The organism is Flavobacterium sp. N3904 (assembly GCF_025947305.1).
GTDB lineage: Bacteria > Bacteroidota > Bacteroidia > Flavobacteriales > Flavobacteriaceae > Flavobacterium.
In genome coordinates, this window is the sequence record NZ_CP110009.1 from 1,950,351 (window position 1) to 2,008,021 (window position 57,671).

Sequence of the window (57,671 nt, forward strand, 5' to 3'; positions counted from 1 at the left end):
GAAAACCAAAATTTATCAAGCGTCAACCTCAGAGTTGTATGGTTTGGTACAGGCAGTTCCGCAATCCGAAACCACTCCTTTTTATCCTCGTTCGCCTTATGCAGTGGCTAAGATGTATGCCTATTGGATTACGGTGAATTATAGAGAAGCTTATGGAATGTTTGCCTGTAATGGAATTTTATTCAATCACGAGAGTCCTCTACGAGGTGAAACTTTTGTGACCCGTAAAATAACCAGAGCAGTATCAAAAATGGCGTTAGGTTTGCAGGAGAATTTGTTTTTGGGTAACCTTGATGCTCGCAGGGATTGGGGACATGCCAAAGATTATGTAGAAGCGATGTGGCTGATTTTGCAACAAGATGAGCCGGAAGATTTTGTAATTGCCACAGGTGTTACGACTACCGTTCGTGATTTTGTAAGTATGTCTTTTTCTGAGGTTGGTATTACAATAGCGTTCCGAGGAGAAGGGGTTGATGAAAAAGGATATGTAGTGGCTTGTTCCAATCCTGATTATCAAATTGAAATAGGTAAGGAAGTAGTAGCTGTTGATAAAGCTTATTTCCGTCCAACGGAAGTGGATCTATTAATTGGAGATCCATCAAAGTGTCATGCGAAATTAGGCTGGAAACCTAAATACGATTTATCTATGTTGGTCAAAGAGATGATGGCATCAGACGTTGAGCATTTCGAAAAAGAAAAAATGTTGCAAGAAGCGGGGTATACGGTTAAGAATCAGTTTGAATAGAATAGATATAAATGTTTATAGGCACTAATTCGCAAAATATATGATTGGGAATTGGTGTCATTAAAATAGATGAAAAATATGAACCAACAAGATAAAATATACATTGCTGGTCATCGAGGTATGGTGGGGTCTGCTATTTTAAGAGCTTTACAGGCACAGGGATACCGTAACTTTTTATTAAGGAATTCGGCTGAGTTGGATTTACGGAATCAACAAGCTGTGGCTGATTTTTTTGCACAAGAAAAACCAGATTATGTTTTTTTGGCGGCTGCTAAAGTAGGAGGTATTATAGCTAATAATACTTTTAGAGGTGATTTTATATATGAGAATTTGATGATTCAGAACAATGTTATTCATCAGGCTTATGTCAATCAAGTTAAGAAACTGATGTTTTTAGGTTCTTCTTGTATCTATCCTAAGATGGCTCCACAGCCTTTGAAAGAAGATTACTTATTAACGGGGCTATTGGAGCCTACCAATGAACCGTATGCAATTGCCAAAATTGCCGGTATCAAAATGTGTGATGCCTATAGAAGTCAATACGGCTGTAATTTTATTTCGGTAATGCCAACGAATTTATACGGGCCCAATGATAATTATGATTTGAATAATTCCCATGTATTGCCCGCAATGTTGCGCAAGTTTATAGTAGCCAAACGTAATGGAGATGCATCCGTAACCATTTGGGGAACAGGTAGCCCAAAACGGGAGTTTTTGCATGCCAATGATTTGGCCGAAGCCTGTTTGTTTCTGATGGAAAATTACAATGATAGTGGATTAGTCAATATTGGAATTGGTGATGATATTTCCATATTGGATTTGGCCCATCTGGTTAAAAAAACAGTGGGATTTGATGGAGTCATTCTAACAGATACTTCTAAACCTGATGGTACCCCAAGAAAATTGATGGATGTTTCTAAATTGAATGGCTTGGGATGGAAAGCAAAAATCACTTTAGAAGAGGGGATTAAAAAAGTATATGAGGAAATTAAGGATACTGACTGGGAGTAGTTATTGATTGTGAGTTGTGAGTTTTCGGCTATCAGTTTTGTGTTCTTAATTGTCTGTTTAAAAGTTTAAAATGGTTTAATGTTGTGAAAAAGAAGGATAGTGAAGGTGTTTCAATTCAAAATGTTGAAATAAAGGATTTGAATTTACTTTTGGTGATGGTATAACAAGATTGTGCTTCTCGAGGGTACTTCGCTTTGCATAAACTTTTAGAGATCGATGTCCTTAAGATTAAGGATATCTAGCTGTTTTTGTTTTTAATCTAGGTTACGCAAAGGAGCAGAGATGCAAAGAAACAGTTTAAACTTTGCATCGGTGTGGCTCTGAAAGAAAATTAAAGTTTAACTTTATGATGTTGTCAAAGAGTTAGAATTAACAGGTAGTCGTTAACTAGAGATACTGATAAGCTATTATTGTAGCAGTATTGTATTTTCGATGTAAAGCGATGTCCCTGCTGCCTCTTTGTTTTGAAAAGCCAATGAATATGAAAGTGATTTGTAGATTTTGTTCTATTGGAGGGACAACTTCGAGAACTATATTTTGTTTCTCTTCATTTTTTGATATGATAATTGGTTGACCATAGTTAGTGGAAAAGGTATCATTTTCTATGTTCCAATTGGCAATGGCTAGATTGAATGTAACATGGGTGGCTTCTTCGGGCCAGTTGATGTCATTTGCCGGATTGAAGTCGGGGTGGGAAAAACGGTTGTTTCTTATTTCCCATTTATTATTATCAATGAAGACTTTTGATATAGGTCGGTGTTTGTTGCTTTCAAATCCGATTAGAAATTCTTGACCAAATTTGGTTTTAATACCTTCAGTGAATAAACGGGATCCGAGTTCATTTTTTTGATCTTCTTGAAGGACTTCGAGAAGGAGTTTATTGGCTCTGCCCGCAAACCTTCCGTCTTTGGCTTGTTTGTTGAATTCGGCTGCCAATAATCGGAATGTTTTCGCTTTTGTAGCACATTGCCCAAATTCGATGTTTTGCATTCTCGCTTTGTGAAAGGAAGGTAAAGTTTTGAATTTTTCAGTAGTCATGTTAGACTCTGGTTTCAGCCGGGCTCTGTTGATTCCATATTCATCAATAAAAAAGTTTAGATCGTCTATTGTGCCTTCTATTTGAAAGGGTGCTGTTATTTTTGCCATAGTTTTTTTATTGCAATTTAAGAAATATTTCTTGTTAACTATATTTTTTTTGTGTGTTTTTAGCTATATAAATGTATGTTTTTTTAATTGTTCAAGGATATAGAATTTTTTCATTTTGCGCAGAACCAAGAAATTCGAAAATTTAGCAATTATAGACTTGAATTTTTTAGTATTCCCTATATGACTTTAGACTTGCCTCATTTGGAGAACGTACTATTGAAGTTTTGTATTAGGAAATTTGTAATTAAAACAATTCAAATGGGGATGAAAATCAGAATAAAATATTTTGCTTTTCGGCTGATTTTGAATACCAATAGAATTAAGTTTTTTATTAAATAGATGAAAATATATGTCTGAGAATAGTAAATATCCGCAATTGATTGAGGGAGGTATCCATACCGATAGCAGGGGTCAAATTTCTTTTGTGAATGCTATGAAATTTGATGCTATTGAGCGGTTTTATATCATCAGTAACTCAACTGAAAATCCTATAAGAGCCTGGCATGGTCATAAAATTGACAATAAATACTTTTATTGTGTTCAAGGTACTGTAAAAGTGCATTATGTAAAAATAGACAATTGGGAATCACCTTCGAAAGATTTAAAAGTAGAAAGTGTGTTACTTAGTGCAACGGAAAGCAATATTCTTCACATTCCTGAAGGCTACGCCAATGCGATTGAATCTCTGGAAATGGGTTCTAAATTAATTTCTTTTTCGACTTTGCCGCTTGACCGAGCTTCTGAAGATGATGTACGGTTTGAAAGTGGGATGTGGTTAGTTGTGAGTGGTGAGAAGTGAGAATGAATAGTGAGAAGTGAGTGGTGAATAGATAGAAGTGACTTTTTTAAAAACATAAAAAATTATAATATGAATATAGAACCAACTTTTATTAACGATTTAGTTGTACTGACTCTCGATGTATTTGAAGATGAAAGGGGTTATTTTTTTGAGGGGTACAATAAAAATAAATTCAGTGCATTGGGAGTTGACATCGATTTTGTCCAAGACAATCAATCTTTTTCTCAGAAAGGCACTTTGCGGGGACTGCATTACCAGAATCCACCTTTTGCACAAACCAAATTGGTTCGGGTGTTACAGGGTGAAATTATGGATGTGGCAGTTGATTTGAGAAAAGATTCGCCTACCTATGGAAAGCATTTCGGTATCAAATTGACAGCAGAAAATAAAAAACAATTGTTGGTACCGCAAGGGTTTGCCCATGGTTTTTCGGTTTTGAGTGCTACAGCAGTGGTTTTATACAAATGTGATCAGTTTTATAACAAGCAAAGTGAAGGCGGAATTCGATATGATGATGCAACCCTAAATATCGATTGGGGAATGGATTTGAAAGAAGCTATCGTTTCTGAGAAAGATTTGGTTTTGCCGAGCTTTGCAGATTGCAACAGTGCATTTTGAGTTGTGAGTGAGTAGTGAAGGGTTAAAAGTGAGAGATGGCAAATGTGTTGTGGGTTTTTGAATTTTGGATTATTTGAAGCCTTTTTTTCAGATAGATGTGTTTAGTTAACCACTATTAAATATAGTAAAAACAAAAAATGGAAAAAATACTAGTTACTGGTGCCAATGGACAATTGGGTTCAGAGTTGAATGTTTTATCAAAAAACTATGGCCAATTTGAATGGGTTTATACCGATTGGGAAGAATTGAATTTGTGTGATTTGGATAATTTGGCATTGTCCTTAACCAAAATTAATCCACAAATTATTATCAACTGTGCAGCCCATACAGCTGTGGATAGAGCCGAATCGGAATTTGAGTTGTCGGATGTTTTGAATCATCAATCGGTCGCCATATTGGCTCAATGGAGTCATGAGAACAATTGTAAATTGATTCATGTTTCGACAGATTATGTTTTTGACGGTACTGCTTCGACCGCATTAGACGAAACGGCCCAGCCTAATCCTATTAATGTGTATGGAGTTACAAAATTAGCGGGAGAAAAAGCTTGTATGCTAGAAAATCCGGAAGCGATTATTATCAGAACATCATGGGTGTATTCTAGTTTTGGGAACAATTTTGTAAAAACAATGTCCCGCCTGATGCAGGAAAGAGATTCTTTGAGTGTAGTCAATGACCAAATAGGAAGTCCAACCTATGCCGCCGATCTGGCCCAAGCTATTATGACCATCATTGCACACCAGCAATGGCAAGCCGGAATCTATCATTTTTCGAATGAAGGAGAAATTAGCTGGTATGAATTTGCATTGGCGATTCAGGAAATTGGCAATTTTGATTGTGCAATCAGTGGTATTCCTTCTTCGGCTTATCCAACACCAGCAAAACGTCCTCAGTATTCTTTATTGGATAAAACCAAAATAAAAAAAACATTTAGGGTTATAGTTCCCGAGTACAAAGAGAGTTTGGAGAAGTGTATGAAGTTGTTGCGATAGTTAGTAATTGGTGGTAAATAGTGAGAGGTGAATAGCGAGTGTTGAGTTTTGGATGTTGGTATATTAAAATAAAATCAGAAAATAATAATTTAAAAAAGTAGGATTGCTTTTTTTGCAGTCTTATAACTTAATTCATAATATTTATAAAAATGAAAGGAATTATACTGGCCGGGGGATCCGGTACCCGATTGCATCCGTTAACATTGGCGATGAGTAAGCAAATGATGCCCGTTTATGACAAGCCGATGATTTATTATCCTTTATCGACTTTGATGATGGCAGGAATTCATGAAATATTGATTATTTCCACTCCACATGATTTACCCAATTTCAAAAAATTATTGGGAGATGGATCGGCAATAGGGTGTCAATTCAGCTATGCGGAACAGGCGATTCCAAATGGTTTGGCTCAGGCTTTTGTGATTGGAGCCGAATTTATTGGTTCGGATTCGGTTGCCTTAGTGTTGGGAGACAATATTTTCTTTGGAGCGAATATGCATGAACTATTGCAATCCAATACTAATCCAGCAGGGGGTGTCGTTTTCGCTTATCACGTTTCGGATCCGGAACGTTATGGAGTGGTCGAGTTTGACAAAAACCTAAAAGCGCTTTCTATTGAAGAAAAACCATTGGAACCCAAATCCAATTACGCCGTTCCCGGATTGTATTTTTATGATAATACGGTTGTGGAAATAGCCAAGAATATCCAACCCAGTGCGAGAGGAGAATATGAAATTACCGATGTCAATAAAGTATATTTGGAACAAGGTAAATTGAAAGTTGGGATTTTGAGCCGTGGTACCGCGTGGTTGGATACCGGAACTTTTAACAGCTTGATGCAAGCCGGACAATTTGTGCAGGTTTTGGAGGAACGTCAAGGACTGAAAGTGGGCTGTATTGAAGAAATTGCCTGGAGACAGGGTTTTATAAGCGAACAACAATTAAGAGATTTGGCAGAACCTTTGAAAAAATCAGGTTACGGAGAATATCTTTTGGGGCTTTTGAAGCATAAATTATAGTTTTTCGGTATAGTGAATGGTGAATAGTGACTGGTGCCTCTCGACTTTACTTTGACTTCACTCAGTTAGGCTACTCTAAGTAGCAGAACGCAGCAGAAAATAAAACGCAGACAACTGGAAACTCAAAATTCAAAATAGAAAATAGGAACTATAACCCATTATACATTATCCAAACAAAAACTCAAAACAGACAACACACAACTTCAATATATGTTCTACATAGGATTACTTTTTTTATTTATTTGCATAGAATTGATTTATTTCAAGATCGCCAATCATTACAATATCATTGATAAGCCCAATAGCCGCTCTTCACATACATCTGTAACTTTACGGGGAGGAGGGATAATTTTTCCTATCGCGATTCTAACAGCCAGTTTGCTCGGGTATGTTTCCTGGTCAGTTGCTTTGGCAGTAATTTTAGTGGCAGTAGTCAGTTTTATAGATGATATAAAAGCTTTGCCACAATTGCCCAGATTTGCCTCCCACGCGATTGCGATTGGATTGGTTTTTTACGATTTGAATTTATTTACTCAAGCGATTTGGGCTTTGCCTATTGTTTTTATTTTGTTGATTGGCTGGGTAAATGCCTTTAATTTTATGGATGGAATCAATGGGATTACAGTCCTGTATGCTTTTTTTGCTGTCGCTAGTTTTTCTTTTTTACCAATAAATCTGGAATATCTGCCGTTGCTGATTACTGTAGGATTGTCCTGTATTGCTTTTGGTTTTTTTAATGTCAGAAAAAAAGCCAAAACTTTTGCTGGAGACGTCGGAAGCATTAGTATGGCCTTGTTCTTAGGCTATTTTATGATAAAAACCATTATTGGTTCGGGGCAAATAGGCTATCTGCTTTTCTTTTCTGTCTATGGAATTGACGCCGTAATTACCATTTTTACACGAATCAAAAAGAAAGAAAATATTCTGGAACCCCATCGCTCTCATTTGTATCAATATTTGGCGAATGAGTTAGGTTATTCCCATATTTTGGTTTCATTTCTTTATGCAGGGATTCAATTGCTTATTAACGCACTATTAATTTATTTGGATTTCATAGGTTACTTGTCGCTTCCTATTGTTGTTTCTTTTTTACTGTTTCAAATTCTGGTTTATGTATGGATTAGAAAAAACGTTGTTCAAAAAGTGAATCTAAAAGAGGTTTGATTTAGTTGATTTGTTATAAAACAGTCTATTCTCCAATCAAAAGCAACTGAGTCCACTTATTGCATTTCTCCCGAAAGTTTCGCTTGCGGGTTGATGTGACAAAACGAGAATTATTATTGCATCTCGACTATTAATTGATATATTTTGAAACTGACTCTAAAACGACTTTTCGACATTGTATTTTCGGGATTATTCCTTTTTTTATTTTCATGGCTACTTTTTATTGCTTGGTTTTTGGCAGTTATAGATACGCGAACCAATGGAATTTTTACTCAAGATCGAATTGGTCAATTTGGAAAGTTATTTCGAATTTACAAGTTACGAACGATGCAAATCAATCAAAATTCTGAAGATTTTCGGATATCAAAACTGGGTCGAATACTCCGAACTTATAAATTAGACGAGTTACCTCAGCTGATTAATGTGTTGAAAGGAGATATGAGTATTGTTGGGCCGAGACCTGATATTTCGGGCTATTATGATCTACTGGAAGGGGAAGAACGCAAAATTCTGGAATTAAAACCAGGATTGACCAGCCTAGCCTCTTTGAAGTATTTCGATGAAGATGAATTGCTGAAGCAGCAAGATTTTCCATTAGAATACAATGATACAGTTCTTTTTCCCGATAAAGTAAAACTTAATTTGTGTTATTACTATCACCATAGCATTTTCGGCGATTTGAAAATTATTTTTCACACTGGTAGAATGATGTTATGGAGAAAAAATCTCCAGCGACGCTAATTTTTTAATAAATTTAGCCTTAAATTTAATTTTCATCATTAGAGTTCGCTAAATATAAAATCATAAAAAGTTATAAAATAGATTGTTGTTGCCTTTTTTTGTGCAATTGGTGAAATAAACTTGATTCTCAAAACAAATCTATATTTCTAGCCATTTTAATTTGTATTTTTGTTATTAATGCCCTTTTATTTTTAAAATATATAAAAAAGTAAAATATGAATAAAGATTCGATCGTAGCTGGACTTTTTTCAAGATCCAATTTAAGACTGAGTATTCGTAATTTAAGTTATCTTCCAAGGTGGATAATTGTTCTGATTGATTTTTCAGTTTTGATTGTTGCCTTTTTTTTTACCTTACTTATTTTTAGAGGAACCGGACTAAAGTATATTAACACTACACATAATGTATTATTTATTTCTTGCTTTTTTGGAGTAAATATTTTTTTCTTTTGGTTGTTTAGAACCTATTCCGGTATTATACGGCATTCTTCTTATATTGATGCGGTAAAACTTTTGTTTTCGCAAATGGCCGTTATGGTTGTTTTTCTGGTTTTCAACTTTTCCTATGAGTTATTGAATGGCGAAAGAGTTTTTTTGACCACAGCTCTTTTCATAAATGTGGTGCTTTCTTTTTGTGGGTTGTTTTTGTATCGTGTAATCGTAAAACAAACTTTTGAACTTTATTTTTCTGAAAAAAGCAGTAATAAATTAATAAGAACCATTATTTATGGTACCGATGCCAATGCCATTTCAGTAGCGAATGCCTTAAAATTTGAGACACCAACCCGTTTTAAAATTGTTGGTTTTGTAGATAAGAACAATCAAAACGAATCTAAAAGAATGTTGGATTTACCCATCTTAGTCCAAAGGAAAAAACTGCCCTCGTTGATGCGATCTGTTGGAGCAGAAGCCGTTATTATGGCTGATAAAAGTTTGGAAAAAGAGGAACAACTGATTATTGTAGATCAATGTCTGGAATTTAATTACAGAGTATATACGGTACCCTTAATTACCGACTGGGAGAATCAGAAAGAAATTTCACAAAAGGTAAAAAACATACAAATTGAGGATTTACTGGAAAGGAAACCAATTGTTCTCGACAATAAATCTATTTCGAAACAGTTAAAGGACCAGACCATTTTGATTACAGGTGCTGCCGGATCCATTGGCAGTGAGATCGTAAGGCAAGTTTTGAGCTTCAATCCTAAGCGGGTGATAATTCTAGATCAGGCTGAAACGCCCTTGCATCATTTATGTCTGGATTTGCAAAAAAAACAATCTAAAGTTAAAATACAAAATGTTATAGCCGATGTCAGAAATAAAGAAGCTATGAACAAAGTGTTCAAATTATACAAACCTCAAGTGGTTTATCATGCTGCGGCCTATAAACATGTTCCTTTGATGGAAGAAAATCCTTCACAGGCTATATTAACCAATATTGAGGGAACCAAAAATTTAGCTGATTTGTCCTGTGAGCACAGTGTTGTGAAATTTGTTATGGTTTCTACCGATAAAGCTGTCAATCCAAGCAATGTTATGGGCGCCAGTAAAAGGATTGCCGAAAAATATGTGCAGTCCTTGCAAATTAAGAATTTGAAAGAAAATAATATTAATTCCACAAAATTTATTACGACCCGCTTTGGAAATGTTTTGGGATCCAATGGTTCTGTTGTTCCTTTGTTTACCAAACAAATTGCCAATGGCGGTCCTGTGACTATTACACATCCTGATATCATCCGTTATTTTATGACTATTCCGGAGGCATGCCAGTTGGTTCTTGAGGCAGGTGCCATGGGAAATGGAGGCGAGATATACATATTTGATATGGGTAAGCCTGTTAAGATTATTGATTTGGCCAAAAAAATGATCAAATTAGCCGGTTTTATACCAGAAAGAGATATCAAGATTGAGATTGTCGGTTTGCGACCGGGTGAAAAATTATACGAAGAATTGCTAAACGATACTTCCAAAACAATACCTACCTATCATGAGAAAATAATGATAGCCGAAGAAATTCAGGAAGAATTTGAAAACTTGCATACCGAAATAAATGAACTTATCGGAATTGCCAATTTCTTTGACAATGATGATATTGTTGCCAAAATGAAAGTAATTGTACCAGAGTTTAAAAGTATGAATTCGACTTTTGAAGTTTTAGATAAATAATTTTTTGACCGATTTTAAAACGAATAACTTATTGAAGGACTTCATTTCAAGGGAAGTATAGAAAGAAGTTGTTTCTTTTTAGCGCACAAAAAAATATCGGAATTACCGTTTTTAATAATTACAACAACGTGTTGTTTTATAAATTTAATATGGAAAAGTTTACAAAGTATTTTTGTAAACTTTTTTTGTTTATAATTGTTGTTCTTTCAATTAGAAACTTGAATATGACTAAAATTAGGTATGAGCAAGCTAGTTAAAACCTTACTTTTGAAAAGCATATCAATTAGTTAAGTTTAGGGCAGTCGAGAACATTTGGATCTACATGGTCAAATATCTGTCAATGATGTGGTAAAATTGGATTGTACTGTACTTTTTTTTATGTATCAGTTGTGATACTAAATGTTCCGAGAAGTTTTTTTACAATGGATATGTGTTATTGCGCAATTTTTTCACTTTTAGATGATTGAATGGGATAATAATATTAATTAAGACTTTTTTTCGTGTTAAAATAAAAAATCGATGTTTTTCATGGGTAAAAAATGTATTTAAACAGAAAAAAATTATTCAAGGTGAAAAATAATGATAAATTTGTGCCATTAAAATTTTGTAAGCAATCCTGTGACTTGCAAGGGCGAAGCCGTTTTTGCCCAAACAAAATATACTATTTTACGATAATTCACTTTTTTATAAAAAAGAATAACCTAGCCTATGTCCAAGCTTCCAAGCTTGATGGCCTTATTAATATTAAAGTAGAGAATAATCCAAATTAGATTTTAAATGCTTTTTTCTAAATTGTTACATTTGCACTTTATTTAAATCTGCGAAAATTGCATGTCATAATTTTCACTTTTAGTTTCCCATAAAAATGAACACTAGTACTACCCAAAATACCAATTGGTTGTTTGAGATAACACCAAAGAACAAATTTTTTTCGCTGAACCTTAAAGAAGTTTGGCAGTATCGCGACCTGCTGTTTCTGTTTGTCAAAAGAGATATCGTAACCGTATACAAACAAACCGTTTTGGGACCATTGTGGTACCTGATACAACCGTTGTTTACCTCGGTTACGTTTACCATAATTTTCAATAATGTTGCGGGAATAGATACTGGGACGGTGCCTCCATTTTTATTTAATCTGGCAGGAATCACCGTTTGGAATTACTTCACCTCCTGTCTTAATGGAACCTCAGATACGTTCAGGAGCAATGCCAGTATATTTGGGAAAGTATATTTCCCCAGAATTATTGTCCCTATTTCGATCGTGATTTCCAATCTATTAAAGTTTGGAATACAATGTTTTATTTTTATTGTTTTTTATCTTTTTTATTATTTTCAAGGAGCCGATATAAGTCTGAATGCCACTGTCGTTTTTTTTCCATTACTTATTATACTAATGGGTATTTTGGGTTTGGGTCTGGGAATGTTTATATCGTCGTTAGTCACAAAATACAGGGATTTTAATTATTTGATTGGCTTTGGGGTGCAATTGTTAATGTATCTGTCTGCGGTAATGTACCCCATGGCGCTACTTAAAGAAAAGCTTCCGGCATACGGTTGGTTGGTGCAATACAATCCGTTGGCCTATGTTATAGAAACCGCTCGTTATATGTTGCTCAATGTTGGTCAAATATCACTTATGGGATTGGGATATACCTTTCTAGTCACGGTAAGTGTCTTTTTTGTCGGATTATTAATTTTTAATAAGACCGAGAAGAGTTTTATTGATACGGTTTAGGTGGTTATGAGTTGTGGGTTGTGAGAGTTTGAGTTTTGGGTTTAAGAGTTTGAGTTATGGGTTTTGGGTTGTGAGTTTGAGTTATGAGTTTTGATATAATATAAAAAATTGAAATTATTATGAGTGATTTTAAAAGTTATAAAGATTTAGATATTTACACCATAAGTATGGATTTGTTTCTAAGTTTGCATCCAAAGACTTTAAAGTTGCCTAAATATTAATTATACGAATTGGGAAGCCAATTAAGGCGGTCTTCAGATAGCATAGTATCCGATATTGTTGAAGGATATGGACGAAGAAAATATAAGGCTGATTTTATTCGGTTTTTGGTTTTTTATCATGCCAGTTGCTTAAAGACGATTAATCATATTTACAAAATAACTGTTTTATATCCTGATTTGAAAGAAGATTTGGAACCGTTTATATTGAGTCATGAAAATTTGGGAGGTAAAATTTTTAATTTCATGAGTTACGTAGAAAAGAATTGGAAATAGAAATGGTTGTGGGTTGTGGGTTGTGAGTTATGGTAAATAAAACTCACAACACAACACTCACGACCCACAACAAAAAAAATGAAAGACATTATATTAAAAGCCGAAAACATCTCCAAGCAATACCGCTTGGGACTAGTGGGTACAGGAACATTAAGCCACGACTTGAACCGTTGGTGGCACCAAATAAGAGGGAAAGAAGACCCTTATCTCAAAATTGGGGATACCAACGATCGCAGTACAAAGGGAGACAGCGAATATGTTTGGGCGCTGCAGGACATCAATTTTGAAGTAGAGCGAGGCGAAGTTCTAGGTATCATTGGTAAGAATGGAGCTGGAAAATCGACCTTGCTCAAGATTTTATCACGGGTTACGGCACCAACGACGGGGAGTATAAAATTTGCTGGACGAGTTGCTTCCTTGCTTGAAGTGGGTACGGGTTTTAATGGCGAGATGACAGGCCGTGAAAATATATTCCTGAACGGAGCCATACTGGGCATGACCAAAAAAGAGATTGCCTCAAAAATTGATGAAATAATTGATTTCTCGGGTTGCGAGCGCTACATAGATACCCCCGTAAAGCGCTACAGTAGTGGAATGTATGTTCGTTTGGCTTTTGCCGTAGCCGCTTTTCTGGAACCCGAAATTTTAATTATCGATGAGGTATTGGCTGTAGGGGATGCCGAGTTCCAGAAAAAAGCAATAGGCAAGATGCAGGACATTTCCCGTAGTGGTGGTAGAACGGTTTTGTTTGTGAGTCATAATATGGCAGCAGTTAAACAGTTATGCAATAGAGGGATTGTTTTGGAGCATGGTAAAGTAATTTTTGAAGGAGAAATTGAAGAAAGTTTAAAAAAGTACCAAATTCTAACTCAGAAAATAAGTACTAAACTTCATGATTTTGATAGAGAAGGAACAGGTGAGTACCGAATTTCAAGCATAAGTTTTATTTCAAATGGTGATAAAAAAAATACTTTTTTTCTTGGTGAAAAAATTAAGATTGAACTATCGTTAAAAAGATTAAAAGATGTTAATTTAAAAGATATCCAAATTATTATTGGAATTTATAATTTTATGGATGAAGGATATTTAAGATTTGATACAAGTTTATTTAATTTTTCCATTTCTCTAGATGGAGACTATTCAAAAATCATATGTGAATTGGAAGAGCCTCTAAACATTAAGCCAGATAATTATTATATAAATGTTGCTGTTTTAAACGAAAATATTTTGATTGACTACATAACAAATGCTTTTGAGTTTAATGTTGAAAACGGAGATTATTTTAACACTGGCAAAAACTTGAAAGATTCTGAGTTATCAAAAGTGTATTATAAACATAAGTGGTCACATTTAAAATAGATAGAATGGATAATATTCAATATTCTCATAAGTCAATGATTGATGATTTTGGGCGAGTTTTTTTTTATAACAATCGAGTATTCAGGGAAATATCGAAAGAAAAAGAGAAGTTTTGTTTAGAACTGTTGAGTTCGGCCATGTTTAAAGAATTAATACAAAAAGAACTAATTCCTCAAACTCTTATATCAGAGGAATTTCCGGAAACTAAAAAACTTATATTAGAACATACAAAGGTAGTTGAGAGTTTGCAACATGAATGGACATTTGAAATGTTTAAAGATGCAGCTTTAATGGTTTTGGAAATTAATGATGTTTGTAATAAGTATGGATACGAATTAAAAGACGCTCATACTTTAAATGTTTTATTTAATAATAATAAGCCCATTTTTGTTGATCTTGGTAGCATAGATTTAATTAGATCAAAGAATAATTGGATTGCCTACGAGGAATTTTTGAATTCCTTTTTTATTCCATTAAGATTTTGGAGTAAAAATGAACTTTTCATAGTTAGAAAATTATTGGAAAGTAATTTTCACAGAATGTTTACAATTCCTTCTCAAAATATAGAAGAATCTGGATTGTATAAATTATTAGGAGTTGACAATAGTTACGCTTTTTCTTTTAGGAAAAATAAATTATTTTCTACAGAAAGAAATATTTCACTAATTACCTTTTTTGTAAAAGCTTCAAACAAATTTCTACGGATTGTCTTTAAGAAAAAAAATAAGCTTTTTAGATATGATTTAAAAATTAACAGAATAACAGAAATTTTTCCAAAAAACACAATAAATAGTAATATAGTATCATTATCAAAATCCACTTTCGATAGTCAATGGAAAGGATATCATAGTAAATTTTATAATGAAATTGAAAGTGTTAATTATTCGTATCGATTTAAAAGATTATTAGAGATTATAAATGATTTAAAAGATATTGATACAATAATAGATTTAGCTGGTAATGAAGGTTATTTTTCTTTTTTGTTGTCTAAAGAAATGACATTAAAAAATGTTATTTTAGTCGATTATGATGAAAATGCAATAAATGAAGCGTATCTAAATAGCAAAAAATTGAATATTAAAAATGTTACACCTCTTTTATTAAATTTTATGTTTACACCCGATTTGCTTGGAACTTCTAAAAGACTAAGGTCAGATTTGGCAGTTTCTTTGGCTGTTACACATCATTTAATATTGACGGGCAAATTTTCATTAGCCGCAATTTTTGATAGACTTATTATGTTTTCAAATAAATATGTGATTGTCGAATTTATGCCATTAGGATTGTGGAGCATTGAGACAAAAATAAAACAAAATCTACCAGATTGGTATTCTATAGACTGGTTTAGAGATGAATTTGTTAATCGCTTTAATTTGCTTATAGAAGAACAATTAGAAGAAAATAGAATTGTTTTTGTAGGGAAAATTAAATAGAATTGTATGGTAAAAGCAGTCAAAAATAAAATAATTTCATACTTAGACTTTATTATAAAAAAGACTATAATATCTGTTTATGGAGTTAACTCAAATATTTATAAATTATTTTTTAATAAATTATATTTAAGAGAAAAAGAAGAATGTTACAACAGTATTATAGGTGATAATGTTAGACTATATCCAACTTATAAGCTTGTGAATTCTCAAGTTGGTGATTATACATATGTAGCTGAAAATTCAATTATAAATAACACTATTATTGGTAAGTTTTGCTCTATAGGACCAAATTTAATTTCAGGTTGGGGTATTCATCCTACGGAAGGAATTTCAACACACCCGATGTTTTATTCTACAAGAAAACAAAATGGAATTACATTAAGTGTTAGTGATAAGATAGATGAACTGTTGCCTATTCATATTGGTAACGATGTGTTTATTGGCATGAATGTTACTATTTTGGATGGAGTTAAAATAGGAGATGGAGCTATTATAGGTGCTGGTGCTGTTGTATCCAAAAACATTCCTTCTTATGCCATAGCTGTTGGGAATCCTATTAAAATAATCAAATATCGATTTGACGATATAATCATTGAGAAATTGCAAAAGATAAAATGGTGGGATTTTGAGATAGATGAATTGATTTTAGTTGAAAAACATTTTTTTGACATAAATAAATTTATAAAAATATTGGAATCAAGAAATCATAAATAAAATAAAGTTACTTTCATGCCTAAAATTTCTATCATCACCATCAACTACAACAACCTCGAAGGACTGAAGAGAACTGTAGAGAGTGTGGTCAATCAAACTTGGCAAGAGTTTGAATATATTATCATCGATGGCTATTCTACTGATGGCAGTGCAGAATATTTAAGAAGTCAAAGTGATAAAATTGATTATTGGGTAAGCGAACCCGACAAAGGTATTTACAATGCCATGAACAAGGGAATAGCAAAAGCTACTGGAGAATATTTGTTGTTTTTGAATAGTGGAGATTATTTAAATGATTCATCAATCTTGAACAAAAATCACATTTATTTGGAAGATAAAGAAATCATTTGTTTTAATATTAATGAAATCAGAGAAGAAGGAATTAGAATAAAAAAAAGCCCTGCAGAAATGACTTTTTCTCAATTATTTATAGATACTATTCCACATCAATCTACATTTATTAAAAAAAGTTTGTTTAGTAAAGCAGGACTTTATGATGAGAACCTGAAAATTGTATCAGACTGGAAGTTTTTTATAATTGCTTTTGGGAAATTCAATGCTTCTTATTTATATCTTGATGAAGATTTTTCTACTTATTATTTTGATGGGATAAGTTCACAAAAGGAAAATTATCCACAAGTTTTACAAGAAAGAGCAGCTGTATTGCAAACCGAGTTCTCCATTTTTTTGAAAGAAACAAAGGAATTAATTGAGTTGCAAGACACAAGTAAAAAACTAAAAAGAATCAATGACAGCCTGAGGAAATCAAGAAAAATCCAATTACTAATAAAATTGGGATTATTAAACAAGTTTTAATTTAGTGCAAAGAAAGGAAATCAGGTATTGTGACGGTAAGACAAAATTAATGGCTATAAATGTTAAATTTATAGGTTTGAAAGTAAATTAAAATAAAATGAAAAAAATACTTTTTATATCGCACGATGCACATTTGGCCGGAGCTCAAATATTACTGTTGAATTTGTTAAAGTGGATAAAAAAGCATCATAGCGAAATACAATTTGATTTATTATTGGCAGGTGAAGGTGTGTTGACTGCTGATTTTAAAAATGTCACGAATGTTTTAAAAATGCCTTTCCCTAAAAAAAACGCTAATAGTTTAGATAAAATTACTTACAAGCTTAAATTAAATTTTTTTTATAATCATATTAGTAATCAAAAATATGATTTAATATATAACAATACGTTTTCTAATGGATTTATTTTAAGCGTTTTAAGTCTTAATAAAGTGCCAATTATTACGCATGTCCATGAATTGGAGTATTGGATTAAAAAAAGTGGAGTAGAAAATAAAAATCAAATTAAGGCTTCTACAAATTATTATCTTACCGCTTCAATGTCCGTTACCAACTATTTATTAAAAAACCACATTGCAGAAAAAAATAATGTTGAAGTAGTTTATGAATGGATTGATAGTCAGGATCTTTTGCATCAAAAAGAAAAAAAAAGTATAAGGAATTTTTTAAATTTACCAGAGGATTCCATAATTATTGCGGCATCAGGACGTGAAAATTTCAGAAAAGGAAAAGATTGGTTTATTCCCATAGCCATACAAGTTTTAGCAATGATGAAAAGTAAAAAAATCCATTTTGTTTGGATTGGAGGGCACACAGGCGAAGAATTAGTATTTGATTGCCTAAAATCTGGTTTTCACAACAATATACATTTTATTGAACATATACCCGAGGCCAATGCTTATTTTAATGAATTTGAAATTTTTATGATGCTATCAAGAGAGGATCCTTTCCCTTTAGTTAATTTAGAAGCAGCAATTTGGGAAGTTCCTGTAATTTGTTTTGAAAATACTGGTGGTACAGAAGAATTGGTGAGTGAAAATTGTGGTATCAAAGTGCCATATGGGAATTTAAATATGTTTTCTGAAGCGATAATTAGAGTTCTAGAGAATAAGGAATTTAAGGATGAAATAGGAACGAATATTAAAGAAAAAGTATTGAGAGAATACGATATAAATGTTGTTGGGGAAAAAATTGTGAAAGCAATATTTAAAGTTATTGAAAATTATGAATAGAATTAAGCCTATAGCAATTTATTTGCCTCAATTTCATCCTATTCCAGAAAATGATGAGTGGTGGGGAAAAGGTTTTACAGAATGGACAAATGTTACCAAAGCCCAGCCAAGATTTGAAGGCCATTATCAACCCCATTTACCTGCTGATTTGGGATTTTATGACCTAAGACTTGAAGAAGCACGATTAGCTCAAGAACAACTGGCTAAATCCTATGGAATTCATGGTTTTTGTTATTATCATTATTGGTTTAATGGTAAACGATTGTTGTTTGAACCATTGGATAGAAAGCTAAAAAACCCAAAAGAAGATTTGCCTTTTATGATGTGTTGGGCCAATGAAAACTGGACTAGAACATGGGATGGTTTAGATAAAGAAGTATTGCTTAAACAAGAGTATAGTTTTGATGATGATTTGGCACATATTCAACATCTGATTCCTTATTTTAAAGATGAACGATATATAAAAGTAAATGGAAAGCCTATATTTATAATCTACCGACCAAAATTATTTCCGGACATACAAAAGACAATTTCTATATGGAGAAAAGCAGTTCAAGATGTCGGTTTTCCTGATCTTTATATAGGATTTGCTCAAAATTTGGGTCATTCTTTTGCGCCATCAGAAAAAGGATTTGATTTCGGTTTTCAATTTCAACCTAATATTGGAAGTCAATCTAGTGGTGTGCCTTATGGTGTAGCTAAAATGGAGCGACTAAAAAATGAATTTAAAGTATTGTTGGGATATAGGATTAGAAAAAAGTTTGGGATCAAGTTTAAAAAAATTGATTATTATTACGATTATGTCCATTATTCCGAAATTCAAAAAAACCTTGGTTTTATAAAGGATGTATATCCAGGTATTACCCCTATGTGGGATAATTCGGCAAGGAAAAAAGAGGACTGTTTTATTTTGCATAATTCAACACCTGAAAAGTATAAAAAATGGTTGGGTTATATTAAAGAAAATTATCCTTGGGATACTGTGCCCGAGAACTTTTTGTTTATAAATGCTTGGAATGAATGGGCTGAGGGAAATCATTTGGAACCTTGTCAGAAATGGGGTAGAGCTTATTTAGAAGTGACAAAAGAAATTCTGGAATAATAATGGATAACCACATTCTATAAATAAATTAATATTCTTTGACAGAGCCTTGAAATTGATGTCAAATCAAATAAATAATAGCTTTATTTTATATTTGATATAATACTAGCCATGAGAATGGCACTATTTATTAAAAAATTATATATGCTAGTTTCCATAATAATTCCAGTACATCAAACTCATGATTATTTTAAAAGTTGTGTTGAGAGTGCTTTGGCTCAAACGTACACCAATTTAGAAATTATAGTAGCCTGTAATGGTGAATTAACACTGCAACAATGTCAAAATTTCCTAAATATTGCAGATACTAGACTGGTATTTATAAAAACTTCCAAAGGACGTCATAGCGCTCGCAACGAAGCGTTAAAAGTGACAAAAGGATCTTGGATTCAATTTTTGGATTATGACGATTATTTGTTTCCATATAAAATAGAAGAACAGCTAATTAGTATTGTTAAAAGTATTGGTACTGGATTATCCATTTGCCAATGGAAAAAATTCACTGAAAGAATAGATGAACATTATACTTTTCCTTTTCAAGATTTATATAATGAATCTCAAATAAGTGCGGGCCAGTTAGTGCAAAAATTGGGACAGTCTGGAGGGTTTATTGCGACTGCTTCCTGGTTGGTTTCAAAAGAATTATTGACAGGCTCAAGATGGATAGACAGCCCGAATGATGATGCAGTATTTTTATCCGAAATTTTAAAAAAATCACCCGAAATAATTATGAGTCCCAAAGTTTTAGCGGGTTATAGAATTCATGATTCTAATACTAGTTCCATCCGGTCTAAAGAAGAGTTCGATAAATTGATGCATAGTTGGAGGATAATTCATCAAAACTTATTGATTTTTAAAGAAACTCAAATAAATTTATACCTATACAAAGCTTATCTTAATTTGATTCGATATTCAAAACAAATTAATAAGTATAGAATTATTGAGGTTATTTATAATTGTTTAAATTTTGGTTTTAAAGCAAGAGTTGGATTTTTGATGTACAAGGATTTTAAACGTTATTTGCTTAAATAGTCATTAAATGAACTCATCAAAAAGAATATTATTATTTGGTCCAATAGGAGATTTTGGAGGTAGGGAACTGGAAAGTGGTTTTATAGCTTCGGTTTTGTCCTCAAAATATGTAGTTGATATTTGCACAACAGGCACTATAACCAGAAAATCACAGGTATTTGACTTTAATAAAGAGCAAAAAGTTTATGAAATTAAGGCCCTTTTGTTTCATCAGTTTTTCTCTCTAAAACTGCTGGCTTTTTTTAGTTTTTTTAAAAATGGTCGTAAAGGTAAAGTAAGTGATTTTGTAAATAATGCCTTTGCAAAGCGTTTTTTGGATTATGATGAAAAAGTAAAAATTGTTTTAGAGCATTTAATTAAAGATTATGAGGCTATTTTAATAGTGGCACAGCTATCTACAGGGCTAGTTGGTGATGCGATAAAAATTGCCAAAAACATAAACAAAAAGATACTTTTTAGAACGACAGGAACGATTACTTTTTCGGATTATGATTTTATTGAATCAGTAGATTGTTTCATTCATCATTCGCAAAATAATGCGAAACAAATTGAGAACAAAAGGAAACATAAATTTGTAATTATAGATCAATGTGCTTATAATGAAATAGATTTGTTGCAAATTCCACTAGTGAACCATGAGGTAAAGAAATTTTTAACTTTAGCAAGATTAGAGAAAGAAAAGAATGTGGACGAAGTGATTAAAGCTTTTTTGAAAGTTAAAGGGGATGATGATGTACTCTATGTGGTTGGCGATGGAACAGAAATTCAAAATTTAAAAAAGATTGCTAAAAATGAAAAGAGTGTAATTTTTACAGGATTTATAAAAAACCATGATTTGCATCAATACTTTTCAGAGGTAGATTGTATAATTATTCCCTATTATAAATTTGAAACGGGACCATTAACAGGAATAGAGGCCATGGCAAGTGCGCGAATTATTATATCGGCTAGGACAGGAGCAATGCCAGAAAGAATGAAAGGGACTATGAATAATTTTTGGTTTGATTATAATAATTTTGAATCTTTTAAAAAGGTGTTTTTGGAGGTTAAAAGTTTAAATGAAATACAAATAAATGAAATATCTAAAAATTTAAAGGAAAAATACAAAATGGAATATTGTTTATCTAAAATAGGGAACGATTATTTAAAAGTTGTGAGCAAATTTTTAAATTGAACATAGTAGTTTTTTAATTTATTGTAATTAGAGTAACGACTAATTTTAATTTAAGATTTCTTTAAAATAATTATTTATGATATCAGTAGTAATAAGAAATAAAAATGAGGCACCTGCTTTAGAATATATTTTAAAAATTCTCCATAAAGTATACCAAGATGATATTGATGAGATAATTCTAGTAGATAATTTATCGACGGATAAAAGTATAGAAATTGCTGAAAATTTTAATTGTAGAATTGTAATGATTGATGATTTTACGTATGGTAAGGCCATAAATTTAGGAATCTCTACTGCTAATAATAATTTGATATTGCTCTTGAGTTCTCATGCCGTTCCTGTTGGGAATTCATTTTTTAAGAACTCAATTGCTGAATTTGCTGTTAACCCATCATTAGCGGGAATGCGGTATATTAATTCATATGCAAATTATAAAAGAGCAATTGATAATAATTTCAAGGTAAAAGATGGACTAAATTTCGGTATGATGGCAGGCTGTGCTATGGTTAATAAAAAGGTATGGTATGAGTTTAAGTTTGATGAAACACTTGTGTTTAGTGAAGATAAAGAATGGTCTGATCGTGTATTGAAAGCGGGATATGAAATTATGGATTTTAACGAAACTTTTTTTTATCATATAAACCGCGATAAAAAAGGTATTTTAAATAGATATAAAAACGAAACTGTTGCTCATTATCAGTTGCATAAATTGAAATATATTTCAATACTTAAAATTTTTGGAGTACTTTTTTTTAGGATTATGTTTCAATTGCCAAAAGAATACATGGTAAAAGTCTTTCATGAATTTCGCTTATTTGTAATAAAAATTAAGATTAGAAGAAAACTTTTGTCAAAATAATGAGTTGTTACATTATATTCATAAAATTTTTTTAAAAATGCGAAAAGGAGAAAATCCATCAAAAAATATTTTATTACCAACTTCCGTTTCGAGTCATCGAGTGATAATTCCTTTGTACATACCTAATGAAGAAGGATATTATAAAGATAGTTTTCAGATTTTTGAGTATTGTTTGTTGTCTGTTGTAAAAACCAGTGTTACAAAACTCAAAATTTCGGTCGTTAGCAATAATTCTTGTGATTCGGTTAATGATAAGTTATTCCAACTTCAGCAACAAGGATTGATTGATGAATTAATTATTGAAAAAGAGGCTATAGGTAAAATTAATAGTATTTTGAAAGCATTACGCACGGCAAAAGAACGTTTGATTACTGTTACAGATGCTGATGTTTTATTTAATGAGGGTTGGGAAAAGGCTGTTTTAGATGTATTTGAAGCACTTCCTAAAGCAGGTTCCGTAAGTCCAGTTCCTGTTTTTAGAACACATTTAAGATTAACATCAAATATTTGGTTTCGTTATCTTTTTTCAAAAAAATTATTTTTTAGACCTGTTAAAAATCCAGAGGGTTTAACCGCATTTGCTAAGAGTATAGGTTGGCCAAGATTAGATTTAAAATATAAAGATGTTATTGGAACTATAAAAGCCAAAAATAATACTATTGCTGTTTTAGGATGCTCCCATTTTGTGGTTACTTATAAACGAGAAATTTTTAAGCAATCGCCAAATGAAAATAGTATATACCAATTGGGAGGAAATAGTGAACAATTATATTTGGATGAACCCGTTTTGAAAATGGGTGGATATCGATTAGCTACCTATGACAATTATGCTTTTCATATGGGAAATACTTTTGAACCGTGGATGAAAGAGGTTTATGAGAATCTAAAAGAAACTGAAAAAATAACAATTGATTATAATTCTCTCCCACTTCTAAAACAAAACAAATTTGAATATTTTTTATCTGAAAAAATATTCAAAAAGCTTTTCGCATTCAAAAAAATATATCGGTATATATTAAAAAGTAAAGGATTGTCTGAAGAGCAAATTAAAAATTTCACATCATGATTACTCTAGTCTTAACCAATCGTAATCGTGATTTACAAACCATAAAGAAATGTCTGGATTCTTTAAAGCATCAAACCAATCAGAATTTTGAATTATTTTTTGTTGATTATGGAAGTGATTTTGAATATGTAAAGGGATTAAAGCTTTTGTTGCTAGAGTATTCTAAAATTATATTTATAAATTGTCCAGTTTCAGGACAATTATGGAACAAATCTCGGGCTATAAATATTGCCTTAAGACAAAGCAATACTCCTTATTTTATTGTTGGTGATGTGGATATGTTATTCCGTGACGATTTTATAGAAAAAAATCATATATTAAAATCGGAACAAAAAGCAATTTATTTTAAAGTGGGTTTTTTAAGTAAAGTAGAATCCCAAAAAACGAAAAGGTTTGAGAATTATGTTGTTAATCATTATTCTACCAAAGAAGCTACCGGTATTACATTGTATCCAACATTTTTATTAAAGCAGATAAACGGGTACGATGAGTTTTATCATGGTTGGGGAGCTGAAGATACCGATGTACACATTCGTTTGCAAAATGCAGGTAGTGATGTAGAGTTCTACGAAGAAGAAGTTTTGTTATTACACCAATGGCACGCTAAAACGTATCGGTCGACAAAGAGCAAACAGCCTTTTCATTTTAATTTGGAAAAAATAAATCAACGTTATTTGCAACAGACAAAAAAAATAGAAGTGGTAAAAGCAAATTTAGGTTTTGAATGGGGATTGGTTCCTGATAAAGAGGCTTATTCTGAATTAAATTCACCCTGTGAAATAGTCGAAATAACTAACGAAATATTTGAAGTAGAAGCCTTTTTAAAAGGGAGTATGATGAAATACAAAGGTAAAACTGTGTGTTTTGAAATAAAAAAACATTTATTGAATAAGGATTTTAAAAATAAGCTCAAAAAATGGTTAGGTAAAAAGTATTTAGCGTTTTATACTTTGGAGCAAATCAATAATGATATTTTAGGGACTTTGATTATGCAGTATAGGAATCAGCCTTATCAATATGCTTTTTCACAAGAAACAGAGTCAATTGTTTTGAAAATTAAATTGTAGTTATGAGAATCCTTATGGTTTCAATTCCGTCCCTCCATTTTTTTAGATGGACAAGCCAATTGCAAGATTCAGGTCATGAGGTTTATTGGTTTGATATAACTGGGATGAGTGAACCAGTTGAAAGATTAAGTTGGGTCTCCCAAAAAACAGCATGGAAACTGAGATTTAATTATCCAGGCAGAATTTTTTTTAAGAAAAATTTTTCTAAAGTATATCGATTTTTGCAAGGTTTTAATGAGCAGGATACTGCAACTGTTTTTGAGGAATATCTAAAAGAAGTAAAACCAGATGTTGTGCATAGTTTTGCTTTGTATCTTTCTTGTACGCCTATTTTGGGAGTAATGAATAAATACCAAACCTTAAAATGGATTTATTCTTCGTGGGGCAGTGATTTGTATTATTTTCAGAATGAACTTTCTTATTTGAAGGATATCAAAAATGTGCTGTTTAGAATAGATTATCTTTTTACCGATTGTAAACGAGATTATGAGATAGCAAAAAAACATGGTTTCAAGGGCGAATTTTTAGGAGTTTTTCCTGGAGGCGGAGGATTTCTTTTAGAAAAAATGAAAGTCTATTCAATCCCTTTTGAGCAACGAAAAACTATTTTAATTAAAGGGTTTCAAGGGCGTTCTGGTCGGGCAATTCCAGTTTTAAAAGCAATTGAGGAAATGAAAAAACTTTTGCAAGAATATGAAATAGTCGTGTTTGGGGCTGATAAAGAAGTTATTGCTTATACAGATAATAGTGTTTTGCAAAGTTGGGATAATTTTGCCATATATGGGAAATCATCACATGAAGAGATTTTAAAACTAATGGGTAAGTCGTTGATTTATATTGGAAATAGTAATTCTGACGGAATTGCAAATACGTTGTTGGAAGCCATTTGTATGGGTGTTTTTCCGATACAGTCTAATCCAGGTGGTGTAAGTGAAGAAATCATCACTAATGGTATCAATGGATTGCTAATTGAAGATTGTGAAGATGTGTTGGAAATTATAGAGAAGATTAAATATGTGATTACGATTGATCTTAAACCGGCGGTTGCTTTCAACTCTAAAAATCTTAGTTTGATTTTTGAATATAATTACATAAAAGAAAAAGTAGAAGAGAAATATAATAATTTAATGGGTAATTTAAGCAGCTAACAATACTAGGATAAAGCAAAAAAAAGTGTTATTTCAGATATTTAATGTTTAAGTTAAATGTATGAAAAAGTTTGTTAGACTCAGTACAAGATTTTAAAAATCAGAAAATGAAAAACAATATTGCAACCCAAGAGGACATTAAAGAAATTATATTGCAAATAGAACATAAATGGCCTGTTGATGAATGGATGATAAATGAAGTTCATATTTGGCCATATGTACGAATAAAACTTTACATTCATTTTTTGATGATGATGAATAAAAAGTTTGAAAATCCACAAAAAGACTCACATGTAGCAACAAAAAAGAAATCAATTTTTAAATTTTCCAATATTTTTAATTGGATTTTAGGAGGCATTAAGGTGCAACTATTTTTTGGCTCTTTAAAAAGAAAAAAAATATTATTTTTTGGATCACATATACATCGTGTTCTTCATAAGGAAAAATATTTCAATAGATTTTATGATTCTTTAGTAGAAGAACATCAATTGCATCGAGATGTCTATATGATAGAATATCAGAAAGTATTTGCGAATACTTTCAACAAAAAAGAAGTTATAACTTTAGAGAAACATTTAAAAAACTATAAAATTTTTCAAAAAGGCATTTCGAAATTTAGTGTAACTAAGTCAGAGAGTCATTTATTAGGATATTATGATTTCTATGAACATCTTAAGGAGCTTCCAATAAGGCTTGATTCCTTAAATATTTCTGAAAGAGATTTGGTAAAATGGGTGACTAAGATTGAATCCCTTATGCCTTTTTTTGAACGTTTTTACAGAATTGTAAAACCATCACATGTGGTTTTTTTGGGATATTATGGGTATGATGATATATATGCGGCTCTTTTAGTGGCTAATAAAATGAAAATTAAAAGTGTTGATTTACAACACGGACCACAAACCAATATCCATATGTGTTTTTCTAGTTGGAGTAAGGTTCCTTCTGGTGGATTTAATTTAATGCCAAATGAGTTTTGGAATTGGGATGAAAATTCAAAGTTGAATATTGATGATTGGGCTATTAAAACAAACGCTGTAAAGGCTAAAGTCGTTGGTCAGCCGTATGTTTCGTATTGGCTTAAGCAAAATGATAAGATTTTGTCTGATGAAAGGGTAATTCTGTATAGTTTACAGACTTTTCCTTTTGAAATTGAAGATATGTTAACCCCAAAAATTATAGAATTAATAAAAGATTTGTCTTATAAGTGGGTGTTGAGATTGCATCCAAGAAACTATTTACCCACTGAAACCATTCGCCAATTTTTAATAAAACACGAAATAGAGGATAAAGCTATAATTCAAAGTTCAATTGATTCAGCTTTGCCAGAAGTTTTGCTGTCTTCTGTTTTGCATGTTACTAATTTTTCTGGATGTTTAATAGAAGCTCATTTAATTGGTGTGCCAACTTTATTGATTAATAATATTGGTAAAGAAATGTTTACTCAATATATCGATAATTCAAAAGTTTTCTATGTCGATCAGAATGAGGATAATTTTATTTTAGAATCAAAAAAAATAATTTTAAATCTAAATTTTAATTATAAATTGAATACAAAAGTTTATGAAAATCCTTTTGAAACCAATGATCTTAGATAAAATATAAATAAAAATATCCAAAAAAAATAGATAATGAAAAAAATAGGAATTATTCCACTCCGTAAAGGCTCCAAAGGAATTCCAGGAAAGAATAAAAAGAAAATGGTAGGACGACCTCTGTTTTCTTGGGTACTCACTGAAGCCATTTTTTCGGATCTGGATGAAGTATATGTGTTTACGGACGATACAGAGATAATAGCGTTTGTTGAGCGTGAATACCATTGGACCACCAAGGTAAAAGCATTGTTTCGAGATGCAGAAAATGCCAATGATACCGCATCTACCGAAAGTACGATGTTGGAGTTTTCCGAGAAGATAAGTCATGATTACGATGTGTTGTGCTTGTTGCAGGCCACTTCTCCTTTAACATTGGCCGCAGCTATTAATACAGGATTAGAGAAAATCACAAAAGAAAATTATGATTCTTCTTTAAGTGTTGTCAAAACACATCGATTTACTTGGAACAGTGATGGGACTCCCCAGAATTATGATGTGTTTAATAGGCCCCGAAGACAAGATTTTGAAGGTTTGTTGATAGAAAATGGAGCTGTGTATTGTACTACAAAAGAAGCGTTCTTGAAATCCAAAAACAGAGTAAGCGGAACTATAGGGTTGGTGGAAATGCCCGAAGAAACTTTGATCGAAATAGACAGCCTTTCGGATTGGAATATCATTGAAACTCTTCTGATTAATCGTCAAAAATCAAAAAAACAGCAGCAAAAAATAGATTTTTTGGTATTGGATGTTGATGGTGTTTTTACTGATGGTTGCGTGTATTACAATGAAGGAGGAGAAATGGCCAAAAAGTTTGATATGCGTGATGGAATGGGGTTGGAAATTCTAAGACAAAATAATGTTGAGGTGGTAGTGCTGACGTCAGAAAATTCTAAATTGGTAGCCCAAAGAATGGAAAAACTCCAAATTGGAAATACTTTTTTGGGGGTTAAGGATAAATACTCCTTTTTAAAACATTTTATTTCTTCGAGAAATAGTAGTTTTGCAGCCTTGGCTTACGTAGGGGACGATGTCAATGATTTGACCAATATTTGTAGTGTTGGTTGGTCTTTTGCTCCAGCAAATGCTGTTGATGTTGTCAAAATGAATGCAGATATCGTTTTGTCACATCATTCTGGGAATGGGGCTATTAGGGAAGTGTGTGAATTGATAATGAAGTACAATAAAAGATATGAATAAGTATAAAAAACCTTTTGTAATCGCCGAAATCGGTTGCAATCACAAGGGAGATATGGAGATTGCAAAAGAGCTGATCAAAATTGCAGCTATTTTTTGTAACGTAGATGCCGTAAAGTTCCAAAAGCGAAATAATAAAGAATTATTGACAGCCGAACAATATAATGCGCCCCATCCCAATGTTTCCAATTCGTATGGAGCTACTTATGGTGAGCATCGGGAATATTTAGAATTTGATGTTCATCAGCATGCAGTATTAAAAAAATATTGTGAAGAAGTAGGTATCATTTATTCTACTTCAGTATGGGATACCACTTCAGCAAAAGAAATGGCATCACTTGAGCCTGAGTTTCTAAAAATACCATCGGCTTGTAATAATAATTTTGAAATGCTAGGTTGGTTGTGTGATAATTATAAAGGAGAAATTCATATTTCTACCGGTATGACCACCAAAGATGAAACAGAAACATTGGTAAACTATTTTATAGAAAAAGGACGAAACAAAGATTTAGTATTATATAATTGTACCTCAGGATATCCTGTTCCTTTTGAAGATGTATGTTTGTTGGACATTAATTTGTTAACTCAAAAATATGGTGATAAAGTAAAGCATATCGGTTTTTCCGGTCATCATTTAGGAATTGCAGTAGATATTGCTGCTTATACTCTAGGAGCCAATATCATCGAAAGGCATTACACTATTGACAGGACTTGGAAAGGTACAGATCATGCGGCTTCTCTGGAACCAATGGGCTTGCGTAAACTCTCCCGTGATTTGCAGGCAGTTTATCAGGCTTTAACTTTTAAATCAACTGATATATTGCCAATTGAGCAAGTTCAAAGAGATAAATTAAAGAACCAAAAAGTCTAAAAAGGATGCTTTTTTTTAACAGAATACGAGTCTTTTGGTGGAATGAAAAAATAATTCAGGGTAAATCTAAGGAAAACTATGGTGATGTTTTAGGAAAATACCTTGTTGAAAAAATTTCGGGTAAAGAAGTAGTTTTTGCTTGGCCGAAAAAGTTTTCTATTCTCGATTGGTTTGCTCCGATTTATGTAACTATTGGAAGTATTTTAACAAACGTAAATCACAAATGTATCGTTTGGGGCAGCGGAATTATTAGCAAAGATTCTAAAATTAAGAATGCTATTTTTTTAGCAGTACGCGGCCCTCAAACCCGAAAATATTTATTGAGTTTGGGATACAAAGTCCCAGAAGTATATGGCGATCCTGCTTTGCTGCTGCCAGATTATTTTAATCCGAAAGTAGTTAAAAAATACGTTTACGGTATTGTACCTCATTACAATGACTATAAAATAATTCAAAATTGGTTTAAGGAACAAAATCATGTCAAAATTATAGACATGATGACCAATGATATTGAATCCAAAACCATTGAATTTTTGGAATGCGAAAAAGTAATTTCGTCATCTTTACATGGTGTCATCATTGCACACGCATATCGTATTCCAGCAGTTTGGCAACCGTTTTCTGACGGCATTTTTGGCGATGATATTAAATATCAGGATTATTTTGAATCGGTACAAATTCCTTCTTATAACCCTTCAATAAGAACTAGAGAATTTTCAGATATAGAATTAGAAAAATTGTTTGAAGAAAATATTAGTTTGCCGGATGAACACGTAGTAGAATCTTTAAAAAGAGGTTTGATAGAAGTTTGTCCTTTTAAAGATAAATTATGAGTAAAAAAGTATTTGTTTTTTTTCCGGATGGTGTAGGACTACGCAATTTTGCTTTTACCAAATTTAAAGAAATAGGAGAAGAAAAAGGTTATCAAATCGTCTATTGGAATAATACTATTTTTTCGTTAAAAGATCAGTTAGGATACGATGAGGTTAAAATTGAGAACCACAAAACGCATCCTTTAACGCCAGTTTACTCCAGAATAAGAAAACATATAGAACTGAATTTTTCTCAAAAGAAATTCAATGATAAGGTCTATGAAACCTATAAATTTCCATTTGGCTACAAGGGTTTCAAAAATACTTTAAAGACATTATATATTCGATTATTAATTGGTTTTAATTCTTCACAAAAAGGAATTATACGAATAAGAAAGCGTATCAATGCCTTGGAACGTTCTACAACAAAGTATCAGTATTGCAAAGCACAATTATTAGAACATGAACCAGATTTGGTTTTTTGTACAACACAAAGAGCAACTCAATCTATTAGTGCATTATTGGCGGCCAAGGATTTAGGTATTCCGGTAGTAGCATTTGTATATTCATGGGATAATGTTCCTAAAGCAATGCAAGTTGTTGAAGCCGATTTCTATTTTGTCTGGAGTGATTTAATGAAAGAAGAAGTCCTGAAATATTATCCTTTTGTAAAAGAAAATCAGGTTTTTGTAACAGGAACACCTCAGTTTGAGCCTCATTATGATAGAAGTCTATTTAAAACTAGAGAAGTTTTTTGTAGCGAAAATAACTTAGATAGTTCTAAAAGATATATTTGCTTCTCTGGTGATGATGAAACAACCTCTCCACTAGATCAGTATTATCTGGAGGATTTGGCAAAAGTAGTTCGAAGCTTAAATGTAAAAGGTGAAAATCTTGGTATTATTTACCGAAAATGTCCCGTTGATACCACTACGCGATATCATGCAGTTATTGATGCCAATAAAGATGTAATAAGAGTTCTCGATCCGTTATGGAAAGCAGCGGGTAAAAATTGGAACGAAATTTTACCAACCAAAGAAGATTTGGGATTATTGCATAACGTTTGTGCACATTCAGAATTTGTAACCAATGTATGCTCTTCTACCGTTTTTGATTTTGTTGCACATGACAAGCCCTGTATCTATTTTAATTACGAACAACCGCAATTAAGAAAAGGAATAAGAGATATTGGTCAAAATTATAAATACGTTCATTTTAGAAGCATGCCATCACAAGAAGCAGCTGTTTTTTGTACCAATAAAGCAGATTTGGAAGATCAGGTAAAACAAATTTTGGACAAAAAATTATCAAATGTACCTGATGGTAAAAAATGGTATGAAATAGTTGCTGGAGAAAATCCATCAGGAGCATCAGAAACAATTTGGTACAATATTAAAAAAATTATAGAATAAATTATGTTTTTCAATTCGCTGGCTTTTGCCATTTTTTTACCCATTGTTTTTTTCTTGTATTGGTTTGTTTTTAATAAAACAAAAAGAACCCAAAATGCACTTCTTATTATTGCGAGTTATTATTTTTATTCCTGTTGGGATTGGCGTTTTTTGTTTCTGCTGGTTTTCTCCACATTTCTGGATTATTATACCGGGATTCAAATTGAGAAAAGCACTAAAGATAAGGGGCGTAAGTTTTGGTTTTGGTTGAGTATTATTGCCAATTTGGGGTTTTTAGGCATTTTTAAATACTATAATTTCTTCTCTGTTTCGTTTGCACAATTGCTTACATCTGGAGGTATTAAAGTCAATCCTATTTTGTTGGATGTTATTCTACCAGTGGGGATTTCATTTTATACGTTTCATGGATTGTCCTACGTGATTGATATTTATTATAAACGCATTAAAGCCGAATATAATTTTGTTGATTATTCTTTGTTTGTTAGTTATTTTCCGCTTTTGGTGGCGGGTCCTATCGAAAGAGCGACTCATTTATTGCCTCAGGTAAAACTAAAAAGGGAGTTTAATTTAGTCCAAGCGAAAGAAGGTATCTGCCAAATCATTTGGGGTTTGGTCAAAAAAGTGGTTATAGCAGACACTTGCGCCATTTATGCCAATGCTATTTTTGATAATTATACCTCAATGAATTCTTTGTCACTTATTTTGGGAGCTATTTATTTTGCGTTCCAAATTTATGGTGACTTTTCAGGGTATTCTGATATGGCATTGGGAATGTCAAAATTGTTTGGACTGGATTTGTTGCGCAATTTCAATTACCCTTATTTTTCAAGAGATATTGCTGAGTTTTGGAGACGTTGGCACATTTCTCTTTCCTCGTGGTTTCGCGATTATCTCTACATTCCATTGGGAGGAAGCAAAGGTTCAAAGGCGATGCAAGTCCGTAATGTCTTCATTATATTTGTGGTAAGCGGTTTCTGGCATGGCGCCAATTGGACCTATCTTGCTTGGGGTTTTCTCAATGCCGTCTATTTTTTGCCTCTTTTGTTATTGAACAGAAACCGAAGCAATATTGATGAAATTCAATTGCACTGGAGTTGGGATTCGGTACGAACGATTGTAAGTATTTTTACGACATTTATTTTGAGCACAATTGCCTGGGTATTTTTTAGAGCCAAAACCATAACCGATGCTTTTTTGTATCTGAAACGAATAGTAGTAAATAGAGAATTCTCTTCGCAATATCTTGAAAACGAGCGTTACAACTATGAATTGCTTTTGATGGTTGGCTTGTTTGTTTTGGTTGAATGGAATAACAGAACGAAAGTGGAGCCTATTTCGGGAAAATACAATACGGTAAAGTTGGCTTTAGCAATAGCTGCCATTCTCGCTTTTGGAACCTATTCGGATTATAAGGAATTTATATATTTTCAATTTTAATAAACGGAGGATTTTCAATTACCCACCCCGGTCTTAAAGGGAGTCGGAAATGAGGAGCTGATGTAAAAAACAACATGCGTATTTCTTTTTTACACCCTTTAGGGTTGGGGAAATAAAAAAGAAATTATTTGAATCATTAATGATTAAAAAAAAGAATGTAATTCTAATGAAAAAGTTTTTACTATTCACTTTAAAAATATTAGTTCTAACGATACTAACCGCTGTTGTTCTAGATTTACTCTATACTGCTGTTTATTTGCAATCGAACAAAAGGGAAAAAATAGATTATGTTTACAATTCAAAAGGCCGAAATTATGATGTAATATTTTTAGGCTCTTCCCGAGCCAATAACCATTTTGTTGCCCAGATGTTTGAAGATAAAGGACTGAAAACATTCAATTATGGTATTAGTGGTTCACACTTGTTTGAATCGGCTTTGCTATTGAAATTAATGGAAGAACGTCATTATAAAATAAAAAACCTGATTCTTGAAGTCGATTTAAACTTGTCAAACGAAAGTCGTTCGGATGGAATTACGGCAAAGGTGGTGCCTTATATTCATCATTCTGAAATTGTAAAACAGCATTTGTCTAATGAGAAAGATTTCAATTTACTGTATTATATGCCGTTTTATCGGTACATTACCTTTGATTCTCGAATTGGGTTTAGAGAAATCTATAATACATTAATTCAAAAGCGCACCAATAATTTGGATAACCTTGGTTTTTATGCTTTAGGCAAAAAACCAAATGCCAACATGAAAAATAATATTATCAAACTGAATCCTTTGCCTCACAATAAATACTACGAACAGATAAAACAAATTTGCAGAGACAATAAGATTAATCTTATTGCTGTAATGACCCCCATGTGTGAGAAAACCAAAGGAATTAATTATTTTGAAAAAGTAAAAGCACTTTATCCAGAAATTCACAATTATGAAAATGTGGTAATAGAGGACAAATATTTTTCGTCTTGTGGTCACATGAATAATGCTGGAGCAAGATTGTTTACCGCCCGAATTTTGAAAGATTTTTTTAATAAATAGTTAGCCAATTTTTTAATGAAAAGATTTTTGTTATTTATTTTAAAAACACTTATTCTGATAATAGTTATCTGTGTTGTCCTAGACTTATCGTATACAGGCGTTTATTTACAATCGACCGATAGAGGAAAGATTGAAAAGGTATTTAACTCCAAAAAAGAAATATATGATGTGGTTATTTTGGGTTCTTCTAGAGCCAATAACCATTTTGTTGCAGAGATGTTTGAATGTAAAGGTTTGAAAACATTTAATTACGGTATGAGTGGCGGGCAATTGTTTGAAGCTGATTTATTATTGAAATTAATGATTGAGCGGCATTATAAAATTAAAAATGTAATTTTAGAAGCCGATTTAAATTTGTCAATTGATCATCAAGCAGAAGGAATTTCGGCTAAGTTTTTACCATACTTAAATAATTCAGTAACTATTAAGAAGCATTTTGAAAAAGAAAGAGATTTTGCGGAGTTGTATTACATTCCCTTTTATAGATTTATAAAATTTGAAACTCGTATCGGCATAAGAGAAACTTTTTTTACTTTAATTCATAAAAAGTCAAGTTGGTTGAATCATAACGGATATTACCCTCTGTTTAATCAAAATGGGAATATGAATAAAAATATAGAAAAACTAAATCCGTTGCCTCACAATAAATACTACGAAGAAATAAAACAAACATGCAAGGACAATGGCATTAATCTCATTGCACTAATGACACCAATGTGTGAAAACACCAAAGGAATTAACTATTTTAATAAGGTTCAACAACTGTATCCCGAGATTCATAATTATGAAAATGTAGTGGTAGAGGATAAATATTTTTCCTCTTGCGGACATATGAATGATATGGGAGCGAGGTTGTTTACCGCTCGAATTTTAAAGGATTTTTTTAATAAATAAAAAAGTATGCACATCGCTTTTCTAACATCCGAGTATCCACACGAGCGTGTACATCATGCAGCAGGAATTGGTACCAGTATCAAGAATTTGGTTGTAGCTTTGGCGAAAGAAGGGGTAACAGTTTCTGTTTTTGTATATGGACAAGATGAGGAGGCCGTTTTCCTTGAAGAAGGTGTCAAAATATATTTGATAAAGAATCAAAAGTATAAAGTGTTTGGTTGGTTTTTGCATCGAAAATACATTCAAAACTATTTGAATAAATACATTGTTTCAGAAGGAGTTGATTTGGTTGAAGCTCCAGACTGGACAGGAATCACCGCTTTTATGGATTTAAAAGCACCACTCGTAATTCGATTTCACGGAAGTGATACGTATTTTTGTCATTTGGAACAACGAAAGCAAAAACTGAAAAACTTTTGGTTCGAAAAATTGGCAATTGCCAAAGCCCAAGCTTTTATTGCCCCTACTCGTTTTGCCGGAGAATTGTCAAAAAAGCTTTTTGGTATTAAAAATAAAAAAATTCAAACGATTCACTACGGATTGGAGTTGAGTCAATTTCAAAATAATACTCCTTTGGTATATGAGAAAGGTTTGATTTTATACATTGGTACAATAATCCGAAAAAAAGGGATATTGGAATTGCCCGCAATTTTTAATAAAGTTCGAAAAAAATATCCAGGAACAAGATTAGTTTTAATTGGAAGTGATTCCTATGATATACAGACAAAATCCAAATCAACATGGAAGTTAGTACAACAAGAATGCCATAATGAAGATTTGAGTTCTATTTCTTATCTGGGTAAAATTCCGTATCGAGAAGTGCAAGAATACATAAAAAAAGCCCATGTTTGTGTTTTTCCTACTTTTGCAGAAACTTTAGGGATGGTAACTATAGAATCGATGGCGTTGCAGAAACCAGTTGTGAACAGTAATATTGGCTGGGCTCAAGAATTGATTGTCGACGATGAAAGTGGATATTTAGTTTATCCCAAAGAGCACGATATGTTTGCGGATAAAATAGTGGGCTTGTTGCAAGACGAAAATTTATGCAGTAGTATCGGGAGAAATGCAAAAACAAGGGTCGAAACTGTTTTTGATATCAAAAAAACGGTAAATCAAAATGTTGATTTTTATAAAACGTTAATAGGTTAATTTTGATTGTAGTCTATCATAATAACAAGTCCATTGTCAGAGTTGAAGCTAATGATAAGTCAATAGTTTTTGATGAAAAAAGCTCTATTGCTCATGGATTAATGCAATTAGCGATTCGGTTTCCAGAATCAAAATTGGTTTGGTGTTACCAAGAATGTTGTAAGTACATTAATTTAGAAGAGGTGCCAAAACTTATGCATCATCAAAAAATGATGTTATCCTATAATCCAAGTGGCAGTAATTATTTAGGAAACAGAATTGGTTATGTTGAGGATTCACCTTATATCAATATAAATAAAAAAGTGAGCTACCCGACTTGGCAAATGAGTAGTTTTGTAGGCGTTATAAATGCTTCCGTTTTAATTGCTTTCAAAGACAAAATAAAATTAGATTATGATTTTGACTATTACCTCAATTCTATTGCCAAAGTAGGTATGCCCTTGGGATTATTATGTTATTCAGAACCTAAATTATTATCTAATATTCAAATTTCACAAACTGAAAAAGCTACGGTTTTTACCCTTTTTAGATTTGTAAAGCAACATTACAAAACCCGTTGGGTATTCTTATTACTATTGAATCTCTTTGTGTATGAGTTACGATTATCACTTTTAGAATTTATATATGCCTTTTTATTTAAAAACAGAAACAGTACTACAGTTTCTTTAAATAAAATCGTTGTTCATTCTTCCCTAAAAGTTGTTGATAAAGCAACGCTAGATGTTATTATTCCCACTATTGGCCGGAAAAACTATTTATATGATGTATTGCAAGATTTAGCCAAGCAAACCCATTTGGCTATAAATGTAATTATAGTTGAGCAAAATCCACAAGAGGGCAGTGTTTCAGAATTGGATTATTTGCATACCGAAAGTTGGCCGTTTGCCATTAAACATACTTTTACGCACCAGGCAGGAGCTTGTAACGCCAGAAATTTGGCTTTGAGCCAAGTGGAAAGTGAATGGGTGTTTTTGAATGATGATGATAATCGATTTGACTCGGATTTAATAGAAAGAGTGCTTGGAAATATTAGAAAATATGGTGTTAAAAGTCTTACTACATCTTATTTGCAAGAGGGAGAAAAACTTCGATATTCTATAATTTCACAATCAGGTATTTTTGGTTCAGGGAACAGTTTTTTGAAAGCGGAATTATTAAAGTATGTTTCTTTTGATAAATCTTTGGAGTTTGGTTATGGAGAAGACACTGATTTTGGTTTGCAATTGAGAAATTTAGGTATTGATATAATATATTTTCCAGAGCCTGCTATTTTGCATTTAAAGGCACCTATGGGAGGATTTAGAATAAAACCGGTTTTTGAATGGTCGAATGAAGTAATTCAGCCCAAACCATCTCCTGCTATTATGTATGTGAAGAAAAAACACAATACAAAAGAGCAAGTCTTGGGTTATAAAACGACTTTGTTTTTTAAATTATTAAAAAAGGAAAAAAGTATAAATTATATTTCATTTATACTGTCTTTTAAAAAAAAATGGAATGAAAGTTTGTATTGGGCTAATCAATTAAAAAATAATGATTAAAATTTATACAGATACTGAATTTATTACTGCAAAAAACAGAAGGATTATTTTTCCTTTGTTATTTGAATTGTGTTATTTAAAAAATGTCAATCTTTTAAAAGAATACAATTTAGTGGATTCAATAGACGAGTCGGACATTATAATTGTTCCTGTCGATATTGGCTTTCTGATAAAAAACAAACAATTACATTATTTGAAGCAGTTTATTACAAATGGTAAATTGCAAAACAAAGTGATTTGGGCATACAGCGGAGGGGATTTTGGCAAAACAATTCAAGATGATATTTACCTCTTTAGGCTAGGTGGATTTAATTCTAAAATGAATGATAAAACAAATATTTTGCCCTCTTTTATTCATGATCCTTATGAAAAATTTATTCAAAAAGAGTTTGTCGTTTTAGAAAAAGAATCCATTCCATCTATTGGGTTTGTTGGTAATGCCAATGGTTCATTAAAGAGTTTGTTTAAAGAATTCGTGGTTTATTTATATGTAATAGGTTTAAATATTAAAAATAATTTTTACTCAGATTATCAGTCATTTTATCCTTCAGGATATAAAAGATATCGATTGCTAAAGAAAATTGGAGCTGATTCAAGAGTTAAATCAGATTTTGTTTTTAGAAAAAAACACTCTAGAGCCTCATTAGATACTTTTCAAATCAAAACGGCTACAATAGAATTTTATCAAAACATGTATCAAAATCCATATGTTTTTTGTTTGAGGGGGTTAGGTAATTTTTCGGTACGTTTTTATGAAACATTGGCTATGGGAAGAATTCCTGTAGTTGTAGATACTGATATAAGATTGCCTTTTCATAATAGTATAAATTGGGAAAAACATTGTGTTTTTGTTGAAGAAGAAAATTTCGTAAATCAATTATTAGATTTCCATCTTAAAATTCCTAAACAAGATTTTATATTGATGCAAGAAAATAACAGAAAGCTATTTTTGAATGTTTTGTCCCGTGAAAGTTATTTTGTCGAATGGTTAAAAAAAAAATCAGATAAATGAAATTCTCCCTAATTATTTGTACCTATATGCGTCCCGAATCCTTGCTTCAATTATTGCAGTCGGTACAGGAACAATCCCTATATCCGAATGAAATTTTGATTGTTGATGGTTCTGTTAATGGGGAAACACAACGTATAATAACAGATCATCCTTTTCAGAATCTGAATTATTTTCTGGTTCCAAAGGAGCATCGAGGCCTGACCAAACAGCGCAATTTTGGAATCGCCCGAGTTGGATTGGATTGCGGAGTAGTTTGTTTTTTGGATGATGACACCATTTTAGAAAAAGATTATTTTGAGCAATTAATCAACACCTTTAATCAAGATAATGCCATAACAGGTGTTGGTGGAGTTGCCATTAATGAAAATGCCTGGCAATTAATAGATTCAAACAGAAAATATAATAAATACAAGTACTTTCAGTTTGATAGGTATGTTTATAAGGAAGGACAACGTAATGTACTACGAAATTACTTGGGTTTGCAATCGAATCTAAACCCTGGAAAAATGCCTGATTATTCGCATGGAAGAACTTGTGGATTCCCTTTGAATGGTAAAACCTATGAAGTTGATTTGTTAATTGGAATGTCAATGGCATTTAAAAAAAATGTTGTCGATAAAATCCAATTTTCATCTTATTTTGAGGGTTATGGTTTGTACGAGGATGCTGATTTTAGTATCAGAGCTTTGGAGTTTGGTAAAAATGTAATCAATACAAAAGTGCAATTGAGCCATTATCACAATGCTTCAGGAAGACCCAATCAATACCAATACGGCAAAATGGTAGTCCGGAATGGTTGGTATGTATGGCGTGTGAAAAGCCCAAACCCCTCCTTTGATGCCCGACTAAAATGGAATTTGATTACACTGCTCTTGACATTGATCCGATTTAGCAATACATTTACAACCAACACTAAAACGGAAGCCTTCAGTGAATCTTTAGGGCGAACTGTTGGATGGTGGAGTTTGTTTTTTAGTAAACCAAAACAGAAATAATGAAAACTACTGCATCAATATTAGAAACGAATATAAAGCAAGCCGAATTTTACAATACGAAAAAGAAAAATTTAGCTACCCGTATTTGGTCCCAATTTAGAAATGGCATCCTGAATAAGATAAAAAAGGCCGTCGGCGTACAAGATCAAGCGTATTTATTGCACAAAGAATGGTTTGGTGATCTGAGCTCCAAAAAAGTATTGGATTTAGGCTGTTTTTCCGGAAATTACTGGTCCATGTATTTGGCAGAACATTCTAAAGTGTATTTAGGAATTGATTTGAGCGATGTTGCTATTGCAAAATTGAATGAACGATTAGCCGCTTTTCCAAATGCAAGTGCCAAAGCTATTGACTTTCTCTCAGCCGAATTTGTAGACAAGGATTATGATTTAATCTATGCCTATGGGGTTTTGCATCATTTTGAAAACACTACCATTTTAATTGATAAGCTCAATGATAAATTAGCTCCAAACGGGCAAATTATCAGTTATGATCCATTGGAGACCAGTTTGCCGATAAAGATAATACGAACCTTGTACCGCCCGTTTCAGTCGGATGCCGCCTGGGAATGGCCCTTTACCAAAAAAACGTTTTATCAATTTCAAGATGCTTTTACTATTATCGAAAGACGCGGACTTCTTGGTAAATCAAAGTGGATGGCGTTGATTTCAATACTTCCGATATCAGATCAGAAAAAAAATAAAATCGGTCAAAAGTGGCATAAAGAGGATTGGGAAAATTCTAAAATGTCAGATTCTGTGTTGTTTGGTTGTATGCATTTGACTATGTTAATGCAGAAAAAAAACTAGTTTTAAATGAATTTACTTCAACTTATACAATCTGATTACAGGAAACATCAAAAATATGGAGGCCATTTTTTTGGAATTGTGTTTTTGACACAAGGATTTTGGGCTGTTTTTCAATATAGGATTGCCCATTTTGTTTATTCCAAAATAAAATGGCAACCGTTTCGATTGTTTGGTTTATTGTTTATGTTATTCTGGCAGAAAATAATTGAAATTAGTAGTGGGATATCCATCCCAGCCTCTTCAAGCATTGGGCATTCTTTTTATATTGGCCATTTTGGAGGTATTATTATCAATGCAAATGCTGTTATAGGTAACAATTGTAATATTTCGCAGGGAGTAACTATCGGCGTTTCGGGAAGAGGCGAAAAACGAGGAACCCCTATTTTGGGTAACGAAGTATATGTTGGTGCCAATGCAGTGGTATCGGGTAAAATTACTATTGGGGATAGTGTTTTAATAGGCGCCTGTTCTTTGGTAAACGATTCTGTTTCGGAGGGCTCGGTAGTGCTAGGTGTTCCAGCGGTAGTTGTTTCCCAAAAGGGTTCTAAAGAATATATTTGATGAAATTACTAATTGTTTCGGCGGCTCCATTTATTTTTAAGGATGAAAAGTGTTTTGCCTATAGTCCTTATGTAAAGGAGTTGGTTATCTGGGAAAAATATGCAACAGAGATTTCTTTTTGCTGCCCCGTTTGGAAAACTCCAAACGGATTATTGGTTGAAGAAATTCCATTTGATGTAAAAAAGCACTTCAGATTAATTGATTTTAATTTAAATAATTTTACCAATATCGGTAAAGCCTTTTTTTATGCTTTATGGAATGTTTTAATTATTTTTAAGGCGATGTACCAAGCTGACCATATTCATTTGCGATGCCCCGGAAATATTGGCTTATTGGGTTGTTTCGTTCAAATTTTCTTTCCGATCAAACTAAAAACGGCAAAATATGCAGGAAATTGGGACCTAAAAGCGAAACAGCCCTGGAGTTATCGTTTGCAAAAATGGATTTTGAGCAATACCTTTTTGAGCCGGAATATGCAGGTTTTGGTCTATGGTGAATGGGACGGAAGCACGAAGAACATAAAACCTTTTTTTACCGCTACCTATTCGGAAGCCGATAAAGTACCGCTGAAATCATTGGATCTACAGGGAATACTACATTTTATTTTTGTTGGTACCTTAGTACCAGGGAAAAATCCATTGTATGCCATTCAATTAGTCGAAGTATTGTATAAAAAAGGATATAATGTCCGATTGGATTTGTATGGAGAAGGCATAGAGCGTAAGTTTTTAGAAAATTACGTCGTATCCAATGATTTAGAAAAGATTATTCAAATGCATGGAAACCAAAATCTAGAAACTGTTAAAAGTGCCTATCAAAACAGTCATTTTGTACTTTTGCCTTCCAAAAGTGAAGGTTGGCCCAAAGCAATTGCCGAAGGAATGTTTTGGGGATGTGTTCCAGTAGCGACTCCAGTATCGTGCTTACCTTTTATGCTCAATGGTGGAGTGAGAGGTGTGTTGTTGCAAATGAATATGGAAGAAGATTGTCAACAATTAGAGTCAATTCTAAAAAATGATATTGCTTTCGAAACTAAAAGAAAACAAGCATCGGATTGGTCCAGAAAATATACCTTAAATGCTTTTGAGTCGGCCATAAAAAAAATGCTTGTGCTATGAGAATTATACAAATCATAGATTCCCTTGAAGCAGGCGGCGCCGAGCGTATGGCCGTAAACTATGCAAATGCATTGGTTAGTGAAATTGATTTTTCAGGACTGGTTGCCACCCGAAAAGAAGGTCCGTTGCTGCATCAACTTGATACAAAAGTCCCGTACTTATTTTTGAATAAAAAACGACAACTTGATTTTGTCGCTCTATTTCGATTACGGTCTTTTGTTAAAAAAAATAAGGTGACCCATATTCACGCCCATAGTACGTCCTTTTTTTTGGCTTTTTTATTGAAAATTATTCAGCCTTCGCTAAAAATTATCTGGCATGATCATTATGGAAACAATGAATTTCTAGCAACAAGACCCAGTTTTGTGTTAAAACTGACTGCGCCTTTTTTTTATGGAATCATAGTTGTTAATCAAAAACTCAAAAAATGGTCAGAGGAAAAACTAAAAGCTAAGAATGTCATTTATTTGCCTAATTTCCCAATAAAAGAAATTGGTGCCGGTGATCCTACTTTACTGGAAGGTACGGTTGAAAAACGAATTGTATCTCTGGCCAATCTAAGGGAACAAAAAAATCATTTTTTACTGTTGAAAGTAGCCCAAAAACTAAAAGAATCCCATCCTGACTGGACTTTTCATTTGTTTGGGAAAAATTTTGAGGATGACTATTCCAGACAAATTGTAAAACAAATTAAGGAGAGTGATTTAGAAAACAATGTTTTCCTTTATGGCTCCAAGCAAGATGTTGAAAATATACTTAATCAGGCCTCTTTTGCGATTTTGACATCAAAATCGGAAGGCTTGCCTGTTGCGCTGTTGGAGTATGGATTGCATAAAAAAGCTGTAGTAATTACCAATGTGGGCGAAATGCCAATGATCGTGCAAAACCAGAAAAACGGACTTATCGTACCTTCCAACAATGCCGATCTGTTTTATAATGCTTTAGTAGAATTGATAAGTAATGAAATGTTGCGCTCTGAATACGGCACTGCGCTTTACGAAACCATTCAAGCGGACTATACTGCAGAAAGCGTATTGAAAAAATATTTAGGTTGGTTGAAAAAAGCATAAAATGAAGAAAGAAGAATTATCATATATTTATCTACTGCTGTTTCATGCTTTTGTTGGGGTATTGTTATTTGCGTTGCCTTTTATTTCTAAAATATACACTTTAACTATTTTTGTTTTTGGTATATTTTATATTGTAAAAAATAAAAACAGAAATAATGAAGCACTTCTAATTTCAGCCTATATTGTGGGTGCTGAAGTACTTTTAAGGATGACTGGTGGAATGTTTTTGAATGAGTTTGCAAAGTATGCTATCCTGATTTTTATGTTTTTAGGCATGATTTATTCGGGATTTTCCAATAAAGCTATCTTGTATTGGCTGTTCTTGATATTGCTTATTCCTAGTATTATTATCGCTACGGTTTCGTTGGATTTTGAGACTGACATTCGAAAAGCCATCGCATTTAATATTTCAGGACCCGTTTGTTTAGGGATTTCGGCTATATATTGTTACCAACGACCTATCACTTTTGACAGATTAAAGGGAGTAATTACAGCTTTTTCTTTGCCATTGGTTGCTATTGTAGTTTATTTATTTCTGTATACTCCTAGTGTAAAAGATGTGGTTACAGGAACGCAATCCAATTTTGAAACCTCGGGCGGTTTTGGTCCCAATCAAGTATCTACAATTCTTGGATTGGGAATTTTTGTTTTTTTTGTACAACTATTGTTAAATTCCAAAAATAAAACATTTCAATTGATCAATGCCGGATTGGCTATGGTTTTTGCTTTTAGGGGAATCGTAACTTTTTCCCGAGGAGGAGTAATGACAGCAGTCGTGATGATTTTTCTTCTTTTGGCAGTACTTTATTTTCAGGCTGGAATTAAGACAAAACCCAAAATAGGATTGATTATTATCTTCTCCTTTGTGGCAGGAATGGGTGTTTGGGGATACAGCTCAGTACAAACCAGCGGGTTAATTAATAAACGGTATGCGAATCAAGATGCTAGAGGACGAGAGAAAAAAAGTCAATTAACTGGAAGGGAAACACTCATTGCCACCGAATTGCAAATGTTTATTGATAACCCTATTTTTGGGGTTGGTGTAGGCAAAAATAAAGAGATTCGGGAAAAAGAAACAGGAATACAATCGGCTTCCCATAATGAAATAACCAGAATGTTGGCAGAACATGGTTCACTTGGTTTAATAGATTTAATGATTCTTTTTTTTACCCCTTTATTTTTATTTATAAACAACCGTCAAAATATATTGGCGCTTTCTTTTTTGGCTTTTTGGTTATTGACCATCAATCATGCTGCCATGCGCCTGGCTGCACCCGCTTTTGTTTATGCCCTCTCATTATTAAAAGTCTATACTGTTGAAGCACCTACTGTACATAGGAAATAAACTATCAGGGCATGGAGTTACTCCAACCACTATCGAAACTCTTGGGCCACTTTTGGAGCGGGAGGGATATATTGTTTTTTATACTTCTTCCCAAAAAAATAAGTTGTTACGGCTGATGGCTATGTTGTATAGTGTTTTTCGTTATTGTAAAGCAATAGATTATGTACTTATTGATACTTACAGCACAATCAATTTTTGGTACGCATTGGCCACAAGTCAATTGTGCCGATTATTACGATTAAAATATATTCCAATTTTGCACGGGGGTAATTTACCAGACCGATTAAAGAAAAATCCAATAGTTAGCAGAATGATTTTTGATCATTCCTATTGTAATGTGTCTCCTTCACTTTATTTGATGGAGCAGTTCAGAGAACACGGATTTTTTAATTTGGAATACATCCCCAATAGTATAGAAACCGAAAATTATCCTTTTCAAGTACGCGAAAAAGCAGCTCCAAATCTTTTGTGGGTGCGCTCCTTTGCTACTATTTATAATCCAATAATGGCTCTGGAGGTGTTTTATAAATTAAAGCAAATCTACCCAAATGCGACTCTTTGTATGGTTGGGCCTGAAAAAGACGGTAGTTTAGCAAAAGCACAACAGAAAGCAACAGCATTAAATCTGGATGTTCATTTTACAGGAAAACTATCCAAAAGTGACTGGATCAGTCTTTCAAGTAATTATTCTATTTTTATCAATACGACTCATTTTGACAATATGCCCATAAGTATTCTGGAAGTTATGAGTTTGGGTCTGGCCGTGGTTTCTACAGCAGTTGGAGGTATTCCATTTTTATTGGAACATAAAAAAGAGGCCTTGTTAATTCCAGATAATGATGTTGATAAAATGGTTGAGGGTATCATTGAATTGATTGAAAACCCTGTTTTTTTTGTTGAAATTACTTCAAAAGCAAGAACGAAAGCAGCGCAGTTTGAATGGCAAAGTGTCAAGCCTAAGTGGATAACTATTTTAAAATAAAAAAGATTTAAATTTTTATTATAAGTAACTTGCAAGTCCCCCCAAATTTGAAAATAATGAAAAATAAAAAAAAAATACACTTCGAAATATCAGAGCGGAAAATACTTTTGCGGTTTTTTGATGTGGTTTTTGTGCTTGCTGCTTTGTATATTATAGGGCAGATTTTTAATTTTAAATATTTTTCATTTTCGAGTACTAACTATTACTGGCTTATTGTTCTCGCTATTTATATAAATGTTTTCGGAGCCATTTTTGAGATGTACAATCTTCAGGTGGCGAGCAATCATTTTCAAGTATTGCGAAGTACAATACTAACAACTTCCACTACAGTTGTATTTTATTTGCTGACTCCTATTTTCTCACCTCAATTGCCCAAAAACAGGTTACAATTACTAGTATTTTACTGTATTGTTTTTATTGCATTGTATTCATGGAGAATGATTTATGTTCAGTTTTTGGCTTCAAATCGTTTTATTCAAAAGGTGGTTTTGGTCTGTGGCGGGGAACAAATCGAGGAGCTTATTGAAGGCCTTGAGAATGTAGATCCACATTACAAAATAGTAGGTTATATCAATTCAGACCTGTCCAATACAAATGATTTTGAGTACCATTTTGTACAGCAAATAAAAAATGAAAATTTAAGCTTGTTTGTAATCGAAAATGGAGTTTCCGAAATTGTGGTGGCTTCGCAAAAGACCGACGGGATTACTCCTGAATTATATCATCAATTAATTCAATTATTGGAATCGGGCAAAAGTATACGGGAATATACCCAAGTGTATGAAAGCAAAACGCAGCGAATTCCCGTTCAGTATATTGCAAGGGATTTTTATCGTTTTTTTCCATTTAGCCGCAGCAATCAAAACAAATTGTATTTGTCTTTTATAAGAATATTTGAAATTGTATTTTCTTTAATTGGCTTGAGTGTCGGTGTCGTTTTCATTCCTTTTATTTTGATTGGAAATCTTTTCTGGAATCAAGGAAAACTTTTTTATACCCAAAAAAGAGTTGGTAAAGATGGTGTGGTTTTTAAAATTATAAAATTCCGGACCATGGTTAAAAACGCAGAATCCCAAGGAGCTGTTTTTGCCAAAGCCAATGATTCTAGGGTTACGAAATTTGGGAAATTTTTGAGAAAAACGAGAATTGATGAGATTCCTCAATTCCTTAATATTATCAAGGGAGAAATGGGTATTATCGGCCCTCGTCCAGAGCGACCAGTATTTGTTCGAGAGATTGCTCAAATTATGCCATTCTATGAAACAAGACATATTATTAAACCCGGTCTTACGGGTTGGGCACAAGTTAATTATTCTTATGGCGAAAAACTGGAAGATAGTTTGGTAAAACTACAATATGATTTATACTACATCAAACACCGCAGTATTTATCTGGATTTGAGTATTGCATTCAAAACCATTTCAACTGTTTTGTTTTATAGAGGACAGTAAATTAAATAATTATTGGTATTCTCTTTTTGTTTCTTAAGGCCAAACGCGTTAAAACAACCAAATTGGTTATCAATAATGGAGTAATTATAAGCAAATGAACTTTGTTTACCACCAAAAAGAAATACAATAAAAGGGTAATTATATTAAAAAAGGCCAGTTTATAAATACATTTTTTATTTTTTGTAACATAAAAATAGAACAATATAAATAAGGTTGGGTTAAACAATAAAATGTTATAGTTGTATCCTAATTCTTGATGTGAGGAATAAAATCCTAAAAACACGAAAAACAATCCAAATAAAGCTACAGTAAAAAGATAGATAAAATCAATTGCTTTTTTGTTAACAAAAATTACAAGTCCAAGAATAAATAAATAGGTGTAACAATTGTTCCACCAAGAACTTGGAATTTCTTTATCAAAAACTAGCAATTCTTTGTTTTCAGGACATAAAGGCTGTTTATTATAGTTTATTAATTTTAAACTTTTTTGAAGTTCAAAAGGCAAGAAAATTTTTGAGCCATCGTGATCTAATTTTCGTCCAAAAATAATGCTTGTCCCTAGTTTTTCATAAAAATGATTGTCAAAATAAGGAAATAAAATAGCTCTATATGTAAGGTCTGTATCTGCTTTTTTGATAATTACTTTACTGCCTAATGTTGTATTTATGATGTCGACTACCTTTGATGTGCAATTGTTATCTATAAATTTATAATTGTAAACCCGCTCGTCTGACAACAAAGTTTTTGCCAGATTATCATATAGTTTTTGTTTGAGCGGTAATGAAATATTTAGATCTTGTTCGTAAACGGATCTTTTTTCATAGTTGTACTCGTTCATAAAATCTGAAAAACGATGGACTACAATGAAATAATTTAAATCTCCTTTTATAAATTGCATTACGAAATTGGGCGTATCAAAGTCAAAAGCTCCGTAATTGTAAACGACGTCAAGATTGTTGTCAACGTCCTGAACTCTTATGGCTGTATGACCAAATAATGAATACGATTCGTTTCCGGTACCACAAGTAATGACACTAACATGAGCATTTTTTGACAGCACAGTATTTTGAGCAAATAAGTGATGCGTTGCGGTCAATAAAAATATGAAAATAAATGTGTTGTAAAAAAAGGAAGCTCTCATTTTGTCAAATATTAGAAAAATAAAGTTAATGCAAAATTTCTGTTTTTTTAATTTTAATTCCTAAAAAGAGACAGATCTATTTTTAAAGAAAAAATGTTCGAATACAAAGCAGTACTTTGACTTCCTAATGATGTTAGCGCATAGTCAATCTCGATGCCTTTGTATTTGAACCCCAAACCGATATTGGGCTGAAAACCTATTTTTTCTGAATTGTCCAATTGTTCTACTTTTTGAAAATTTCCAACACCTGCTCTCAAAAAAGCAAGGTTGGTGTACCCAAATTCCAATCCGATGGCGGGATCGATGCTTACAAAAGAGGTTGAAATTATATCATTGGTTTGGGTAAATTGCATGTTCATATTGGCTGTAGCCAAAAGACTGTAGTCTTCATGAAAAATAAATTTTCTGGCCACGCCCAGTTGTGCTTTTGGTAATGTGATCTCTGAGCTTTCGGGTAATTCTTGGTTTTCTCCAGGAATGGCATCCGCAATTTTTTGGTAGGCTTCCTCGTTTATATTCCAAATATTATAAGTGGTGGTGATATCTCGAAGCATCAGTCCAAATTGCCAATCGTTTTTTTCGAATTGCAGTCCAAAATCAAAGCCAAAACCCCAAGAAGTGGCAAAATTCCCAATGATTCTTCGAATAATTTTAGCATTTACACCGTATTGAAAACCTTCCACCGGTAATTTTACAGCGTACGAAAAAGTAAATCCGTAATCGGCTGTAGAGAATAATTTAATTCTATTGTAATCTATATTTCCTTCACCATCTATTAAATCAGTTGTATTCAGGATGTCGTCAACTCCAAAACGAATCATTGAAATTCCCCATGCACTTCGATCATCAATAGGACTGGCGTAAGCGGCATAATCGTATTTGGCTATATTTGCAAAGTAATTGGCGTGCATCAAAGCAATCTGATTTTCTTCCAGATGTACTAATCCTGCAGGGTTCCAGTAACAGGAATTTACGTCATTTGTTGAGGCAACAACTGCATTTGCCATTCCCAAGGCTGCAGCATCAACACCAATATTCATAAACTCATTCGAGTATTTGCGAACGGTTTGACTGTAACAATTTGCAGCAACGAAAAGCAATAAAAAGAGTTGTGTTTTTCTCAAAAGATATGATTTGTAAAAGAAGATTTATTTTTAATTTTCACCAAAAATAAAGTTTTTTGATGATGTAACTTCTTCATTTTAATTAATTAATGCTATTTAAATTAAAGTAGTCGAAAATCTCTATTAAAAACGACTATCTCTTTCAGTTATTGTATTAAATTTGTCAAGCATTAAATCCAAAAATCACTTCAATGAACATTAAAAAACACATCCCGAATACAATTACACTACTCAATCTTTTTTGTGGCTGCATCGCATTGGTATTTGTTAGCAATGATCGTTTTGAAATGGCATTCTATTTTGTTTGCCTTGGGATATTTTTAGATTTTTTTGATGGTTTTTTTGCCCGTTTATTTAACGTTTCGGGAGCTCTTGGCTTGCAATTGGATTCTTTGGCCGATATGGTTACCAGCGGGGTGGTTCCGGGTTTTGTAATGTACAAAATGATGCAAAGTAGCTCTGTTTATATGAACGAAGGCTGGCTTCAATATTTTCCTTATTTGGGATTTATCATTACTTTAGGGTCTTGTTTTCGTTTGGCAAAATTTAATATAGACACGCGTCAAACCGATTCGTTTATTGGTTTACCCACTCCCGCCAATGCTCTTTTTATACTAAGTCTTCCTCTTGTAAAGGAATATTATTCTGAGGAATCGTTGATGGTGCTGGAAATTTTAACCGAAAAATGGGTTTTATTATTAATTGCATTGTTTAGCGCTTATATCTTGAACGCCGAGATTCCTTTATTCTCTTTAAAAATCAAAAAAATTAATTTCAAGGATAATTTGCTGCAAATTGTTTTCTTAGCTATCTCCGTTTTAATGTTGTTTTCGCTTCACTATTTGGGAGTTACATTGGTAATTGTTTTTTATGTTTTACTATCAGTAATTAACAATAAATTTCTAAAAAATTAATTTTTTGGATGAAGAAAAAGAATACAAGGTCAACTTATAGCCGAAAACCCAAAAAGAAAACTTCCTCTTTTTCTACCATTTTTTGGTATTTTATTTTTGGCTTTGGGGTCATTCTAGTTTTATCTTTGGCCTATCATTATCGTTCTGGTTTTGCTTATTATTTTGGTTTTAAATCAAGAAACACCAATAAAACCGATGTTTTTTCTGAAGCAAGAAATTTAAAAATTTTAGAAAAGCATGATGGAAAAGTAATTGGTTTGGATGTATCCGAATATCAGGGTAAAATTCGGTGGTCGTATGTAGATACCATAGAAAAAAAATACCCTTTGCAATTTGTATTAATAAGAGCAACAGTTGGAAATGATCGAAAGGATCTTCAGTTTAAACAAAATTGGATTGGCGCCAAAGCCAACAAAATGATTCGCGGTGCTTATCATTATTACCGTCCCAATGAAAACTCTCTGGAACAGGCCCAACTTTTTATAAAAACGGTAACTCTCAAAAAAGGGGATTTGCCTCCCGTTTTAGATATAGAGAAACTTCCCAAAAATCAGTCGATTGAACGATTGAAAATTGGTTTAAGGCGCTGGCTAAATGCGGTAGAGTTGCATTATGGAGTAAGACCCATAATCTATACGGGAGAGAAATACTATGACGATTTCCTGAAAGAAGAGTTTAGTGATTATCTTTTTTGGATTGCCAATTATAGTTTTTACAGGGAAGAAATTCAAGAAGATTGGCTCTTTTGGCAATTTACCGAAAAAGCCGTTGTTCCCGGAATTGATTATAAAGTAGATGTCGATATTTACAATGGCGATCTCGAACAATTGCAGTATATTACTGTAGAGTAGTTGAGTTGTAAATGGTGAATAGTGAGAAGTTTATTGACTGCTAACTATTCACTTTTTATTTTTAGAATTCCAATTTCTTTTTTCTCAATTCAAAATTCTGACCTAGATATACGCGACGTACCATCTCGTCTTCAACCAACTCTTCCGGAACACCTGCTTTTAGGATTCCTCCTTCAAACATAAGATACGTTTTGTCGGTTATGGCCAAGGTCTCCTGTACGTTGTGGTCGGTTATTAGGATTCCGATATTTTTGTTTTTCAATTGAGCTACAATTCTTTGAATGTCTTCTACAGCAACGGGGTCAACTCCAGCAAAAGGCTCATCAAGCAAAATGAATTTTGGATCGGTTGCCAAACAACGGGCAATTTCGGTTCGACGGCGTTCACCACCCGAAAGCAAATCACCGCGGTTGGTGCGAATGTGTTCCAAACTAAATTCGGCAATCAGGCTTTCCATTTTGGCTTCCTGTTCTTCTTTGGAAAGTTTAGTCAGTTGCAATACACTCAAAATATTGTCTTCGATACTTAATTTTCTAAAAACCGAAGCTTCCTGTGCTAAGTATCCAATTCCTTGTTGTGCTCTTTTGTACATCGGATAATCGGTAATATTCAAATCGTCGAGATAAATATTTCCGGAGTTTGGTTTAACCAATCCCACTATCATATAAAAGGAAGTTGTTTTTCCAGCTCCATTAGGACCTAAAAGCCCAACAATTTCGCCTTGGTTTACTTCTACTGAAATGCCTTTTACCACAGAACGGCCTTTGTATGTCTTGATTAAATTTTCTGCTCTTAATTTCATTTTTTTAAAGTTGCTAAGTAGCAAAGTTACTGAGTAACTAAGTTTTTATTATTGCAAAGAAACGAATTTCGTCTATTTGGTTTTAGGTTTTAACTTCAATTTTGGTTTTTGATCGTGCAACTAGAATTCGAAAAATGACGAACTGCCGTCTGATTTCTGAAATCTACTGCCTATTTTTGCTCCTCCAAGGCTTCCCAAAATTCATAAGCCCGACGCAAATGCGGTACTACAATAGTTCCACCAACAAGGGTTGCTATTCCCATTGCTTCCATCATTTCTTCTTTGGTCACGCCTTCTTTATAACTGGTTTCGAGGTGGTATTTTACACAATCATCACAACGCAAAACCGCCGAGGCTACCAATCCTAGCAGTTCTTTGGTCTTAACGTCAAGAGCTCCTGCAGCATAAGCATTCGTATCCAGATTAAAAATACGTTTTACTATTTTGTTATTGTCAGCCAATAATTTTTCGTTCATTTTAGAACGGTAGTCGTTGAATTCTTGTATGATATCAGACATTTTCTTTCTTTTTATTATAAACTACAATTTTTGAAATCAAGATACTTACCTCGTAGATAAGCAACATCGGGATAGCTACGATTGTTTGACTCACCACATCGGGAGGAGTTACAATTGCAGCAACAATTAAAATTATCACAACCGCATATTTCCAATATTTTCTTAAAAATTGAGGGGTTACCAATCCTAATTTGGTCAGGAAATAAATAATAATAGGCAATTCAAAGAACAATCCGCTAGCCAAAATACTGGTTTTCACCATTCCGATATACGATTCCAGCGTAAACTGGTTCTTTACTACATCACTAACTGTAAAAGTAGCTACGAAATTGACAGACATTGGGATTACTACATAATAACCAAACAAAACACCCAAGAAAAAAAGTAACGAAGAGGTAAATATAAATACTCGGGCATTTTTCTTTTCTTTTTCATATAATGCAGGACCGATAAATTTCCACACTTCCCATAAAATATAAGGGAAACTCAAAATGAAACCAGCGAGAATACACATCCAAACAAACATGTTTACCTGGCCTTCCATTTCGGTGTTTTGAATGATAAAAGGCATTTCGGTGATACAAATGCTATCGGCAAAACCCAATTGATGTGATAATTCGCAAAAATAACGGTAAGTAAAAAAGGATGGTCTAGTTGGACCAAAAATAATAACGTCAAATAAATAATCACTTATAAAATAAGTAACACAGGCCATAATAATTACGGCAGTTGTGCTTCGAACCAAGAGCCATCTTAACTCTTCAAGATGGTCTAAAAAGGACATTTCGCCTAGGGTTTTCTTTGCCATTATACGATTCCTTCTTTTAAAATGTCATGTAAATGCAATACTCCTTTGTATTCGCCATCATCAACCACCACTAACTGCGTTATAGAGAAGTCTTCCATAATATTGAAGGCATCCACAACCATATCTGTAGAATGAATTGTTTTTGGGCTTTTGGTCATAATGTCTTTAGCGCTAAGCTCTGCAAAAGTGTCCCTGTCGTTTAGCATTCTACGAATATCACCATCAGTAATTATTCCAACTACTTTGTTGTTTTCTACAACAGCCGTAACACCAAGGCGTTTCTCCGAAATTTCGAAAATCACTTTCTTAATTGGGGTATCAGGGCCTACCTCAGGTTTTAAAGTATGCTCCAACATGTCTTTTACACGTAGCAGCAATTTTTTTCCTAAAGCACCACCTGGATGATATACGGCAAAATCTTCCGGTTTGAAATCTCTCATTTCCATTAAACATACTACAATTGCATCGCCCATAACGAGTTGGGCAGTAGTGCTATTGGTAGGTGCCAAATTCAACGGGCATGCCTCGGCATCCACAGTCGTATTCAACACATAATGAGAGCCTTTGGCCAAAAAGGAGGTTATATTTCCGGTCATTCCAATTAATTTATTCCCAAAACGGGTCAAAAGCGGAACTAATGCTTTGATTTCTGGACTATTACCACTTTTTGAAATGCAAATAATAACATCATCATTTTGAATCATTCCTAAATCACCATGAATGGCTTCTGAGGCATGTAAAAATAATGATGGCGTTCCGGTAGAATTGAAAGAAGCGACCATTTTTTGAGCGATGATAGCACTTTTTCCTATTCCGGTGATCACTAATCTGCCTTTGGAATTGTAAATGCATTGTACCGCTTCCGCGAAAGCATCGTCGATAAAATCAACTAATTTAGCAATCGATTTGCTTTCAGATTCAATAGTCTTCTTGGCATTTGCCAATATATTTTCTTTTGTAATCAAAACAGATAATTTTAAATTTGTAAGTGTAAAAGAAAGTTGTATCTTTATGTGCCGCAAATTTATATAAAATACCACATATTAAAGAATGAATTCAAACGAAATTGACATACACAAAGAATTAAAGAAGTATTTTGGCTTTAGCCAATTTAAAGGCCTGCAAGAACAAGTTATAAAAAGTCTGCTCCACAAGCAGAATACTTTTGTCATTATGCCGACTGGTGGAGGAAAATCCCTCTGCTATCAATTACCCGCTTTAATTCAAGAAGGTACCGCAATTGTTGTATCCCCTTTAATAGCATTGATGAAAAATCAAGTCGATGCCATCCGAAGTCTCTCTTCCGAAAACGGGGTTGCCCATGTTTTAAACTCCTCCCTTACCAAAACAGAAATTGCCCAAGTCAAGGCTGATATCACTTCCGGTTTGACAAAATTGCTGTATGTTGCTCCAGAATCACTTACTAAAGAAGAGTATGTTGCGTTTTTGCAAACTGTGCCTATTTCTTTTGTAGCCATAGATGAGGCGCATTGTATTTCAGAATGGGGACATGATTTTAGACCTGAATATAGAAACCTTAAACATATCATTAAGCAACTCGGAGATGTGCCTATTATTGGCCTTACCGCTACCGCTACGCCAAAAGTGCAAGAAGATATCCTGAAAAATCTCGATATGGCCAATGCTACTACTTTTAAGGCGTCATTTAACAGGCCCAATTTATATTACGAAGTTCGTACAAAAACTAAAAATATTGAATCGGATATTATTCGGTTTATAAAACAACACAAAGGTAAATCCGGAATTATCTATTGTTTAAGCCGCAAGAAAGTGGAGTCAATTGCCGAAGTTTTGCAGGTGAATGGAATCAGTGCGGTTCCTTACCACGCAGGTTTGGATGCCAAAACCCGTGCCAAACACCAAGACATGTTTCTGATGGAAGATGTTGAAGTCGTTGTCGCCACGATTGCTTTTGGAATGGGAATTGACAAACCCGATGTGCGATTCGTAATCCATCATGATATTCCAAAATCGTTGGAAAGTTACTATCAGGAAACAGGCCGTGCAGGCCGTGATGGAGGCGAAGGGCATTGTCTGGCGTATTACTCCTATAAAGATGTTGAAAAATTAGAAAAATTTCTATCCGGTAAACCGGTTGCCGAACAGGAAATTGGATTTGCCTTATTGCAGGAAGTGGTTGCTTACGCAGAAACCTCAATGTCTAGACGAAAATTTTTGCTGCATTATTTTGGAGAAGAATTTGACAGCGAAACAGGAGAAGGTGCAGATATGGATGATAATGTACGAAATCCAAAAACAAAAGTTGAAGCCCAAAACGAAGTCGTAAAATTATTGGAAGTCGTAAGGGATACCAAACATATTTACAAATCAAAAGAAATTGTTTTTACACTAATTGGCCGTGTGAATGCAGTGATAAATGCGCATAAAACCGATTCTCAATCTTTTTTTGGTTCTGGATCCAATCATGATGAAAAATATTGGATGGCATTACTCAGACAAGTTCTGGTTGCCGGTTTTTTGTCGAAAGACATAGAAACCTACGGAATTGTAAAAATCACTAAAAAAGGACTGGCATTTATAAAAAAACCGGAATCCTTTATGATGTCTGAGGATCATGAATACAATGAATCCGAAGATGAAGCAATTGTAACAGCTGCAAAATCATCGGGCACTGCAGATGAATTGTTGATGACCATGCTGCGAGAATTGCGTAAAAAAGTAGCCAAAAAATTGGGAGTTCCCCCATTCGTGGTTTTTCAAGACCCCTCACTTGAAGACATGGCATTAAAATATCCAATTTCACAGGATGAATTAATCAATATTCATGGAGTTGGTGAAGGGAAAGCAAAAAAATATGGAAAAGAGTTTATAGAGTTAATCAGTCGTTACGTTGAAGACAATGATATTATCCGTCCGGATGATTTGGTTGTGAAATCAACGGGCGTCAACTCAATTAATAAGTTGTACATCATTCAGAATATAGACAGAAAGTTAGCGTTGACAGATATCGCTTCCGCAAAAGGGTTAAAGATGGACGATTTAATCAAAGAAATGGAGCAAATTGTTTATTCCGGAACCAAACTGAATATCAAGTATTGGATTGATGAAATGCTGGACGACGATCAGCAAGAAGAAATCCATGACTATTTTATGGAATCTGAATCTGATAGTATAGAAAATGCTCTCAAAGAATTTGATGGCGACTATGATTTGGATGAATTGCGATTGATGCGTATAAAATTTATTAGTGAAGTGGCAAATTAGTTTGCAGTGTTCAGTGTTCAGTTTGCAGTAAAATGAATGCCGAACACTGATTACTGAACACTAAAAACCTCCCCTCGATGTGGTTTCAAGGCATCTCTAACTTGGATCATATTTTCTTCATTGACCACCAAAAAGGCAATAGCTTGCATTTCGCCTTGAATTTCAAAACCTGTAATATTTAAAGGTAATTTTTCAATAGCAATGTATTCTTTCAAATGAATTTCGTGGTGTTCGGCCGTTTTTGCCGAAGCAGGACCACGGAAATCCCATATCAGTTTTATTTTTCTGGACATTATTTTTTTAATTTCATTTGATTTAAGATTGTAAAGTTACATAGTCTTGTTGTAAATAAATATGATTTTGGATTGGATTCTTGTTTGATGAATTAGAATTGGATTCAAAATGTTACTTTTGCAGACAGATTGTTTTATTTTTAATAATCTAAAAATCGAAGTATTTAGAAAACATGCCACAAGAACTCCTATTACAAGTTTCTCCAGAAATCGCCTCCAATGAATTGTTACTGAAAGACTATTTGTCCAAACAGATAAAAGTTTCGGTAAGTGAGTTTCAGCATGTAGCTATTTTGAAACGATCCATTGATGCGCGACAAAAAGCAATCAAAATTAATTTGAAGGTTTTGATTTATTTACAAGGAGAGCCTTTTCAGGAACATAAAATAGAATTACCCGATTATAAAAATGTGTCAACTGCCCAAGAAGTTATCGTTGTTGGTGCAGGACCAGCAGGCCTTTTTGCTGCTTTGCAATTGATAGAATTGGGTTTGAAACCAATAGTTATTGAACGCGGAAAAGATGTTCGTGGCCGACGTCGGGACCTGAAAGCTATCAATGTCGACCATATTGTCAACGAAGATTCCAATTATTGTTTTGGTGAAGGCGGGGCTGGGACCTATTCGGACGGTAAATTATATACTCGTTCCAAAAAACGCGGGGATGTTACTCGAATATTAGAGTTACTGGTTGCTTTTGGAGCTTCTGGAGATATATTGGTAGATGCGCATCCACATATTGGGACCAATAAATTGCCTCAAATAATACAGGATATTCGGGAAAAAATAATAGAATGTGGCGGACAAGTTTTGTTCGAAACCCGCTTAACCGATATTTTGATAAAAAATAATGAAGTACAGGGAATTGTAACTCAAAATGGAGAAACCATTTTAGCAAATAAAATAATTCTGGCTACAGGACATTCTGCTCGTGATATTTTTGAATTACTGGATAGAAAAAAAGTTTTTATCGAAGCCAAACCTTTTGCATTAGGCGTAAGAGCGGAACATCCACAATCGCTAATTGACAGTATTCAGTACAGTTG

54 protein-coding genes (2 of these 54 cut by a window edge) are annotated in these 57,671 nt (G+C 33.2%); 46 read left to right on the plus strand and 8 right to left on the minus strand.

From position 1 onward, the window contains the following. Positions 1 to 745: the 3' portion of a GDP-mannose 4,6-dehydratase gene (gmd, locus tag OLM57_RS08090; protein WP_264566694.1), read on the plus strand. 368 nt of this gene lie to the left of the window's left edge; 745 of the gene's 1,113 nt are visible here — the last part of the coding sequence; its start codon lies off the left edge, out of view; its stop codon occupies positions 743 to 745. A 78-nt stretch (positions 746 to 823) separates the two neighbouring features. Further along, complete coding sequence (locus OLM57_RS08095) at positions 824 to 1,756, plus strand: GDP-L-fucose synthase family protein (RefSeq protein ID WP_264566695.1); 933 nt, start codon at positions 824 to 826, stop codon at positions 1,754 to 1,756. Positions 1,757 to 2,143: 387 nt separating this feature from the next. On the opposite strand, the gene OLM57_RS08100 is transcribed toward OLM57_RS08095, so the two are convergent. Beyond that, positions 2,144 to 2,902: a hypothetical protein gene (locus OLM57_RS08100; RefSeq protein WP_264566696.1), complete on the minus strand. Its 759-nt coding sequence runs from the start codon at positions 2,900 to 2,902 to the stop codon at positions 2,144 to 2,146. A 349-nt stretch (positions 2,903 to 3,251) separates the two neighbouring features. Between OLM57_RS08100 and OLM57_RS08105 the strand changes: the two genes are divergently transcribed. The 40 genes from OLM57_RS08105 (at position 3,252) to OLM57_RS08300 (ending at position 46,929) form a co-directional block, all read left to right on the plus strand. Beyond that, positions 3,252 to 3,701 (plus strand): dTDP-4-dehydrorhamnose 3,5-epimerase family protein, encoded by a 450-nt coding sequence (locus tag OLM57_RS08105; RefSeq protein ID WP_264566697.1) that lies wholly within the window; start codon positions 3,252 to 3,254, stop codon positions 3,699 to 3,701. Between the two features lie 69 nt (positions 3,702 to 3,770). After that, on the plus strand, positions 3,771 to 4,319 hold the full coding sequence (rfbC, locus tag OLM57_RS08110; RefSeq protein WP_264566698.1) for a dTDP-4-dehydrorhamnose 3,5-epimerase: 549 nt from the start codon (positions 3,771 to 3,773) through the stop codon (positions 4,317 to 4,319). Positions 4,320 to 4,456: 137 nt separating this feature from the next. Then, positions 4,457 to 5,311, plus strand: a complete 855-nt coding sequence (rfbD, locus tag OLM57_RS08115) for a dTDP-4-dehydrorhamnose reductase (protein ID WP_264566699.1) — start codon at positions 4,457 to 4,459, stop codon at positions 5,309 to 5,311. Positions 5,312 to 5,460: 149 nt separating this feature from the next. After that, positions 5,461 to 6,330 (plus strand): glucose-1-phosphate thymidylyltransferase RfbA, encoded by an 870-nt coding sequence (gene rfbA / locus OLM57_RS08120; protein ID WP_264566700.1) that lies wholly within the window; start codon positions 5,461 to 5,463, stop codon positions 6,328 to 6,330. A gap of 210 nt (positions 6,331 to 6,540) precedes the next feature. After that, the gene (locus tag OLM57_RS08125; protein ID WP_264566701.1) at positions 6,541 to 7,494 is read left to right on the plus strand and encodes a UDP-GlcNAc--UDP-phosphate GlcNAc-1-phosphate transferase; all 954 of its coding nucleotides are present in this window, start codon (positions 6,541 to 6,543) and stop codon (positions 7,492 to 7,494) included. A gap of 144 nt (positions 7,495 to 7,638) precedes the next feature. Continuing rightward, complete coding sequence (locus OLM57_RS08130; RefSeq protein ID WP_264566702.1) at positions 7,639 to 8,235, plus strand: sugar transferase; 597 nt, start codon at positions 7,639 to 7,641, stop codon at positions 8,233 to 8,235. Between the two features lie 215 nt (positions 8,236 to 8,450). Next, on the plus strand, positions 8,451 to 10,400 hold the full coding sequence (locus tag OLM57_RS08135) for a polysaccharide biosynthesis protein (protein WP_264566703.1): 1,950 nt from the start codon (positions 8,451 to 8,453) through the stop codon (positions 10,398 to 10,400). Between the two features lie 865 nt (positions 10,401 to 11,265). After that, a complete protein-coding gene (locus OLM57_RS08140) occupies positions 11,266 to 12,135 on the plus strand; it encodes an ABC transporter permease (RefSeq protein ID WP_264566704.1) in 870 nt (289 codons plus the stop codon). Positions 12,136 to 12,365: 230 nt separating this feature from the next. Beyond that, a complete protein-coding gene (locus tag OLM57_RS08145) occupies positions 12,366 to 12,629 on the plus strand; it encodes a four helix bundle protein (RefSeq protein WP_264566705.1) in 264 nt (87 codons plus the stop codon). A gap of 78 nt (positions 12,630 to 12,707) precedes the next feature. Then, positions 12,708 to 13,988 (plus strand): ABC transporter ATP-binding protein, encoded by a 1,281-nt coding sequence (locus tag OLM57_RS08150; RefSeq protein ID WP_264566706.1) that lies wholly within the window; start codon positions 12,708 to 12,710, stop codon positions 13,986 to 13,988. A gap of 5 nt (positions 13,989 to 13,993) precedes the next feature. After that, on the plus strand, positions 13,994 to 15,421 hold the full coding sequence (locus tag OLM57_RS08155; protein WP_264566707.1) for a class I SAM-dependent methyltransferase: 1,428 nt from the start codon (positions 13,994 to 13,996) through the stop codon (positions 15,419 to 15,421). A 6-nt stretch (positions 15,422 to 15,427) separates the two neighbouring features. Further along, the gene (locus OLM57_RS08160; protein WP_264566708.1) at positions 15,428 to 16,135 is read left to right on the plus strand and encodes a CatB-related O-acetyltransferase; all 708 of its coding nucleotides are present in this window, start codon (positions 15,428 to 15,430) and stop codon (positions 16,133 to 16,135) included. Between the two features lie 15 nt (positions 16,136 to 16,150). After that, a complete protein-coding gene (locus OLM57_RS08165) occupies positions 16,151 to 16,951 on the plus strand; it encodes a glycosyltransferase family 2 protein (RefSeq protein ID WP_264566709.1) in 801 nt (266 codons plus the stop codon). Between the two features lie 97 nt (positions 16,952 to 17,048). After that, positions 17,049 to 18,182, plus strand: coding sequence for a glycosyltransferase family 4 protein (locus OLM57_RS08170; RefSeq protein ID WP_264566710.1), 1,134 nt, complete (start codon positions 17,049 to 17,051; stop codon positions 18,180 to 18,182). Continuing rightward, complete coding sequence (locus tag OLM57_RS08175; RefSeq protein WP_264566711.1) at positions 18,175 to 19,284, plus strand: glycoside hydrolase family 99-like domain-containing protein; 1,110 nt, start codon at positions 18,175 to 18,177, stop codon at positions 19,282 to 19,284. Before OLM57_RS08170 ends, OLM57_RS08175 begins: the two co-directional genes overlap by 8 nt. A gap of 144 nt (positions 19,285 to 19,428) precedes the next feature. Next, positions 19,429 to 20,316 (plus strand): glycosyltransferase family 2 protein, encoded by an 888-nt coding sequence (locus OLM57_RS08180; protein ID WP_264566712.1) that lies wholly within the window; start codon positions 19,429 to 19,431, stop codon positions 20,314 to 20,316. A gap of 94 nt (positions 20,317 to 20,410) precedes the next feature. Next, positions 20,411 to 21,490: a glycosyltransferase family 4 protein gene (locus tag OLM57_RS08185; RefSeq protein WP_264566713.1), complete on the plus strand. Its 1,080-nt coding sequence runs from the start codon at positions 20,411 to 20,413 to the stop codon at positions 21,488 to 21,490. A 76-nt stretch (positions 21,491 to 21,566) separates the two neighbouring features. Then, the gene (locus tag OLM57_RS08190; protein ID WP_264566714.1) at positions 21,567 to 22,349 is read left to right on the plus strand and encodes a glycosyltransferase family 2 protein; all 783 of its coding nucleotides are present in this window, start codon (positions 21,567 to 21,569) and stop codon (positions 22,347 to 22,349) included. 37 nt (positions 22,350 to 22,386) lie between these two features. Continuing rightward, positions 22,387 to 23,415 carry a glycosyltransferase family A protein gene (locus OLM57_RS08195; protein ID WP_264566715.1) on the plus strand — a complete coding sequence of 343 codons (1,029 nt, stop codon included), beginning with the start codon at positions 22,387 to 22,389 and terminating at the stop codon, positions 23,413 to 23,415. Beyond that, a complete protein-coding gene (locus OLM57_RS08200) occupies positions 23,412 to 24,482 on the plus strand; it encodes a glycosyltransferase family 2 protein (RefSeq protein WP_264566716.1) in 1,071 nt (356 codons plus the stop codon). The genes OLM57_RS08195 and OLM57_RS08200 overlap by 4 nt, the downstream gene beginning before the upstream one ends. Before the next feature lie 2 nt (positions 24,483 to 24,484). Beyond that, positions 24,485 to 25,630: a glycosyltransferase gene (locus tag OLM57_RS08205; RefSeq protein ID WP_264566717.1), complete on the plus strand. Its 1,146-nt coding sequence runs from the start codon at positions 24,485 to 24,487 to the stop codon at positions 25,628 to 25,630. Between the two features lie 107 nt (positions 25,631 to 25,737). After that, positions 25,738 to 27,228: a hypothetical protein gene (locus OLM57_RS08210; RefSeq protein WP_264566718.1), complete on the plus strand. Its 1,491-nt coding sequence runs from the start codon at positions 25,738 to 25,740 to the stop codon at positions 27,226 to 27,228. A gap of 33 nt (positions 27,229 to 27,261) precedes the next feature. Next, on the plus strand, positions 27,262 to 28,422 hold the full coding sequence (locus OLM57_RS08215) for an acylneuraminate cytidylyltransferase (RefSeq protein WP_264566719.1): 1,161 nt from the start codon (positions 27,262 to 27,264) through the stop codon (positions 28,420 to 28,422). Next, positions 28,415 to 29,290, plus strand: a complete 876-nt coding sequence (locus OLM57_RS08220) for an N-acetylneuraminate synthase family protein (RefSeq protein WP_264566720.1) — start codon at positions 28,415 to 28,417, stop codon at positions 29,288 to 29,290. The genes OLM57_RS08215 and OLM57_RS08220 overlap by 8 nt, the downstream gene beginning before the upstream one ends. Positions 29,291 to 29,295: 5 nt before the next feature. Further along, on the plus strand, positions 29,296 to 30,123 hold the full coding sequence (locus OLM57_RS08225) for a polysaccharide pyruvyl transferase family protein (RefSeq protein ID WP_264566721.1): 828 nt from the start codon (positions 29,296 to 29,298) through the stop codon (positions 30,121 to 30,123). Then, the gene (locus OLM57_RS08230; protein WP_264566722.1) at positions 30,120 to 31,514 is read left to right on the plus strand and encodes a UDP-glycosyltransferase; all 1,395 of its coding nucleotides are present in this window, start codon (positions 30,120 to 30,122) and stop codon (positions 31,512 to 31,514) included. Before OLM57_RS08225 ends, OLM57_RS08230 begins: the two co-directional genes overlap by 4 nt. A gap of 3 nt (positions 31,515 to 31,517) precedes the next feature. Beyond that, complete coding sequence (locus OLM57_RS08235) at positions 31,518 to 32,951, plus strand: MBOAT family O-acyltransferase (protein ID WP_264566723.1); 1,434 nt, start codon at positions 31,518 to 31,520, stop codon at positions 32,949 to 32,951. A gap of 166 nt (positions 32,952 to 33,117) precedes the next feature. After that, entirely contained in the window at positions 33,118 to 33,999 is an 882-nt protein-coding gene (locus OLM57_RS08240) for a hypothetical protein (RefSeq protein WP_264566724.1), read from the plus strand. Positions 34,000 to 34,014: 15 nt separating this feature from the next. Next, on the plus strand, positions 34,015 to 34,893 hold the full coding sequence (locus OLM57_RS08245) for a hypothetical protein (protein ID WP_264566725.1): 879 nt from the start codon (positions 34,015 to 34,017) through the stop codon (positions 34,891 to 34,893). 6 nt (positions 34,894 to 34,899) lie between these two features. Continuing rightward, positions 34,900 to 36,045 carry a glycosyltransferase family 4 protein gene (locus OLM57_RS08250; protein WP_264566726.1) on the plus strand — a complete coding sequence of 382 codons (1,146 nt, stop codon included), beginning with the start codon at positions 34,900 to 34,902 and terminating at the stop codon, positions 36,043 to 36,045. Between the two features lie 2 nt (positions 36,046 to 36,047). Beyond that, complete coding sequence (locus OLM57_RS08255) at positions 36,048 to 37,586, plus strand: glycosyltransferase family 2 protein (protein ID WP_264566727.1); 1,539 nt, start codon at positions 36,048 to 36,050, stop codon at positions 37,584 to 37,586. Beyond that, complete coding sequence (locus OLM57_RS08260; protein WP_264566728.1) at positions 37,579 to 38,598, plus strand: glycosyltransferase family 47 protein; 1,020 nt, start codon at positions 37,579 to 37,581, stop codon at positions 38,596 to 38,598. Before OLM57_RS08255 ends, OLM57_RS08260 begins: the two co-directional genes overlap by 8 nt. Beyond that, positions 38,595 to 39,593 carry a glycosyltransferase family 2 protein gene (locus tag OLM57_RS08265; protein ID WP_264566729.1) on the plus strand — a complete coding sequence of 333 codons (999 nt, stop codon included), beginning with the start codon at positions 38,595 to 38,597 and terminating at the stop codon, positions 39,591 to 39,593. Before OLM57_RS08260 ends, OLM57_RS08265 begins: the two co-directional genes overlap by 4 nt. Continuing rightward, on the plus strand, positions 39,593 to 40,402 hold the full coding sequence (locus OLM57_RS08270) for a class I SAM-dependent methyltransferase (protein WP_264566730.1): 810 nt from the start codon (positions 39,593 to 39,595) through the stop codon (positions 40,400 to 40,402). The genes OLM57_RS08265 and OLM57_RS08270 overlap by 1 nt, the downstream gene beginning before the upstream one ends. 6 nt (positions 40,403 to 40,408) lie before the next feature. Then, on the plus strand, positions 40,409 to 40,963 hold the full coding sequence (locus OLM57_RS08275) for a serine O-acetyltransferase (protein ID WP_264566731.1): 555 nt from the start codon (positions 40,409 to 40,411) through the stop codon (positions 40,961 to 40,963). Next, the gene (locus tag OLM57_RS08280; protein ID WP_264566732.1) at positions 40,963 to 42,081 is read left to right on the plus strand and encodes a glycosyltransferase; all 1,119 of its coding nucleotides are present in this window, start codon (positions 40,963 to 40,965) and stop codon (positions 42,079 to 42,081) included. The genes OLM57_RS08275 and OLM57_RS08280 overlap by 1 nt, the downstream gene beginning before the upstream one ends. Beyond that, positions 42,078 to 43,151: a glycosyltransferase gene (locus OLM57_RS08285; RefSeq protein WP_264566733.1), complete on the plus strand. Its 1,074-nt coding sequence runs from the start codon at positions 42,078 to 42,080 to the stop codon at positions 43,149 to 43,151. Before OLM57_RS08280 ends, OLM57_RS08285 begins: the two co-directional genes overlap by 4 nt. 1 nt (position 43,152) lies before the next feature. Further along, positions 43,153 to 44,496 (plus strand): O-antigen ligase family protein, encoded by a 1,344-nt coding sequence (locus tag OLM57_RS08290; protein WP_264566734.1) that lies wholly within the window; start codon positions 43,153 to 43,155, stop codon positions 44,494 to 44,496. Next, entirely contained in the window at positions 44,468 to 45,478 is a 1,011-nt protein-coding gene (locus tag OLM57_RS08295; RefSeq protein ID WP_264566735.1) for a glycosyltransferase family 4 protein, read from the plus strand. Before OLM57_RS08290 ends, OLM57_RS08295 begins: the two co-directional genes overlap by 29 nt. A gap of 56 nt (positions 45,479 to 45,534) precedes the next feature. After that, complete coding sequence (locus OLM57_RS08300; protein ID WP_264566736.1) at positions 45,535 to 46,929, plus strand: exopolysaccharide biosynthesis polyprenyl glycosylphosphotransferase; 1,395 nt, start codon at positions 45,535 to 45,537, stop codon at positions 46,927 to 46,929. A gap of 1 nt (position 46,930) precedes the next feature. Here OLM57_RS08300 and OLM57_RS08305 read toward each other — a convergent pair whose 3' ends face one another. Beyond that, positions 46,931 to 48,070 (minus strand): DUF4105 domain-containing protein, encoded by a 1,140-nt coding sequence (locus OLM57_RS08305; RefSeq protein ID WP_264566737.1) that lies wholly within the window; start codon positions 48,068 to 48,070, stop codon positions 46,931 to 46,933. 53 nt (positions 48,071 to 48,123) lie between these two features. Then, positions 48,124 to 49,110 (minus strand): PorV/PorQ family protein, encoded by a 987-nt coding sequence (locus OLM57_RS08310; protein WP_264566896.1) that lies wholly within the window; start codon positions 49,108 to 49,110, stop codon positions 48,124 to 48,126. A 275-nt stretch (positions 49,111 to 49,385) separates the two neighbouring features. Between OLM57_RS08310 and OLM57_RS08315 the strand changes: the two genes are divergently transcribed. Next, entirely contained in the window at positions 49,386 to 50,108 is a 723-nt protein-coding gene (locus OLM57_RS08315) for a CDP-alcohol phosphatidyltransferase family protein (RefSeq protein WP_264566738.1), read from the plus strand. An 8-nt stretch (positions 50,109 to 50,116) separates the two neighbouring features. After that, positions 50,117 to 50,959 carry a GH25 family lysozyme gene (locus OLM57_RS08320; protein WP_264566739.1) on the plus strand — a complete coding sequence of 281 codons (843 nt, stop codon included), beginning with the start codon at positions 50,117 to 50,119 and terminating at the stop codon, positions 50,957 to 50,959. Between the two features lie 61 nt (positions 50,960 to 51,020). Here the strand turns inward: OLM57_RS08320 and lptB are convergent, their stop codons facing one another. From lptB to OLM57_RS08340, 4 genes are all read right to left on the minus strand, one after another. Then, the gene (lptB, locus tag OLM57_RS08325) at positions 51,021 to 51,761 is read right to left on the minus strand and encodes an LPS export ABC transporter ATP-binding protein (RefSeq protein ID WP_264566740.1); all 741 of its coding nucleotides are present in this window, start codon (positions 51,759 to 51,761) and stop codon (positions 51,021 to 51,023) included. 170 nt (positions 51,762 to 51,931) lie between these two features. Further along, positions 51,932 to 52,279: a carboxymuconolactone decarboxylase family protein gene (locus tag OLM57_RS08330; RefSeq protein ID WP_264566741.1), complete on the minus strand. Its 348-nt coding sequence runs from the start codon at positions 52,277 to 52,279 to the stop codon at positions 51,932 to 51,934. Continuing rightward, complete coding sequence (tatC, locus tag OLM57_RS08335) at positions 52,272 to 53,087, minus strand: twin-arginine translocase subunit TatC (protein ID WP_264566742.1); 816 nt, start codon at positions 53,085 to 53,087, stop codon at positions 52,272 to 52,274. The genes OLM57_RS08330 and tatC overlap by 8 nt, the downstream gene beginning before the upstream one ends. Beyond that, positions 53,087 to 54,052 carry a KpsF/GutQ family sugar-phosphate isomerase gene (locus tag OLM57_RS08340; protein WP_264566743.1) on the minus strand — a complete coding sequence of 322 codons (966 nt, stop codon included), beginning with the start codon at positions 54,050 to 54,052 and terminating at the stop codon, positions 53,087 to 53,089. Before OLM57_RS08340 ends, tatC begins: the two co-directional genes overlap by 1 nt. Before the next feature lie 85 nt (positions 54,053 to 54,137). Here OLM57_RS08340 and recQ point away from each other — a divergent pair, with 85 nt between their 5' ends. Next, positions 54,138 to 56,333, plus strand: a complete 2,196-nt coding sequence (gene recQ / locus OLM57_RS08345; protein ID WP_264566744.1) for a DNA helicase RecQ — start codon at positions 54,138 to 54,140, stop codon at positions 56,331 to 56,333. A gap of 50 nt (positions 56,334 to 56,383) precedes the next feature. Here the strand turns inward: recQ and OLM57_RS08350 are convergent, their stop codons facing one another. Further along, positions 56,384 to 56,626 (minus strand): hypothetical protein, encoded by a 243-nt coding sequence (locus OLM57_RS08350; RefSeq protein WP_264566745.1) that lies wholly within the window; start codon positions 56,624 to 56,626, stop codon positions 56,384 to 56,386. Between the two features lie 173 nt (positions 56,627 to 56,799). Between OLM57_RS08350 and OLM57_RS08355 the strand changes: the two genes are divergently transcribed. Continuing rightward, on the plus strand, positions 56,800 to 57,671 hold the 5' portion of the coding sequence (locus OLM57_RS08355; RefSeq protein WP_264566746.1) for an NAD(P)/FAD-dependent oxidoreductase. Its footprint extends 691 nt past the window's final position; the window shows 872 of its 1,563 coding nt (coding positions 1–872); it begins with the start codon at positions 56,800 to 56,802; the stop codon falls past the right edge of the window.

Excerpts from the sequence above, each read along its gene's own strand:
- OLM57_RS08095 (WP_264566695.1), top strand. The coding sequence starts at position 824 with ATGAACCAACAAGATAAAATATACATTGCTGGTCATCGAGGTATGGTG.
- OLM57_RS08100 (WP_264566696.1), bottom strand. The coding sequence starts at position 2,902 with ATGGCAAAAATAACAGCACCCTTTCAAATAGAAGGCACAATAGACGAT.
- OLM57_RS08105 (WP_264566697.1), top strand. The coding sequence starts at position 3,252 with ATGTCTGAGAATAGTAAATATCCGCAATTGATTGAGGGAGGTATCCAT.
- rfbC (WP_264566698.1), top strand. The coding sequence starts at position 3,771 with ATGAATATAGAACCAACTTTTATTAACGATTTAGTTGTACTGACTCTC.
- rfbD (WP_264566699.1), top strand. The coding sequence starts at position 4,457 with ATGGAAAAAATACTAGTTACTGGTGCCAATGGACAATTGGGTTCAGAG.
- rfbA (WP_264566700.1), top strand. The coding sequence starts at position 5,461 with ATGAAAGGAATTATACTGGCCGGGGGATCCGGTACCCGATTGCATCCG.
- OLM57_RS08125 (WP_264566701.1), top strand. The coding sequence starts at position 6,541 with ATGTTCTACATAGGATTACTTTTTTTATTTATTTGCATAGAATTGATT.
- OLM57_RS08135 (WP_264566703.1), top strand. The coding sequence starts at position 8,451 with ATGAATAAAGATTCGATCGTAGCTGGACTTTTTTCAAGATCCAATTTA.
- OLM57_RS08140 (WP_264566704.1), top strand. The coding sequence starts at position 11,266 with ATGAACACTAGTACTACCCAAAATACCAATTGGTTGTTTGAGATAACA.
- OLM57_RS08150 (WP_264566706.1), top strand. The coding sequence starts at position 12,708 with ATGAAAGACATTATATTAAAAGCCGAAAACATCTCCAAGCAATACCGC.
- OLM57_RS08155 (WP_264566707.1), top strand. The coding sequence starts at position 13,994 with ATGGATAATATTCAATATTCTCATAAGTCAATGATTGATGATTTTGGG.
- OLM57_RS08160 (WP_264566708.1), top strand. The coding sequence starts at position 15,428 with ATGGTAAAAGCAGTCAAAAATAAAATAATTTCATACTTAGACTTTATT.
- OLM57_RS08165 (WP_264566709.1), top strand. The coding sequence starts at position 16,151 with ATGCCTAAAATTTCTATCATCACCATCAACTACAACAACCTCGAAGGA.
- OLM57_RS08170 (WP_264566710.1), top strand. The coding sequence starts at position 17,049 with ATGAAAAAAATACTTTTTATATCGCACGATGCACATTTGGCCGGAGCT.
- OLM57_RS08175 (WP_264566711.1), top strand. The coding sequence starts at position 18,175 with ATGAATAGAATTAAGCCTATAGCAATTTATTTGCCTCAATTTCATCCT.
- OLM57_RS08180 (WP_264566712.1), top strand. The coding sequence starts at position 19,429 with ATGCTAGTTTCCATAATAATTCCAGTACATCAAACTCATGATTATTTT.
- OLM57_RS08190 (WP_264566714.1), top strand. The coding sequence starts at position 21,567 with ATGATATCAGTAGTAATAAGAAATAAAAATGAGGCACCTGCTTTAGAA.
- OLM57_RS08195 (WP_264566715.1), top strand. The coding sequence starts at position 22,387 with ATGCGAAAAGGAGAAAATCCATCAAAAAATATTTTATTACCAACTTCC.
- OLM57_RS08200 (WP_264566716.1), top strand. The coding sequence starts at position 23,412 with ATGATTACTCTAGTCTTAACCAATCGTAATCGTGATTTACAAACCATA.
- OLM57_RS08205 (WP_264566717.1), top strand. The coding sequence starts at position 24,485 with ATGAGAATCCTTATGGTTTCAATTCCGTCCCTCCATTTTTTTAGATGG.
- OLM57_RS08210 (WP_264566718.1), top strand. The coding sequence starts at position 25,738 with ATGAAAAACAATATTGCAACCCAAGAGGACATTAAAGAAATTATATTG.
- OLM57_RS08215 (WP_264566719.1), top strand. The coding sequence starts at position 27,262 with ATGAAAAAAATAGGAATTATTCCACTCCGTAAAGGCTCCAAAGGAATT.
- OLM57_RS08220 (WP_264566720.1), top strand. The coding sequence starts at position 28,415 with ATGAATAAGTATAAAAAACCTTTTGTAATCGCCGAAATCGGTTGCAAT.
- OLM57_RS08225 (WP_264566721.1), top strand. The coding sequence starts at position 29,296 with ATGCTTTTTTTTAACAGAATACGAGTCTTTTGGTGGAATGAAAAAATA.
- OLM57_RS08230 (WP_264566722.1), top strand. The coding sequence starts at position 30,120 with ATGAGTAAAAAAGTATTTGTTTTTTTTCCGGATGGTGTAGGACTACGC.
- OLM57_RS08235 (WP_264566723.1), top strand. The coding sequence starts at position 31,518 with ATGTTTTTCAATTCGCTGGCTTTTGCCATTTTTTTACCCATTGTTTTT.
- OLM57_RS08240 (WP_264566724.1), top strand. The coding sequence starts at position 33,118 with ATGAAAAAGTTTTTACTATTCACTTTAAAAATATTAGTTCTAACGATA.
- OLM57_RS08245 (WP_264566725.1), top strand. The coding sequence starts at position 34,015 with ATGAAAAGATTTTTGTTATTTATTTTAAAAACACTTATTCTGATAATA.
- OLM57_RS08250 (WP_264566726.1), top strand. The coding sequence starts at position 34,900 with ATGCACATCGCTTTTCTAACATCCGAGTATCCACACGAGCGTGTACAT.
- OLM57_RS08260 (WP_264566728.1), top strand. The coding sequence starts at position 37,579 with ATGATTAAAATTTATACAGATACTGAATTTATTACTGCAAAAAACAGA.
- OLM57_RS08265 (WP_264566729.1), top strand. The coding sequence starts at position 38,595 with ATGAAATTCTCCCTAATTATTTGTACCTATATGCGTCCCGAATCCTTG.
- OLM57_RS08270 (WP_264566730.1), top strand. The coding sequence starts at position 39,593 with ATGAAAACTACTGCATCAATATTAGAAACGAATATAAAGCAAGCCGAA.
- OLM57_RS08275 (WP_264566731.1), top strand. The coding sequence starts at position 40,409 with ATGAATTTACTTCAACTTATACAATCTGATTACAGGAAACATCAAAAA.
- OLM57_RS08280 (WP_264566732.1), top strand. The coding sequence starts at position 40,963 with ATGAAATTACTAATTGTTTCGGCGGCTCCATTTATTTTTAAGGATGAA.
- OLM57_RS08285 (WP_264566733.1), top strand. The coding sequence starts at position 42,078 with ATGAGAATTATACAAATCATAGATTCCCTTGAAGCAGGCGGCGCCGAG.
- OLM57_RS08290 (WP_264566734.1), top strand. The coding sequence starts at position 43,153 with ATGAAGAAAGAAGAATTATCATATATTTATCTACTGCTGTTTCATGCT.
- OLM57_RS08300 (WP_264566736.1), top strand. The coding sequence starts at position 45,535 with ATGAAAAATAAAAAAAAAATACACTTCGAAATATCAGAGCGGAAAATA.
- OLM57_RS08305 (WP_264566737.1), bottom strand. The coding sequence starts at position 48,070 with ATGAGAGCTTCCTTTTTTTACAACACATTTATTTTCATATTTTTATTG.
- OLM57_RS08310 (WP_264566896.1), bottom strand. The coding sequence starts at position 49,110 with ATGAATATTGGTGTTGATGCTGCAGCCTTGGGAATGGCAAATGCAGTT.
- OLM57_RS08315 (WP_264566738.1), top strand. The coding sequence starts at position 49,386 with ATGAACATTAAAAAACACATCCCGAATACAATTACACTACTCAATCTT.
- OLM57_RS08320 (WP_264566739.1), top strand. The coding sequence starts at position 50,117 with ATGAAGAAAAAGAATACAAGGTCAACTTATAGCCGAAAACCCAAAAAG.
- lptB (WP_264566740.1), bottom strand. The coding sequence starts at position 51,761 with ATGAAATTAAGAGCAGAAAATTTAATCAAGACATACAAAGGCCGTTCT.
- OLM57_RS08330 (WP_264566741.1), bottom strand. The coding sequence starts at position 52,279 with ATGTCTGATATCATACAAGAATTCAACGACTACCGTTCTAAAATGAAC.
- tatC (WP_264566742.1), bottom strand. The coding sequence starts at position 53,087 with ATGGCAAAGAAAACCCTAGGCGAAATGTCCTTTTTAGACCATCTTGAA.
- recQ (WP_264566744.1), top strand. The coding sequence starts at position 54,138 with ATGAATTCAAACGAAATTGACATACACAAAGAATTAAAGAAGTATTTT.
- OLM57_RS08350 (WP_264566745.1), bottom strand. The coding sequence starts at position 56,626 with ATGTCCAGAAAAATAAAACTGATATGGGATTTCCGTGGTCCTGCTTCG.